Origin of the sequence: Streptomyces sp. NPDC021093, from assembly GCF_044333135.1 — a bacterium.
In the GTDB taxonomy this organism is placed as follows: domain Bacteria; phylum Actinomycetota; class Actinomycetes; order Streptomycetales; family Streptomycetaceae; genus Streptomyces.
This window is the reverse complement of sequence record NZ_JBIRQJ010000006.1, coordinates 444116-501786: the sequence shown is the minus strand read 5'-3', so window position 1 is coordinate 501786 and position 57671 is coordinate 444116. Positions and strand designations below refer to the sequence as shown.

Below are 57671 nucleotides of genomic sequence, written 5' to 3'. Positions count from 1 at the left end.
CCGCGACGACATGGTGCTCTTCGCGAAGGTCTACGACGCGAGCGGAGGCGGCCGGCAGGTGCTGCCGCACCAGCTGGTCGCCCCGGTCCGGATCACCGGCGCGAAGGCGGGGAGGACCGTCGAGCTGACGCTGCCCGCGATCGACCACAACTTCCAGGCCGGGCACCGGATGCGGCTGCTGCTCACCGCGACCGACCTCGGCTACGCGTCCCCGGCCGACCCGGCGACGTACACCGTGGCACTGGAGAGCGGCCTGCGGGTGCCCACCGACCCGCAGCTCGCCACCGCCGCCGCCGGGCTCGCCTGGTGGGTGTGGGGGCTGCCGCTGGGCGGTGCGCTGGTCGCGGGCCTGCTGCTGCTCAGCGCGCGCCGCAGGACCACCGCACCGGCGCCGGACCCGGCGCTCGCGGACGTACCGCTGACGATCACCTCTTTGAGCAAGCGGTACGGGAAGTCCGGCGACAGGTACGCCGTCCGCGATCTGTCCTTCCGCGTCGAGAAGGGCCAGGTCCTCGGACTCCTCGGCCCCAACGGCGCCGGAAAGACCACCACCCTGCGGATGCTGATGGGCCTCATCACCCCCGACGGCGGCGAGATCCGCGTCTTCGGGCACGCCATCCGCCCCGGCGCCCCGGTGCTGTCCCGGGTCGGCGCGTTCGTCGAGGGCGCGGGCTTCCTGCCGCACCTCTCCGGCCGCGCCAACCTCGACCTGTACTGGCAGGCCACCGGCCGTCCCGCCGAGGACGCGCACATCGAGGAGGCCCTGGAGATCGCCGGACTCGGCGACGCCCTCCAGCGCGCCGTACGCACGTACTCGCAGGGCATGCGCCAGCGCCTCGCCATCGCCCAGGCCATGCTCGGCATGCCTGACCTGCTGATCCTCGACGAGCCCACCAACGGGCTCGACCCGCCGCAGATCCGCGAGATGCGCGACGTGATGATCCGGTACGCGGCGGGCGGACGCACCGTCATCGTCTCCAGCCACCTCCTGTCCGAGGTCGAACAGTCCTGCACGGACCTCGTCGTCATGGACCGCGGCAAGCTCGTGCAGGCAGGTCCCGTCGCCGAGATCATCGGCTCGGGCGACACCCTGCTGGTCACCGTCGACGGCGAGGTGACCCAGGCCGTGGTCGACAAGGTGGCCGCGCTGCCGGGCGTCGAGACGGCTGTACGCGCCGAGGGCGGGCTCCTGGTCCGCCTCGACGGGGGCACGGCCCAGGAGCTCATCGCCGAACTGGTGCGCATGGACGTCCCGTTGACCGGTGTGGGACCGCACCGCCGCCTGGAGGACGCGTTCCTCACCCTGATCGGAGGCCCGGCATGAGCACCGCAACCGCGACCGAGACGGCGACCGACATCGCACCCGGCTACCGTCCCGGGCGGACCCTCCCGCTCCGGGTCGAGGCCAAGCGCCAGTGGCGGCGGCGCCGCACGATGGTCATGGCGATCATCCTGGGCGCCCTGCCCTTCGTCCTCATCGCGGCCTTCGCCATCGGCGGTACCCCCGCCGAGCGCGGCGGCAGCGCCAGCGGCCGGATCAACCTCATGGACACGGCGACCGCGTCCGGCGCGAACTTCGCCGCGACCTGCCTGTTCGTGTCCGCGGGCTTCCTGCTGATCATCCCGGTCGCGCTCTTCTGCGGCGACACCGTCGCCTCCGAGGCCAACTGGTCGTCGCTGCGGTACCTGCTCGCCGCACCCGTGCCGCGCGCCCGGCTGCTGTGGAGCAAGCTGGCCGTGGCGCTCGTCTTCAGCCTGGCGGCGATGGTGCTGCTGCCGCTGGTCGCACTGATCGCCGGTACGGCGGCGTACGGCTGGGGACCCCTGGAGCTGCCCACCGGCGGCTCACTGGCGGCCGGTACGGCGGTGCCGCGCCTCGCGCTGGTCGTCGCGTACCTCTTCGTCTCCCAACTGGTCACCGCGGCGCTCGCCTTCTGGCTCTCCACGAAGACGGACGCACCGCTGGGCGCGGTCGGCGGCGCGGTCGGCCTGACGATCGTCGGGAACGTCCTGGACGCGGTCACCGCGCTCGGCGACTGGCGCGACTTCCTGCCCGCGCACTGGCAGTTCGCCTGGGTGGACGCGATCCAGCCGCAGCTGGAGACGGGCGGGATGCTCAAGGGGGCGGCGATCTCGGTGACGTACGCGCTGGTGCTGTTCGCGCTCGCCTTCCGGGGGTTCGCCCGCAAGGACATCGTGTCGTGACGTAAAGAGGGCTGCGGGCGGGCCCGGCTCCGTACATCATGTGCGGCATGTCAACTCTTCTGCTCGCACTGGCAGTTGTCTCCACCGGCCTCTACGCGGGCATGATGCTGATCTTCCTGACCGGCATCATGCCCGCACTGGCGCGGGTGGACGACGAGCAGTTCGTCACGGCCATGCGCCGCATCAATGAGGACGTGCCGCGCGGCGTCTTCGTCACGACGATGTTCGCGTCGGTGCTCTTCCCCGTCGCGGCCCTCGTCGTCGGCCCGGACGGCGGCCGCACCGCCACCCAGCTCTGGCTCCTGATCGGCGGCCTGGCCCTCACCGTCCTCAACCACGCCGTCACGGCGGGCGGCAACATCCCGCTCAACAACGCCCTCGCGGCCTCGGAGACGGCCGGCACCCCGGACGCCGAGGTACGGGCCGCCTTCGAGCCCCGCTGGAACCGGCTGCACGGCCTCCGCACGCTCCTCGCGGTGGCGGGATTCGCCCTGCTGGTGGCGGGTGCACTGGCCTAGGCGGGGGGCATTTCAGCGCCGGGCGCGTGCACGGAAGGAGTCTTCCGGCGCGCGTACGGGCCCGGCTCCGGGTGCCGCAGGGAAGTCAGCGCCGCAGCAGTGCGAACAGCTTCTCCCACCGCTCCCCGACCACCTCGGGCGCATACCGCCGCACGCTCTCGCGGGCCGCGTCGCCCAGCTGTTCCCGCAGCTCCCGGTCCACCATCAACCGCTCGATGTGCCGCGCCAGTTCGTCCACGTTGCCCGGCCGGGCGAGCAGCCCGTCGACGCCGTCCGTCACGATCTCCCGCACCCCGGGCGACACGTCGAACGCGACGCACGGCAGCCCGGCCGCCTTCGCCTCAAGAGGCGTCACCGGAAACCCCTCCTGCCGCGACGGCAGCACGAACACCGAACCCTCCCGCAGCGCCCCCGGCACGTCCTGGGTGAACCCCATCCACTCCACGGACGCCCCGAGGCCCAGCTCCGCGCACTGCTTGTGCAGCGCCTCCTCGCGCGCGCGTGCGCCCCGGCTGCTCTCGCCGTACATCCGCAGCCGCCAGTCCGGGTGCCGGGGCGCGACCTGCGCCCACGCGTCGAGCAGGATGTCCGGCCCCTTGTCGTGGTCGAGCCGCCCGATGCCCAGTACGCACTTGCGGTCGCGCGGCGAGGGGTCCCGCACGGCGTCCGGCAGGAACCCCGGCATCACCCCGGTGTGGTTGACCCAGCTGCGGATCCACCAGTCGGCGTCCTGCCGGGTCGGTGCGAGCACCCGGTCCGCGTGCTGCCGGCACAGCCAGCGCAGCCGCTGGAAGCGGCCCGACCGCTTGGTGACGGCGTACGGTTCGTGGCTCATCAGGACGACCGGGAGACCCGTGGTGTCCGCGAGCGCCACCCACTCCAGCGCCCACCCCTCGGTCACCACGACGACCCCGCCGGTCCCGCCCGTCCCGCCGACCCCGCCTGCCTCGCCGGCGCCCCGGAAGAGCGCCGACAGCTCCGCGGCCTTCGCCCGCATGCCCCGCTCGTGCGCACGCCGCCGCCGGTGCGCGGGCAGGTCCAGCCGGTGCCTGGCCCTCGCCGGTGCGGCGGGCGGCGGGGCGTCGTACAACGCACTGACCCGGTACGGGAGATCGCTCCCGGTCCGCAGCCGCCGCGCCCCGTCGGCCGCGGGAGCCACGCCGATGAGCCGGACCCGGTGGCCTTGCTCGCTGAAGAGCCAGGCCAGCTGGTGGGCCCGGCGGGCGGTGCCGTCCTGGGCGTCGACGCTGCCGGAGACGAGAAAGATGTCCAAGAGCATTCCCGGGCTGGAGGGCGGATGGGGCATTCCGGGTCAAGTTACCCAAAGTTCCGTCCGGGTCGGGGTATGTCGCCCACCTCGGTCAGCGCGGCGTTCCGGCCGGACCCGGCGCCCTCGACGGCGCTGTCCCGCCAGCGGGACACCCGCGGGAGGGGCGGCGCCTGGCGGCCGTCGCGGCCACGGCCGCGGGTGCGACGGGTGTGACGACGGTGACGTTTGAGGCCCCGACCAGCCCATTTTGATCGCGTTCAGCTGCCATCAAGACCGCTGTGCGAGTCTCCGACACAAGGCGCAATGCGAAGTAAGGCGGTTGCAATGTCTGAGCTCATGCAGCGAGCTACGGTCCCTCCGGTGGCGGTTAAAGGGCGGGAAAAGCCCGAGAACATGGCCACCTACGGGCAGGCGATGAAGCGGCGCACTTCCCTGTCCATCCCCCCTGGTATTCCCATCGGTGCCTGGCGCAATCTCGGCCAGCACATCCACTCCATCTCCAGCTCTTCGGCTTGGTGGCTGGGGGACTGGCTGCTGTACGGGCAGGAGGAATACCCCAGCCGTTACAAGCACGCCGTGGCTCAGACTTCGCTGGATTACCAGACGCTGCGGAACTACGCCTGGGTCGCCCGGCGCTTCGAATCGCCGCAGCGGGTCTCGGGGCTGAGCTTCCAGCACCACGCGGAGGTGGCGGGACTCGCCGCCGACGAACGGTCCGCCCTGCTGAAGCGGGCCCTCGAACTCGGCTGGTCGCGCAACGAGTTGCGACGGCAGGTCAAGGCGCGCAAGGAGCTCGCCGGGGTCGTCGCGGGGAAGGTCCCCGCGCGGCTGAAGATGCGGCCCAACGACGACCAGCGGCAGCGCTGGCAGGAGGCGGCCGAGCACGAAGCAGTGGATCTGCTGGCGTGGATCACCAAGATTCTCGACGACGTTTCGTAGCCCCGGTGGTCGGGGTGCGGCTGAACTGAGCACTCCGGAAACCGAAGTGCTGTGTGCGGAGGAAGAGACGAGATGCGGGTCCAGGGAACACGGGTCCAGGGAACAACGGAGACGAAGCCACCGCCGTCGGCACTGGCCTCTCGTATCTCGGCGGCGCACGTGCGCTCGCCCCGGCACCGGGTGGACCGCCGGGCCGTCCTCTGGTGGACGCTGCGGGCGCTGATCGGGGCGCTCTGCACGCTGGGGGCGCTGGGGGCGACGTACCTGTGGTGGGAGGAGTCCAGGACCTGGGTCGGGCCCGTGCTGATCGTGGCGGCCGCCGGGTTCCTGCTGACGGTGGCGCTGATGCCGGCCTGGCGCTACCGGGTCCACCGCTGGGAGTGCACGGAGAACGCCGTGTACGAACTCAAGGGCTGGCTGGTGCGGGAGTGGCGGATCATCCCCGTCTCGCGCATCCAGAGCGTCGACATGGTGCGCGGCCCGCTGCAGCTCATGCTCGGCCTGGGCACCCTCCGGGTGGTCACCGCATCGCCGGAGGGCCGGATCAAGATCGTGGGCCTGGACGCGGACGTGGTGGCGCAGGAGGCGGCCGCGCTGACCGAGCTGACGCAGGCGACCCGCGGGGACGCGACGTGAGCGCCGTGGACGCCGGGGGCGCCGTGGACGCCGGGGGCACCGGGGGCACCGTGGACGCCGTGGACGCCGTGGGCACCGTGGTCGGTGTCGTGCCGGACGGGGCGGCGCCGACCGGCGACGAAGCGCCCGACGCCCCCTGGGAACGGCTGCATCCCCGGCTGATCTGGGTCAACCTGGCGCGCTTCGCGCTGTCCCTGGTGCCGACCCTGCTGTCGGTCTTCGTCTTCCAGACCGGCTCCGACCTGCTGGACAACTGGCCCGCCATGATCATGACCGGGATCGGTGTCGTCGTCAGCGTCGGCGACGTCGTGCGCTGGCTGCGGACCAGGTACCGGGTCACCGAGGGGCTGGTGGAGATACGTACCGGACGCCTGGTGCGCGTCTCCCGGCAGATCCCCCGGGACCGGATCAGGGCCGTCGACGTCAAGTCCAAGCTCCGGCACCGGCTCGCCGGGCTGCGCATCGTCTCCATCAGCTCGGGCCGGAGCAGGCCCGCGGTCAAGCTCGACGCCGTCACCAAGCAGATGGCGCTGACGCTGCAGCGCGAGCTGATGCACGGCGACCGCGCGGCGGCCGAGGGGGAGGACGGGGCGGAGGCCGCGGCGAAGGAGACGCCGATCGCCGAGTTCCGCTGGCGGTGGCTCGTCTACCACGTCCTCAACTTCACCTGCGTGCTCCTCGGCGGCCTGCTGCTGTGGAGCCTCCACTCCATGCTGCTGATCGTCGGCGTCGACCTGGTCGGCTCGCTCAACGACCTGCGCCACCGGCTCGCACCCGACGGTGGCACCGCCCTCGCCTGGCTGTACTGGGCCGTGGTGGTCGTGCTGCTCGGGTATTGCGCGCTGGCCTGCGGATTCGTCATGGAGAACTGGGGGTTCCGGCTGGTGCGCGTCCGCAAGGAGGACGGCACCGCCCTGCTCACCCGGCGCGGGCTGTTCTCGACCCGCGAGGTGCACAGGGACGACCGGCGGATGCGCGGCATCCAGATCGGCGAGCCGCTCCTGACGCGCTGGATCGGCCTCACCGAGACGACGGTCCTGTCGACCGGGCTGGCCGTCATCGACTTCAGCGGCGACCCGGCGACCAGCATCCTGCCGCGCGCACCGCTCTCGGAGGCCCGCCGGGTGGCCGCCCTGGTGCTGCCGGAGGCACGTCCCCTGGAGGCGCCGCTGCGACGGCACCCCCGCGCGGCACTGGCCCGACGGCTGCTGTGGGCCCTGGTGACGCCGGTCGTCGTGGCCGGGCTGCTGGTGTGGCTGTGGGCGACGGACGTGGTCGCGGGGTGGATTCCGGCGGTGGCGGGGCCCGCGCTGTTCGTGCTGGCCGTGCCGTTGGCGGTGGTGGCGTACCGGGCGCTGGGGCACACCCTCGTGGACAACTACCTGGTGCTGCGGTGCGGGCTCACGCGGCGCGTCACGGCGGCGATGCGGACGGAGGCCGTCATCGGCCTGAAGGTGCGGCAGTCGCTGTTCCAGCGGCGGCTGGGGGTGCTGACGGCGGGGCTCTCGACCGCGGCCGGCGAACGGTTCTACCAGGCCCCCGACATGAGCGTCGATCAGTTCCTGGTATTCGCGCAGGAAGCGGCTCCCGGACTGCTGGAGGAATTCCTGGTCGAGCCGGTGGGCGGGCCGGAAGGCAGGCCGGCAGGAGGGCCGGAAGGCAGGCCGAAAGGCAGGCCGGAAGCCGATCCGGAAAGCGGGCCAGAAATCGACGCCCAGCGGCTCCCCGCGCCCAGTCCGTATGCGTAATCATCGTGGCATCACTCTGAAGGCAGAAATTTCACATGCGCCCCGGCGAAAGGCGCCCGGCTTCTCTTGCCGGCAAGCCTTTGTTTGCAAGTGATTGCAAGCCTTTTGTCGGAGCGAATTTCTGGGAGTTGCTGTTTATGTGGGAAACAAAACTGGGCGACGGATTTGCCGTCAGCGCACTCGGTCTCGGCTGCAGTTCGATGTCCCATGGTTACGGTCCTGGTGACCGGGACGACGAGGAATCCGCCAGAGTGCTCCACCGGGCGGTCGACCTGGGCATCACGCTCTTCGACACGGCAGACGTGTACGGGCCGTTCACCAACGAGGAACTGCTCGGCCGCACCCTTGAGCCGTACCGCGACCGCGTCCGGTTCGCCACCAAGTGCGGCCTGATCGCCCGGCCGGACGGCACCCTGTCCCGCAACGGCAGGCCCGAGCACCTCAGGGCCGCCTGCGAGGCGTCGCTGCGCAGACTCCGTACGGACACCATCGACCTCTACCAGCTGCACCGCGTCGACCCCGAGGTGCCGCTGGCCGAGACCTGGGGCGCACTGGGGGAACTGGTCACCGAGGGCAAGGTCCGCGCACTGGGGATCTCGCACGCCACCACGGCCGAACTCGACCTGGTGCACAAGGTGTTCCCCCTGACCACCGCACAGTACGAACTGTCCGTGTGGGCACCGGAGAACGGGGCGGAAGTCCTCCCCTGGTGCCGTGCCCACGGCGTGGGATTCCTCGCCTTCGCCCCCATCGGGCGCGGATTCCTGTCGGGCAAGGTGTCCCGCGACAGCCTCTACACCGGCGACTCGCGCAACCGGGACCCCCGCTTCGACCTGGACGCCATGCAGGCCAACGAGGTCATCCTCGCCGGGCTGCGCGACGTCTGCGCCCGGCACGGCGGGGCCGTCACGCCCTCCCAGGTGGCCATCGCGTGGGTGCTCGCACAGGGGCCCGACGTGGTGCCCATCCCCGGGACCAGAAGGCTGCGGTGGCTGGAGGAGAACGCCGCCGCGGCCGAACTGACCCTGACGGACGAGGACATGCAACAGCTCGACCGGCTGCCGTCGGCGACCGGCGAGATGCGCTGGGACGCCGTACGGCCGGACGGGGCCGACCTGATCCGGACGGCCAGGACCGCACAGGGCTGACCGGGCCCGTCCGGGCGGCCAGGGGCCGGACCCGACGGCCGGGCCGACACCGGCCGGTACAGGGCCGACCCGACGGCCGGGCCGACACAGGCCGACACAGGCCGGTACGGGGCCGACCCGACTGCAGGGCCAACACAGGCCACCACAGGACCGATTGGACCATTCACCGTGCTCTTTCCTCACACCAGGTCGCGACGGCTGGAGTTCCGTCCCGCGTCCGCCGACGACCGGTCGGAGTTCGTCCGCACCCTGCTGCGGACCGGGATCGAGAGCGTCACCCCGGCGCGCGCCCGGGACACGCTCGACTCCAGCGCCGCCTTCCTCGTCGCCCTGCGGTCGACCGGTGACGTCGTGGGGTTCGCCACCCTGCACGGGCTCGACCCCGCGGGGCACCTGCGGTCCGGGCTCTACCTCGACCCGGAGCGCGCCAAGTACGGGGTCGGGGCCGAGGGCATGTACCTGACGACCAACTACGCGTTCGCGGCGTTCCCCGTCGACAAGCTGCTGGGGCAGACCACCGAGGCGACCTTCGGGTCCATCGGCGTCGCCAACGACGACGAGGCGAAGGGCGTGCTCGACGAGCACCTCTACTTCCAGGGCCGGCACTGGAACCTGCACAACTTCGAGGTCACCCGCAGCGAGTGGAACGTCCTCGTCGACGGCCGCCTCGGCAACGTGCTCGGCGAGGGCGTGAGCTGGCGGCACGACCCCAACAGGACGCCGCAGCCCGCTTTCTGACCCGTTTGCTCAAAGTCCGACCCGTTTGCTCCAAGTCCCCACCACAACCACCACAACCACCACCACCGAAGCGAAGGAGGACCAGTGCCAGGTCCTGGAACGGACAAACTGATCACCGTGCTCGGTGCGTCGGGCCTGCTGGGCACCGCCGTCAGCAGGCAGCTCGCGAGCCGGCCCGGACGGCTGCGGCTCGTCGGCCGCAGGCCGGTGACCGTGCCCGAGCGGCCCGTCGCCGACATCGAGGTACTGCGCCTCGACCTGACCGCGCCAGGTGCCGTCGCCGAAGCGGTCGCCGGATCCGACGCCGTCGTCCACCTGGTGGCGCACACCGGGGGCCCCGGCACCTGGCGGGTCGCCGACGGCGACACCCTCGCCGAGCGCGTCAACCTCGGCCTGGTGCACGACGTGCTCGACGCGGTCAGGACCGGGCGCACGGCGCCGCGGCCCGCCCTGCTGTTCTCGGGGTCCGTATCCCAGGCGGCCCGGATGCCGTCGACCGGCGCCGGGGACACCCCGCCCGACCAGCCGCCCACCGCGTACGACCGGCACAAGCTCGCCGCCGAGCGGGCCATCGAGGCGGCCACCGCCGAGGGCCTCGTCCGCGGCTCCACCCTGCGCCTGTCGACCCTCTACAGCCAGGGCACCGACAGCACCGACCTGGACCGGGGCGTGGTGGCGAGCATGATGCGGCGCGCCTTCGCCGGTGAGCCGCTCACCCTGTGGAACGGCGGCCTGGCCAAGCGGGACTTCATCGGCGCGGACGACGCGGCCGCCGCCTTCACCGCCGCACTGGACCGGCTGGACGCGGTCGGCGGGCACCACTGGGACATCGGTACCGGTGACCGCACCAGCGTCGCCGAGCTGTTCGCGCGCATCGCCGAGACGGTGGCAAGGCACACAGGCAAGCCGCAGGTCGCGGTCGAGGAGACCGACCCGGCCGAGTACGCGATGCCGACCGACGAGATCGACTTCGTGCTCACCGAGTCCGGATTCCGGCAGGCGACCGGCTGGCGCGCCGAAGTACCGCTGGGCGTCGGCCTGGACGCTCTCGCCGCCGCCATGGCGCAGCAACTGCCGGGCGGTGCCCGGGAGTCGACGGGTACCGGGAACAGGGTCTAGGGGGCCGTACGGCATGCGCGTTCTGTTTACCACCACACCGGACAAGAGCCTCTTCCAGCAGATGGTGCCGCTGGCCTGGGCGCTGCGCACCGCGGGGCACGAGGTGCGGGTGGCCTGCCAGCCCTCGTTCGCCGACACCGTCACCCAGGCCGGCCTCACCGCCGTACCGGTGGGCAACGAGCGGTCGATCTGGCGGCTGCCGCAGCTCACCCCGGAGCACACCGAGGCCGAACGCGACGGCCTCGGCTCCCCGTACCACGCGGCGGAGCGGGCACCGGAGGACCTGGACTGGACCACCATGCTGGAGGGCTACCGGCGCGTCGTCGGCCAGTGGCACAAGAGCGACAACTTCCCCGTCACCGCCGACCTGGTGGCCTTCTCCCGCGCCTGGCAGCCGGACCTGATCCTCTGGGAGCCGCTCAGCTACGCGGGCGCCATCGCGGCCAAGGCGTGCGGCGCCGCCCACGCCAGGCTGCTCTGGAGCATCGACGTGCTCGGGCTGACCCGGGCCCGCTTCCTCGACCTCCTGCGGCAGCAGCCCGAGAGCGAGCAGGAGGATCCGCTCGCCGACTGGCTCGGCGGCTACGCCCGCAAGTACGGCGGCGAGTTCAGCGAAGACATGACGACGGGGCAGTTCAGCATCGACCAGTTCCCCGCCTCGCTGCGGATGACCGCCCCGGGACACCGCTACATTCCGATGCGGTACGTGCCGTACGGCGGGCCCGTGTCGGTCCCGGCGTGGCTGCGCGAGCCGCCGGCGAAACCCCGGGTCGCCCTGACCCTGGGCATCGCGGCGACGAACCGCTTCGCCGGTCATGTCGCCGACGTGTCCGACATCCTGGACTCGCTGGCGGACCTCGACATCGAGGTCGTCGCCACGCTCGCACAGTCGGAGCAGGAGAAGCTGACCCGGATACCCGACAACGTCCGGGTGGTCAGTTACGTACCGCTGCACGCCCTCGTCCAGACCTGTGACGCGGTCATCAACCACGCGGGGCCCGGCACCTTCCTCACCACGGCGATCAGCGCCGTGCCGCAGGTCGCGGTGCCGTGGGACTTCGACGAACCGGAGCTGGCCAGGCGGGCCGCGGCACAGGGCAGCGTCGTGGCGCTGCGGGCCGACCGGGCGACCGGGGAAGCGGTGCGCGAGGCACTGCTGAAGGTGCTGTGCGAGCCGGAACACCGGGCGGCTGCCGCGCAACTGGCCGCGCAGTTCCACGCGTTGACCACGCCGAACGACCTCGTGGTCCGGCTGGAGGAGCTGGCGGACGAGTACCGGACGCCGGAGAGCGCGGGCTTCCCGTCCTCGGTGGGCGCGGATCTGCTGTCGCTGGCGGGGGCGGACATCCTGTCGGCGGCGGGGGTCGACTTCGTACCGGCCGCCGGTGCGGTGTCCTGATGCGGGTGCTGTTCGCGGTCAATCCGCACAAGAGCGTCTTTCAGTACCTGGTGCCGATGGCGTGGGCGTTGCGCACGGCGGGCCATGAGGTGCGGGTGGCGAGCCAGCCGTCGTTCGCCGACACCATCACCCGGGCCGGACTGACCGCCGTGCCCGTCGGACGGGACCACGTCAGGCTCCTCGCGGGCCGTGCCGTCGCCGACGAGTCCGCCGCCCGGGGGCGCGCCGGGATCGAGGCTCCGTACGACGCGTTCGACGACCCGGCGAAGGCGAACTGGGCCTACCTGTCCGCCGGAATGGCCGAGACCGTCCGGGTCAGGCACCACCTGTCGAACTTCCCCGTGGTCAAGGACCTGGTGGAGTTCGCACAGCAGTGGAGGCCCGACCTGGTGGTGTGGGACCCGCTGACGTACGCGGGGCCGATCGCGGCGAAGGCGTGCGGCGCGGCCCACACCCGGCTGCTGTTCGGGATCGATGTCTTCGGCGGCGTACGGGACTTGTACCTGCGGCTGAAGGAACAGCAACCGGAAGGGGAGCGGGTCGATCCGCTTGCCGACTGGCTGGGTGGTTACGCCCGGAAGTTCGGCGGTGAGTTCACCGAGGACATGGCGTCGGGGCACTTCACGATCGACCAGTTCCCGCGCAGTCTGCAGGCGGAGGCGCCAGGGCTTTCGTACGAGCGGATGCAGTACGTCGGTTACGGCGGGCCCGCGGTGGTTCCGGACTGGCTGTGGAAGGAACCGGAGCGTCCGCGGGTGGCGCTGACGATGGGGCTGAGTGCGACGGACGTGTTCAGCGGCTACACCATCGACACGCAGGAAGTGCTGGACTCGCTGGCGGACCTGGACATCGAGCTGGTGGCGACCGTCGCGGACTCCGAGCGGGCGAAGCTGCGCCGGATCCCGGACAACGCCCGCCTGGTTCCCTTCGTCCCCATGCACGTCCTCGCCGAGCGGTGCAGCGCCGTGATCCACCACGCGGGAGCGGCCACGCTCGGCACCTTCGCGCGCCACCCCGTGCCGCACCTCTCGCTGCACTACCACTTCGACCAGCCGTACCTGGCAAGGAAGTTGACCGCCCACGGCGCGGGTCTCGACCTGCACACCAGTGAGGTGACGGGTCCGCTGCTGCGGGAGCGGCTGCAGCGTCTGCTCAGCGAGCCGTCGTTCACCGTGCGGGCCGCGGACCTGCGCGACGAGATGCTCGCGCTGCCCACCCCCAATCAACTCGTGCCCCGCCTCGAAGAGTTGACCGACATCCACCGCACCGCCGGCTGACCGAGGCCCCGGAAAGCAGAGGGAGCACGACACACCATGCGAGTTCTGTTCACGACCTATCCGGAGCGCACGCACTTCCTGCTGATGGTGCCGCTGGCGTGGGCGTTGCGCACCGCAGGGCACGAGGTGCGGTTCGCCAGCCAGCCCAAGTTCGCCGACACCATCACCCAGGCCGGACTGACCGCCGTACCCGTCGGATCCAACCGGGACCTGTGGCAGATCCTGTCCCGGGACCCGAACTGGCTCGGCCCGCCGGAGCGGGGCGGCATGCCGATGCCGTACGACGTGACCGGCCGGGACCCCGAGGACATCTCCTGGGAGTACCTCAGCGAGGGATTCACCCGGCAGGTCAGGCGCTGGCACATGGCCAGCAACCTGCCGATGGTCGGTGATCTGGTCGCCTTCGCGCAGGAGTGGAAGCCGGACCTGGTGATCTGGGACCCGCTCACCTACGCCGGGTCGGTCGCCGCGAAGGCGTGCGGCGCCGCGCACGCGAGGCTGCTGTTCGGCACCGACATGTACGGGGTGACCCGCGACCACTTCCTGCGCCTCGCCTCCGAGCAGCCGGAGGAGGACCGCGTCGACCCGATGCGGGAGTGGCTGGAGGGGCACGCCGTGAAGTACGGGGCCACCTTCGACGAGACCATGATCACCGGCCAGGTCACCATCGACCTCGTCCCCGCATGCCTGCAGCAGCGCGCCCGGCGCACCTACCTCCCCCTGCGGTACGTCCCCTACGGCGGCCCCGCCACCGTCCCCGACTGGCTGCGCACCAAGCCCGCCAGGCCGCGGGTGGCCCTCACCCTCGGGCTGAGCACCACCGGGCACGGCGGGGAGTACGCCGCCGGGGTCCAGGACATCCTCGACGGGCTCGCCGACCTGGACATCGAGGTCGTCGCCACCATCGCCGAGTCCGAGCAGACCAAGCTCACCCGGATCCCGGACAACGCCCGCGTCGTGTCCTTCGCACCGCTGGACGCACTGGCCGCCACCTGCGACGCCGTGATCCACCACGCGGGATACGGAACCCTCGCCACCGCCGCGCTGCGCGGGCTGCCGCACCTGATGCTGCCCTGGGACAACGACGGCCCGGCCCTCGCCGAGGCCGTCGGTGCGACCGGGGCGGGGCTGGTGCTCAACCCGAAGGAGACCACCGGCGAGGCGGTCCGCGACGCCGTGCTGCGGCTGCTGTCGGAACCGGGCTTCCGCAAGGGTGCCGAGGCGCTCAGGGACACCCTCCTGGAGATGCCCACGCCCAACCAACTGGTCCCCGAACTTGAGCAGTTCGTGGCCGCGCAGCAAAAGGCACAGCCGCAGCCGCACACCCAGCCGCAGCCGCAGACCCAGAAGACAGGGGAGTAACGGACCGTGCGAGTCCTCTTCGTCGCCAACCCCGAGAAGGCCCACGTCCTCGCCATGGTGCCGCTCGCCTGGGCGCTGCGCACCGCAGGGCACGAGGTGCGGTTCGCCAGCACCCCCTGGTTCGCCGACACCCTCACCCAGGCGGGCCTCACCGCGGTCCCGGTCGGCCGGGACTCCGACCTGTGGGACCAGCTCCGCCGCGCCATGCCCGAGTGGGAGTACCGGCCGGAATTCGGCCTTCCGGCGCCCTACGACGTCGTACAGGACCCGGCGAAGGCCGACTTCGCGCAGCTGCGCGACGGCTACGACCACATCGTGCAGTCCTGGCACCGGCCCGCCTGCTTCCCGATGATCAGCTCGCTGGTGGAGTTCGCGCGGGCCTGGCAGCCGGACCTCGTGCTGTGGGAGCCGCTGGCCTTCGGCGGTCCGGTGGCCGCCGAGGCGTGCGGCGCCGCGCACGGCAGGCTGCTCTGGAGCTACGACGCCTTCGGCGAGACCCGCGAGCACTTCCTGCGGCTGAAGGAGCAGCAGCCGGAAGGGGAGCGGGTCGATCCGCTCGCCGACTGGCTGGGCGGCTACGCCCGCAAGTACGGCGGTGAGTTCAGCGAGTCGATGGCCACCGGGCAGTTCACGGTCGACCAGCTGCCGGAGTCGCTCGCCGCGGAGACCGCGCTGCCCAAGGTGCGCATGCGCTTCGAACCGTACGGCGGCCCCGCCGTGGTGCCCCGCTGGCTGTGGTCCGCACCCGCGCGCCCCCGGGTCGCGCTCACCATGGGCGTGAGCGCCACGGACCACGACGCCGGGTACACGATCAGTGTTCAGGACGTCCTGGACTCGCTGGCCGACCTGGACATCGAGGTCGTCGCCACCATCGCGGAGTCCGAGCAGGCCAAGCTTCAACGGGTCCCGGACAACGCCCGGTTGGTGAGCTACGTACCGCTCCAGGCGCTCGCGGCGACCTGCGACGCGGTCATCCACCACGCGGGCTTCGGCACCTTCCTGACGATGGCCCGCCACCATCCCGTGCCACAGCTCCTGCTGCCCTGGGACTTCGACGGCCCCGTGCTCGCGCGCAAGGCGCAGGAGCAGGGCGGCTCGCTCGTCGTACGGGCCGACAGGGCGACCGGCGCCTCGGTGCGCGAGGGCCTGCTCAGGCTGCTGGCCGAGCCGGTGTTCCGGGAACGGGCCGAGGCGCTGCGCGCGGAGATCGAGTCGACGCCGGGCCTGCACCGGGTGGTCGAGCAGCTGGAAGAACTCGTGGCCGCGCGCCGCGCCGCCGCCTGACCCGTCCCCCCCCACCCTTCCCACCTGCAAGAGAGGAACGCGCTGTGCGCATCCTGTTCACCGTCAACCCAGGGACGAGCATCTTCCAGGCCATGGTCCCGCTGGCGTGGGCGCTGCGCACGGCGGGCCACGAGGTGCGGTTCGCCAGCAGGCCCGGATTCGCCGACGAGATCACCAGGGCGGGCCTGACCGCCGTACAGGCCGGCCGGGACTTCGACCTCGGACGGGTCCTGGAGGCGGCGGGCGAGAACCTGTTCGAGGCCGCCAGGTCCGGTCTGCCCGCCCCCTGGGACGTGGCGCACGCACCGGAGAAGGCCACCTGGGACCACATGCTCCAGGGGTACGAGCAGACCGTCCAGGACGTCGAGAAGCCGGAGAACTTCCCGATCGTCGGAGGGCTCGTGGAGTTCGCCCGGCAGTGGCGGCCCGACCTGGTGATCTGGGAGCCGCTGTCCAGCGCGGGCGCTATCGCGGCCAAGGCGTGCGGCGCCGCGCACGCCCGCATCCTGTGGGGCATCGACGTCTTCGGGGTGGCCCGCGCGCACTTCCTGCGGCTGAAGGAGCAGCAGCCGGAAGGGGAGCGTTCGGATCCGCTCGCCGAGTGGCTGGGCGGCTACGCCCGCAAGTACGGCGGCGAGTTCACCGAGGACATGACCACCGGACACTTCACCATCGACCAGTTCCCCCGCGCCCTCCAGGCCGAGGCGCCGGGGCTCGACTACGAGCGCATGCAGTACATCCCGTACAACGGGCCCTCCGTCGTCCCCGGCTGGCTGTGGGAAAAGCCGGACCGGCCCCGGGTCGCGCTGACGCTGGGGCTCACGGCGACCGACATCTTCGACGGCTACACCGTCAACACCCAGGAGCTCCTCGACGAGTTGGGCGGTCTCGACATCGAGGTCGTCGCCACCATCGCGGACTCCGAGAAGGCCAAGCTGCGCCGGATACCGGACAACGCACGCCTGGTCCCGTTCGTGCCGCTGCACGTCCTCGCGCCCACCTGTGACCTGGTCATCCACCACGCGGGCCCCGGCACGCTGGCCACCGTCGCCCGGTACGGGGTCCCGCAGATCGCCATTCCGTACAGCTTCGACGAACCGCTCTTCGCACAGAAGCTCGCGGACGCGGGCGCCGCCGTGTGGATACCGAACAGCGAGGCCACCGGGAGCGCCATCCGGGACCAGGTGCTCAAGCTGCTCGGAGACCCTTCGTACGCGCGGGGGGCGGCACGGCTGCGCGACGACATCGAGACGCTGCCGACGCCCAATGAACTGGTGCCCAGGCTGGAGGAGCTGACGGCCAAGTACCGGTCCGCGACGGGTGAGGGCCTCTGATGCGAGTGCTGTTCGCGGTGAATCCGCACAAGAGTGTCTTTCAGTACCTGGTGCCGATGGCGTGGGCGTTGCGCACGGCGGGGCATGAGGTGCGGGTGGCGAGCCAGCCGTCGTTCGCCGACACCATCACCCAGGCCGGGCTCACCGCCGTGCCCGTCGGCAGGCGGCGCAATCTCGACAGGCCCCTGGAGATGCTCGACCCGCAGGTGATCGCCGACTCGCGCAAGGGCCTTCCGCAGCCCTGGGACGTGGCGGACGATCCCTCCCTCGCCACCTGGGAACACCTCCTGGAGGGCTTCACGCTGGCCACGGACTCCTGGCGCGAGGAGAACTTCCCGCTGGTCAAGGACCTGGTGGAGTTCGCGCAGCAGTGGCGTCCTGAGCTGGTGGTGTGGGACCCGTGGACGTACGCGGGCGCGATCGCGGCGAAGGCGTGCGGTGCGGCCAGCGCCAGGATGCTGTTCGGGGCGGACGTCTTCGGGGTGGCCCGCGCGCACTTCCTGCGGCTGAAGGAGCAGCAGCCGGAAGGGGAGCGTGCTGATCCGCTCGCTGAGTGGCTGGGCGGTTACGCACGCAAGTACGGCGGCGAGTTCACCGAGGACATGGCGTCGGGGCACTTCACGATCGACCAGTTCCCGCGCAGTCTCCAGGCGGAGGCGCCAGGACTGTCGTACGAGCGGATGCAGTACGTCGGTTACGGCGGGCCCGCGGTGGTCCCGGACTGGCTGTGGAAGGAACCGGAACGTCCCCGGGTGGCGCTGACGATGGGGCTGAGCGCGACGGACGTGTTCGGCGGCTACACCATCGACACGCAGGAAGTGCTGGACTCGCTGGCCGATCTGGACATCGAGCTGGTGGCGACCGTCGCGGACTCCGAGCGGGCGAAGCTGCGCCGGATCCCGGACAACGCCCGCCTGGTTCCCTTCGTCCCCATGCACGTCCTCGCCGAGCGGTGCAGCGCCGTGATCCACCACGCGGGAGCGGCCACGCTCGCCACGTTCGCGCGCCATCCGGTGCCGCACCTTTCTCTTCACTTCCATTTCGACCAGCCGTACCTGGCACGGAGGTTGACGGCCCACGGCGCGGGCTTGGATCTGCACACCGGTGAGGTGACGGGTCCGCTGCTGCGGGAGCGGCTGCGGCGTCTGCTCAGCGAGCCGTCGTTCACCGTGCGGGCCGCGGACCTGCGGGACGAGATGCTGGCGCTGCCCACCCCGAATCAACTCGTGCCCCGCCTCGAAGAGTTGACCGACATCCACCGCACCGCCGGCTGACCGAGGCCCCGGAAAGCAGAGGGAGCACGACACACCATGCGAGTTCTGTTCACCACCACCCCCGAGAAGACCATCTTCATGAGCATGGTGCCGCTGGCCTGGGCGCTGCGCACGGCGGGCCACGAGGTGCGGTTCGCCAGCCAGCCCAAGTTCGCCGACACCATCACGCAGGCCGGACTGACCGCCGTGCCCGTGGGCCGCGACAGCGACCTGTTCCGGGTGGCGCGGACGACCCCCGAGCTCCTTGAGGAGGCGCGCGCCGGACTGCACGCGCCCTGGGACGTCGCGCAGGATCCGTCGAAGGCCGTCTGGGAGCCCATGAGGGCCGGGTACTGGGACGCCGTCGAGGAGGGGCACAAGCCGGAGAACTTCCCCATGGTGGCCTCCCTGGTGGAGTTCGCCCGGCACTGGCGGCCCGACCTGGTGGTCTGGGACCCGCTGACGTACGCGGGACCGATCGCGGCGAAGGCGTGCGGCGCCGCCCACGCCCGGCTGCTGTTCGGCGTGGATGTCTTCGGGGTGGCCCGGGAGCACTTCCTGCGGCTGAAGGAGCAGCAGCCGGAAGGGGAGCGGGTCGATCCGCTCGCCGACTGGCTGGGCGGCTACGCCCGCAGGTACGGCGGCGAGTACACCGAGGACATGGCGTCGGGACACTTCACCCTCGACCAGTTCCCGCGCAGCCTCCAGCTGGAGGCCCCCGGACTGCACTACGAGCGGATGCGGTACGTCCCCTACAACGGCGCCGCCGTGGTGCCCGACTGGCTCTGGAAGAAGCCCGCGAGGCCGCGGGTGGCACTCACCATGGGGATGAGCGCCACCGACCTGTTCAGCGGCTACACCTTCGGCCTCCAGGACGTCCTGGACTCCCTGGCCGACCTGGACATCGAGGTGGTGGCCACCGTCGCGGACAGTGCGCGGGCCGCGCTGCGACAGGTCCCGGACAACGCCCGCCTCGTGCCGTACGTGGCACTGCACGCACTGGCCCCGACCTGCGACGCGGTCATCCACCACGCGGGTCCGGGCACGCTGGCCACCGTCGCCCGGCACGGAGTTCCCCAACTCTCCCTGCCCTACAGCTTCGACGAGCCGCTCTTCGCCTCCGCCCTCACCGCGTACGGCGCGGGGCTGCACATCGAACCGGAGGCCACCAGCGGCGGCGCGGTCCGGGCACAGGTGCTGCGGCTGCTCGGCGAGGAGCGCTTCAAGGCCGGGGCCCGGAAACTGCGCGACGAGTTCGATGCGCTGCCCTCGCCCAATGAACTCGTCCCGTCGGTCGTCGACTTGACGTTCCGTCACAAACCTGTTGGCTGACCGCGTGCGGGCCCGGAAGTGTAGAGAATGTGCTGATGGGGCCGGGTGCGGCGTGGCCTGCTTGCGGTTGGAAGATGATGAAGAACGTGTGCGTGAAGTCGCCTTTCGAGTAAGGTCAACCAGGACCGCCGGACATGATCATCCGGAAGTCGCCCGCGCTCGTCTGCTCATCGACGCGGGCGTGCACGGCGCGACTGGTGCCGGCAACAGGGGCCCTCCGATGGTCAGTTGTGTGCGGACAGCCACGGCTGCTCTCCGCACGGCAGGCCACAACCCCCCACGAGCGAACGGATGGATTGATCCACCTTGAAGGAAGAGCAGAACGCGACATTGGACGAGCCCAGTGTCCTGGGCCAGACGAACGCGGAAACGGTGCTGGCCGGCGCCGCCTTCGCGGTGGTGGGCGCAGGACTCGGCTGGCTCGTCAAGCTTGCGGCGAAGTGGCTGGTCTCGCTGCCCTGGGCGCCGATGCAGGGGCCCGCGAAGCTGGTGACCTCGCTTCCCGAGCCCGGACTCACCATCGGGATCGCCAGCCTTGGCGCCCTGATCGGCCTCGGCCTGGTGCTCTACGGGCGCTTCGAGGACCTCTCCGTCACGGTGGCGGGCGACAGCGTCACGCTCACCCGCAAGGGGGAGTCGTGGCAGGTTCCCGGTTCCGGCATCGCCCTGGTCTTCCTGGACGACAAGCAGTTCGTGCTGCTCGGTCACGACGGGGGTGAACTCGCCCGGGAGAAGTGCGACGTGGACACCAAGCGGGTCGCCGCCGCTGTCCAGGGACACGGCTACGCATGGGCGGAGAAGGACCCGCACAAGGACGAGTTCCGCAGGTGGGTCTCCGGCATGGCCGGCATCTCCGAAGGTGCCAACGCACTCCTCAAGGCGCGCTCCGTCGTGCTGGAGAAGGGGTCCGACCTCGAACAGCTCCGGGAACTGAGGGCGGAGCTGGGCAAGTTGGGCGTCGTTGTGCGCGATGACAAGAAGAAGCAGTATTTCCGGATGTCAAACGCCTCTTCCTGACAGTCGAGTTGGGGGAGCGCGGGTGTTTCCCAGGGCCCGCCGGAGGACTCCGGCGGGCCCTGTCGCAATAGCTTGAACACGACGCGGGGGTGTCACGTGTTGAATGCTTCGTTGGACGTTTCATTGGATGTTTCCCTTCTCGGGCCCGTGGTGGCGAACAGGGGGGATCACCGGATAGAGCTCGGATCACCGACCCAGAGAACGGTGTTCGCCGTGCTGGCCGCGAACGAGAACCGAGTGGTCAGCAGAGAGGAACTCGTACGCGCGGTCTGGGGTTCGGACGCCTCCGAGACCGTGATGAACAGTGTGTACACGTACATCGCCAGGCTCCGGAAGTGTCTGGAGCCCGGCAGGGCCCGGTTCGCGCAGCCCGAGGTGCTGGTGTCGGACAGCCTCGGCTACATGCTCAGCGTCCCCGCGGAGCGGGTCGACACACGGCGGTTCTCCACCGCCCTGAGCGCCGCCCACCGGCTGCGCGCCGACAACGACACCGAACGGGCCGCCGCCAAGCTGGAGGAAGGCCTCGCCCTGTGGCGGGGCACGCCGTACGCGGGCACGGTGGGCACCTTCGTGGCGTCCGAGCGCATCCGGCTCGCGGAGACCAGGCTGCTGGCGATCGAGGACCACGCCGAACTGCTCCTGGAACTCAACCGGCCCGCGCACGCGATCGGGGAACTGTCCGCGCTCGTCCACCGCTACCCGCTGCGCGAGCGGCTGCGGCTGCTGCTGATGCGCTGCCACGTCGAGCTCGGCCAACACGCCGACGCCATCGGCGAGTACCACGCGCTGCGCACCAGGCTCGCGGAGGAACAGGGCCTCGAACCGGGGGAGAGCCTGCGGGAGTTGTACGAGAAGGTGCTGCACGTCGGCCGCCCGGTCACGCCGCGTCCCGCCAGGCGGGAGAGCGCCGCCGCGGCTCCCAGGGCGGACCGGGGGGACAGGGGAGACAGAGGAGACGGAGGAGACAGGGAGAACGCCGGACGCCGGTCCGAAGGGGCCGCGAGGATCCTGGTGCCGGCCCAGCGGACCGCGTCGACGGTGCGCCAACTGCCCCGGTCGACGCGCTGGTTCATCGGCCGCGAGGCCGAACTCGCCTGTCTGGAAGCGATGGTGGCCCAGGCCGACGAGGCGGGTGAGTCCGCGCTGCTGCTGCTCACTGGGGGTCCCGGAGTGGGCAAGACGACTCTGGCCACCCAGTTCGCCCGTACCCTGGCGGGCCGGTTCGCCGACAGCCAGTACCACCTGGATCTACGCGCGTTCTCGGCCAGCAGCGCACCGCGCAGTGCGTCCTTCGCGCTGCGGCGGCTGAACGCCACGCTCGGCGGCCGTCCCGAGGCGCCGGGACTCGACTCCGAGACCGAGTACCGCAGCCGGGTCGCGGACCGCGAAATGCTGCTGATCCTGGACAACGCGACCTCCGTCGAGCAGGTCAGGCCGCTGCTGCCCGGCACCCCCGCCAGTCTGGTGATCGTCACCAGCCGGTGGGGGCTGTCCGGGCTCATCGCGCAGGACGGCGCGCGCCGCTTCGTGGTGGAGCCGCTGAGCCGGGCGGACGCACTCCTGCTGTTCACCGGGATCGTGGGCGAATCCCTGGTGGCGCAGTACCGCGACGAGGTCGAGCACCTCATCGAGGCGTGCGGGGGACTGCCGCTGGCCCTGCGCATCGCGGCGACGCAGATCAAGATCTCCCCGTTCCCCTGGGTGGCCGTCGAACGCCTCCGCACCGCGGACCTGAGCACGGCGCTCGCCCTGCCGGGCGACGCGAACTCCACGCTGAGCACCGTCTTCGGCTGGTCGTACTCCGGGCTCCCCGGCGAGGCCGCGCTGATGTACCGGACGCTGGGCCACCACCCCTCGCCCGAGATCGGACTGACGGTCGCCGCGACGCTCAGCGGCATGGGCGCGGCGGACAGCCGCAGGGCGCTGGACGTGCTCGTCGACGCGAGCCTGCTGCGCGAGGTGGCCCCGGACCGCTTCCGGATGGACACCCTCCTGCACGCACACGCGCGCCGGGTGGCGGAGGCGGCCACCGAGAGCGCCCAGGGGCGGCAGGGCGCCGGTGGGGGAGTGTCCGGGTTACGGTCGTCCGCCGTGCAGAGCGCGGGCCGGAGGTTCTGCGGCGGGGACCGGCCGGCCGGACGCTCGCTGAGCGCCTAGCAGTCGGCGCTCCCGGGGCCGGTCGGGGAACGTGACGAGAGCCGTACGGGCCGGGGGAATCCTCCTCGGCCCGTACGGCTCTCCTCATGTCCGCACCCGTCATCCCAGCGGGGCCGGTTCGGCGGTTCTGCCCAGGCGCGGCATGACGATCCCGGTCAGGGCCGTGGTCAGGACCGCCAGGAGCACCAGCATTGTGAAGCAGGCCGTGTTGATGAGGCCCGCCTCGTAACCGATCTTGGCGACGATCAGCTCCGTGACGCCCCGGCAGTTCATGAGGATGCCGAGCTGGAGCGATTCCCGCGCCGGTAGCCCGGCCAGCCGGGCCGCGCCGCCCGAGCCGAGCAGCTTGGCGAGCTGGGCGACCACCAGCATCAGCGCGAACACGCCCCAGACCGCCGGGTCGGAGCCGAAGACACCGACGGACGTCTGGAGGCCGATGCCGGCGAAAAACAGCGGCAGCAGGATGAGCAGGGTGAAGCTCCGCAGCTGCGTGGTGATCCGGTCGATCACCGGTACGTTCCGCGGCACCACGGTGCCGAACAGGAAGGCGCCGATGACCGGGTGGAGGTGCATCACCTGGGTGAGGATCGCGTAGCAGACCGCACCGATGACCAGCACGATCGTCAGCGTCCGCATCGACAGCCGCTCCACCAGCAGCGCGAGCAGCGGACGGACGCCGAGGAAGGTCAGCACCCCGAGCGCGCCGACCCAGCCCGCGGTCCGCAGCAGCTGTCCCGGGTCCCCGGAGCCGGTGAGCACCACCGTCAGCGCGAGCCAGGCGAGGCCGTCGCCCATGGCGGCACAGGTCATCGCCAGGCTGCCGACCCGGGTGCGGTCCATCCTGAGGTCGACCAGGATGCGGGCGAGCACGGGTACGGCCGTGATGGCCAGCGCCAGGCCGACGAAGAGGGCGTACTGCGTCGTGGTCGCCCTCTCGCCGATCAGCATCGGTGTGAAGAAGAGCGCGAACGCGGCACCGCACACGAACGGCAGCGCGGTGCCGCCGACGAGCGTGGCGCCCAGCGGGCCCTGGTTGCGCAGCTTGCCGGTACGGACCTCGCAGCCGATCAGGAACATGAAGATGAGCAGGCCGAGCTGCGCGACCTTGTCGAGGCTGTCGAGCACGCCGGGCGGGAACAGCCGGGCGCTCGCCTCCGGCCACAGCAGACCGAGCGCCGAGGGGCCCAGCGCCAGGCCGCCGAGTATCTCCCCGAGCACCGGCGGCTGCCCGATCCGGTTCATCAGCGCGCCCAGACAGTGGCTGACGAAAAGGATCACGGCGACGGTGAGCAGGAAGCGGGTGAGCGGATTGGTCCACAGCGTCCCCTCGCCGCCCTCGAACAGCCCGGTGAGACCGAGGAAGACACCCGAGCCGGCGAGCACGGCCAGACTCACCCACAGCCGCCGGGCGGGGTAGGGCCGGCCCGCGGCAGGTCCGGCGGCCGCCCCGGGTACGGTGTCCGGCCCGGCGGCCGCCTCCGGCACGGTGTCCCGCACAGCGTCCGGGACGGTGCCCGGCTCGGGCGCCGTCACCGGATGCCCGCTTCCGCGCCCATGACCTCCGCGGCCTCGGTGGGGTGCAGGCCGACGAAGCCCCGCCTGCCGTACAGGAGCGGCCGTCCCACTCCGTTCTCCACGCTCACGACCCGCCCGAAGACGACCACGTGGTCGCCGATCACCACGGTGTCGGCGATCTCGCACTCGGCGACGGCGTACGCGTCGTCGTACAGCCAGGGCACCCCGAGCGTCGGGGCGGGGCGCCAGGCGGTCCGCTCGAACCGGTTGGGCCGGGTCGAGGCGAACACGCTGGCGGTGCCCGTGGCGCCCTGGTGCAGCAGATTCACGGCGAAGGTGCCGCGGGCCCGCAGCGCCGCCAGGGTGCCGCTGCGGGACTCCAGGCAGACCTGGAGGGTGGGCGGGGAGAGAGTGACGCTCGTCAGCGAACTGCACGTCAGGCCGTGCGGCCGGCCCGAGGGATCGACGGCGGTGACGATCGAGACGCCCGTGAAGTACGAACTCATGAAGTCGCGGAAGGCCGTCGAGGCCCCTCCGTTCTCCTCGGTCCCGGCCTCGGCCGAGTGACCGGCCGAGGGTCCGGTACCGGGGCCGGGGAGGACCGCGGTCCCGGTCCCGTCGCCGTTCACTTGCCGCATTTCAGTCTCCACAACTCTTCTCTCCCCGCCGTCGGTTCCCCTGGTCGGACTGGATGTCGGACTGCTCAGCTACGCGATGTGGACGTCGGGCACGTAGAGGATCCACTTGCCTCCCGCGTCCCGGAACGCCTGCTCCTTGGCCATGATCTCCTCGGCGTGGTTCCACGCGAACAGCAGCGCGTAGTCCGGGTGGTCGGCCGCGAAGTCCTCGGGCGTACGCACCGGGATGTGGGTGCCAGGGGTGACCCGGCCCTGCTTCGCCGGCGTCGTGTCGCAGACGTAGGACACGAGGTCGGGCGTGATGCCGCAGAGGTTGGTGACCGTGGCGCTCTTGGCCGTCGCGCCGTAGCCGGCGACCGTCTTGCCCTCGTCCTTGAGGCGGCGCAGCAGCGCCGTCAGGTCCTCGCGGATCTTGGTGACGTTGTCGCCGAACCCCTGGAGCGTGGCCAGCTCGCCGAGCGCGGCCTTCTCCTCGGAGGCCAGCAGCACGGCGACGGCCTCGGAGGACTTGCGCTGCCCGGCCGGTGCGAGGGTGTAGCGGACCTCGCCGCCGTGCACGGTGAGGCGCTCCACGTCGACCAGCTCCAGGCCGTTGCGACGCGCCATCTCGCCCACCGAGCGGGCCGTGAAGAAGAAGAAGTGCTCGTCGTAGACCTGGTCGAAGGAGGTGCGCTCGACGATGTCACCGAGGTACGGGTCCTCGAACACGAAGACGCCGGTCGGCTTCAGCAGTGCGCGCACCCCGGCCAGGATCGAGTCCATGTACGGGATGTGGCACAGGGTGTTGGCCGCGTAGATCACGTCGGCCCGGCCGTCCTCGGCCGCGATCTCCAGGGCCGTCGCCTCCTCGAAGAAGGACTTGCGGACCCGGATGCCCTTGGCGGCGGCCAGATCGGCGACGCCGCCGGACGGCTCGACGCCCAGGTGCCGGACGCCGGCCTCGGCGACGGCCTTGAGCATCACGCCGTCGTTGCAGCCCAGTTCGACCACGAAGGGGTCCTCGGCCGTCAGCTCGGTCGCGAGGAGCTGCTTGGCGAGACCCTCGAAGTGGTCCCGCATGAACGAGGAACCGGAGGAGACATACGGGTACTCCTCGTGGAACATGCGGTCCCGGGGCACCTCCTCCATGAGCTGGACCATGGTGCAGCCGCTGCACAGACCCACCGCGAGCCGGAAGAAGAACTCCGAGCTGTGGTCGGCGTCGGGCGCGGGGAAGGCGTCGGACAGCGGCTGGCGGCCGAAGTCGAAGAACTCATTGACCTGGTCGCCGCAAATACGGCACTGCGAGGTGCTCGGCATGGAATCTCCTGAATGGCGCGGATGAATGGCGCGGACGCCGGTCCGCGGATAAGCCGTCGGGAAATCCGCCTGTTGTGACACGCAGGCCAACTCCAAAGCGGATGGGACAAATTCTTGGCCGAAGCGGCGCCCCGGGGGAAGTGTGCGAATTCGAATTCTGTCCCGCTGGCGGGACAACCGCCGCAAGGGATCCGCAGGCGCCCGTCAGGTATTGACACCTGCCGGAAAAGCCCGGATACGGTAATCGAAAACCATTGGTTCACATGACAGGGGCGACAAGCGCATGGGGGAACCGCACGTCAAGGGAATCCTCTCGGCCGTCGGGGGTACGCCTCTGGTCGAGCTGGAGAAACTGGCGGCACATTTCGACTTCAGGGTCTTCGCGAAGGTCGAGCGCTTCAACCCGGGCGGCAGCATCAAGGACCGCCCGGCGCTCAACATGCTGCTGGCGAAGGTGCGTGCCGGGGAGCTGGTGCCGGGCAGACACACCGTCATCGAGTCCAGCTCCGGCAATCTCGCCGTCGGCCTCGCACAGGTCTGCTGCTACTTCGGGCTGCGCTTCGTGTGCGTCGTCGACGTGCGCACCACCGAGCAGAACCTCGCGGTGCTGCGCGCGTACGGCGCCGAGGTCGAGGTCGTCACCGAACCCGACCCGGCCTCGGGGGAGTACCTCCCCCAACGGCTGCGCAGGGTAGCCGAGTTGGCGGCACGTACACCGTACTCGTACGTGCCCGACCAGTACGGCAACCCGCGCAACAGCGAGGCCCACCTGACGACGATGCGCGAGATAGACCAGGCCCTCGACGGTCGGGTCGACTACGTCTTCTGCGCCGCCGGCACCACCGGGACGCTGGGGGGCTGCGCGGCGTACGTGCGTCAGCGCGGACTGCGCACCAGCCTCGTCGCCGTCGACGCGGTGGGCAGCGTGCTGTTCGGCTCGCCGGTCTCGTGCTCCCGGCTCATCCCGGGGCACGGCACCTCCGTGACGCCGTCGCTGTTCGACCCCACGGCCGCCGACCACGTGGTGCACGTCACCGACCTGGAGGCGGTCGTCGGCTGCCGCCGGCTGGTGCGCCGCGAGGCGCTGCTCGCCGGAGGTTCGTCGGGTGCGCTGGTGGCGGCCCTGGAGAAGATGGCGCCCGTCGTCGAGGCCGGGTCCACCGTCGTGCTGGTGCTGCCGGACGGCGGCGACCGCTATCTCGACACCGTTTACGACGACACCTGGGTGCGCCGCCACTTCGGCGAGGTCTCGCACCTGTGGGCGGAGTCCGGCACGGCAGGCACCGCCGATGCTCCGGATCTTCCCGACCTTCCCGATCTTCCCGACCTTCCAGATCTTCCTGATGCCAAGGAGACCATTTCGTGCTGATCATCGGACACCGTGATGTGCACCGCGTCCTGGAGGGCCAGGAGGACGCGGTCCTCGCGCTGGTGGGCGACACCTACCGGCTCCACGAGGCGGGCAGGACCGCCGTACCGCACTCGGTCTTCCTGCGCTTCCCCGACAGCCCCCGGGACCGCGTCATCGGGCTGCCCGCGTACGCGGGCGGGGAGCGGCCGGCCGCGGGCATGAAGTGGATCGCGAGCTTCCCCGGGAACGTGGCCCGGGGCAAGGAGCGGGCCAGCGCGGCGATCCTGCTCAACTCCATGGCGGACGGCACCCCGCGGGCCTGTGTCGAGGCGTCCGTGATCTCCGCACGGCGCACCGCGGCCTCGGCCGCCCTCGCCGCCGCGGCGCTGGTGACCGGGCCCGAGCCGCAGGGCATCGCGCTCGTCGGCTGCGGGCCGATCAACCGCGAGGTGCTGCGCTTCGTGAAGGCGGCCCTGCCGTCGGTCCGCGAGGTGACCGTCTTCGACCTGGACGCCGACCGTGCTGCGGCGTTCGCGGCGGGCGCGGGGGAGGGGCACCCGGACCTGAGGTTCGTGGTGGCGCGGAGCGCCCAGGAGGCGCTGGGCGCCCACGGGCTGGTGTCGCTGGCCACCACGGCGGGCGAGCCCCACATGGACCTGTCCGCGTGTGCGCCGGGCGCCACGGTGCTGCACGTTTCCCTGCGCGACCTGACCGTCGACGCGATCCTCGGGGCCCAGAACGTCGTCGACGACGCCGACCACGTGTGCCGCGAGCGCACCTCGTTGCACCTCGCCGAACAGGCCACCGGCGGGCGGGAGTTCATCGATGCGAGCATCGGTGAGCTGCTCTCCGGGGAGTCGGGATTCCGGCGGGACCCGGAGCGGGTAGCGGTCTTCTCCCCGTTCGGGCTCGGCGTGCTGGACATCGCGCTGACCCAGTGGGTGTACGACGCGTGCGAGCGCGCGGGGTCCGGGGTCCGGGTGGACGGCTTCCTGCCGTAACCCCTCTTCTCCTCCCGTGACCCCTTCTCCTCGACCGTACGAGAAAGCCTCCCGGACCCACCCTCTGCAGGGGGTCCGGGAGGCTTTCTCGTACGTGCGCGGGGCCGCGGGGCGCAGGTGTTCAGATCGCCGCCTGGTAGGCGACCTGCTGGATCTGCTGGATCAGGGCCGCCTGCCGCAGCGTGCCCTCCTGGTGCTCCCGTACGCACCGCTCGCCCAGGACCGCCTGCACGAAGGTGTCGACGATGTTGGCGAACTGGTCGTCGGCCGGCAGCGTCCGTTCCTCGCTGTGGTCCTGCCGCTCGATCCGCAGCACCGGCTGGTACGTCGGCGGCGGGGTGAAGGCGCGGTCCAGGGTGAGCCGTCCCGTACTGGCGGACAGGCTGTAGCTGTTGCCGTAGCTGTGCTCCATGCCGAAGGTGAGCTGGGCGGGGATGCCGTCGGGCGTGCACAGCAGCACACTGCCCGACATCGCGACCCGGTGCTCCTCGTGCCGGCGGAACACGGCGCCCACCACCCGCAGCTCCGGGCCGAGGAAGTACTGCGCGGCGCGCACCGGGTAGCCGCCGAAGTCCAGGAACGGGCCGCCCCCGACCTCGCTCTGGTACCGGATGTCACCGGCCGGCTTGGGCGGGATCGTGAACGTGCTGGAGAATCCGCGCAGTTCGCCGATCGCGCCGTCGGCCAGGGTCCTGCGCACCGCCTCGTGCTGGGAGTGGTGCAGGAACATGTAGTTCTCCAGCAGCACGAGACCGCTGGAGCGGGCGAGTTCCACCAGCCGGACGGTCTCGGCGTGGCTGCCGGTCATCGGCTTCTCGACCAGGACATGCTTGCCCGCCCGCAGCGCCCGCTCCACCCACTCGGCGTGCAGCAGGCCGGGCAGCGGGATGTACAGGGCGTCGAGCCCTTCCTGGTCCAGGAGGCTCTCGTAGCCCTCCAGGGGGACGCCGCCGAAGCGGTCGGTGAACTCCACGGCGGAGCTCTTGCTGCGGCTGGCTATCGCCGCGATCTCCACCGCCGGGTTCCCCGCCATGGCCGGAAGGGTGCGCCTCCAGGCGATGTCGGCGCACCCCATGACGCCGATGCGCAGTCTGTCGCGCGCTACTTGGGCGCGCGTCTCTTGGGCGCGCGTATCTACGAACACGGACATGGAAGAACTCCGCTCAGCAACATGGGACGGTGGGCGACGGCCGGCCCTCCGCGGGGCAGGGGGTCAGGCCGGGCGCTTCGCCAGTGCCGCGTAGTGGGCGAGGCAGTCCTCGTAGGACGGCAGCATGCCGAGGGCCTGTGCCTCGGACAGGGTGGGTGCCGTGGCGTCCTTCTCGGACATGACCGGCGGCTCCTCAAGGTTCCACGGAATGCCGATGTCCGGGTCGAGGGGGTTGACCTCGATCATCGTCCCGGGGACGTAGGCCTCCGAGCAGAGGTAGTTCATGCAGGCGTCGTCCGTGAGGGTCAGGAAGGCGTGGCCGATGCCGTCGGCCAGGTAGACGGCCATGCCGGACTCCTCGTCCTGCGGCGTCACGTCGTACATGCCGAAGGTGGGGGAGCCGACCCGCAGGTCCACCGCCACGTCGAGCACGGCGCCGCGCACACAGGTGACCAGCTTGGCCTGGCCGGGCGGCAGCGAGGTGCTGTGGATGCCGCGGACCGTGTTGCGGCGGCTGAGCGAGTAGTTCGCCTGCCCCACGACGAAGGGGTAGCCGACGATGTCGGTGAGGATCTCGGACCGGAACGCCTCGAAGAACCAACCGCGCTTGTCCGGGTACTTGTTCGGGGCGATGCGGTACGCATCCCGAATGTTCATCTCGGTGACGTGTGCTGCCTCAAACATTCCGACCAGCTTCCGAAAGTGATGGCGTACGACGTGAGGGGGTGAGAGGCGTCTGCACTGGCATCAGCGCAGGCTGTACAGGCAGGTGAGCAGGGACCGGGCCTCGACGTTCAGGTAGTGGCCGTGCCGCAGCAGGTCCATCAGCTGACGGATGGTCACCCACTGGAACTCCGGTGGCACGTCGAGGGGGAAGTCCTCCTGCGCCTCCAGGATCTGATAGCGCGTCAGCGCGTTGTAGAACCGGCCGCCCTCCTCCGAGAGCACCTGGTCGTACCGCGAGGTGACCGCGCCGGCCCGCAGCACGTCCCGCAGGAAGGGCTCGGACACGTCGTCCAGGTCCTGCCCCGGCAGCAGATGCACGGTGGGGGCCATCTCCACCTGGTCCATCAGCCCGTACTCGGGCCTGGCGCGCACCAGCAGGTGCAGCACCCCGTGGATGGGGCGGGTCAGGAACGCGGCCCGCGCCTGGCCGTACGGGTGCAGCAGCGGCTGGGTCCACCCGGCGACCTCGCGGGTGTTGGCCGCGACCTCCACCGCGATGATGCGGAAGTCCTTGCCGCCGCCGGTCTCGGCGATCTCCTTGTCGTCGCGGGTCCAGCCCGCCACCTCGTTCACGGGGATCAGCCGCGCCGACCACTCGCAGCGGGTCTTGGCCTCGGTGAACCAGCTCAGGATCTCGCGCTGGGTGTGCAGCGCCCGCCCGCCGCCGTCCGCCGTGTCCTCCCGGTACGAGCGCACCAGCGCCGCGCCGAAGGCGTCGGCGGGGGCACTCTCGTCCCGGTCGGGCAGGGCGAAGGACATGCAGGAGAGCACCGTCCGCGCGTCCATGTTGAGCAGGTTGTCCCGCTGGGTCAGCTCGCGGACCTGGGCGAGCGTGAGCCAGACGAAGTTGTCGGCCAGCGGCACGTCGCCGGTGGCCAGGACGACCATGTTCCGGTTGCGCTTGCGCCAGAACCAGGCGCCCTGCTCCGACTGGAGCACGTCCACCAGGACCTGGTCCCGGTCGGGCCCGACGAACCGCTCCAGATAGCGGGTCCCCTTGCCCTTGTGGACCTGGGTGTAGTTGCTGCGGGTGGCCTGCACGGTGGGCGACAGCTGGATGGTGTTGACGTTCCCGGGCTCCATCTTCGCCTGCATCAGGCAGTGCAGGACCCCGTTGAACTCCTTGACGACGATCCCCAGGATCCCGATCTCGGGCTGGTGGATGATCGGCTGCGACCGGACCTCCCGGTTGCCCTCGCGGGCCCGCAGACCCTCGACGGTGAAGAACCGGCCGCTGTCGTGGCCCAGGTTCCCCGTCCTCGGGTCGAACGCCCAGGAGTCCAGGCGGTCGAAGGGGATCTGCTCCACCGAGAACCCGCCCGAGCGCAGCCGCTCCTGCCACCACAGGTGGAACTCCGCCGAGGTGGTCAGGGCGAGTCCTTCGGCCTCCCGGTGTGCGGCGGCGTGCCCGCGGGGGCCTGGCTCCACGACATGTGTCACTTGGGTCAGAGCCTTCCCGCGACGTCGAGCAGCTTCTCGATGACCCGCTCCTGCTCGGCGTCGGTCAGCGAGGGGTACATGGGCAGCGAGAAGATCTCCTCGGCCAGCCCGGTGGTGACCGGAAGGTCGTCCTTCGTGTACCCGAGGTGCCGGAAGCCGGTCTGGGCGTGCACCGGCCAGGGGTAGCTGATGTTGAGCACGATGTCGTGCTTCTTCAGCTCCTCGATGATCTGGTCCCGGCGGGGGTGGCGCACCACGTACACGTAGTAGACGTGGTCGTTGCCGGGGGCGATGACGGGGGTCACGATGCCCGAGCCGGCGAGCGCCTCCTCGTAGCGGGCGGCGATGGCCCTGCGGCGGGCCAGGTAGGTGTCGAGGCGGGTCAGCTTGCGGCGCAGGATCTCCGCCTGCACCTCGTCGAGCCGGCTGTTGTGACCGGGCGTCTCGATGACGAAGTACCGGTCCTCCATGCCGTAGAAGCGCAGCCGTCGCAGCCGGGCGTCCACCTCGGCGTCGTTGGTCACGGTGGCGCCGCCGTCGCCGTACGCCCCGAGCACCTTGGTCGGGTAGAAGGAGAACGCGGCGGCCCTGCCCATGGAGCCGGCGATCCGGCCGTGGTGGCGGGCGCCGTGCGCCTGCGCGCAGTCCTCCAGGATCACCAGACCGTGCTCGGCGGCCAGCACCTCCAGCGGTGCCATGTCGACGCACTGGCCGTACAGGTGGACCGGCAGCAGGCACTTGGTGCGCGGCGTGACGGCCGCGGCGACCTGGCTCACGTCCATCAGGTACGTGTCGGGGTCGATGTCGACGAACACCGGCTTCGCACCGACGGCGTCGATCGCGATGACGGTCGGCGCGGCGGTGTTGGAGACGGTGATCACCTCGTCCCCGGGGCCGACGCCCAGGGCGCGCAGACCGAGCACGATGGCATTCGTGCCGTTGTCGACGCCGACGCAGTGGTCCACGCCGTGGTACTCGGCGAATTCCTGCTCGAAGCCGCGGACGCTCTTTCCGAGCACCAACTGGCCCGAGCCGAAGACCGCGTCCACGGCTTCGAGGATCTCCGCGCGTTCCTTCTCGTACTCCGGCAAGTACCCCCACACATGCTGGGTCATCGCGCCTCCTGGTTCTTGTCGGTTTCTGGTGTGTCTTTTGGGCGGGTGGTTCAGACGAGCTTCTGGACCAGCTCGACGCCGAGCGTGTCCCAGTCGGCGCGGTGGATGGCGAGGACGTGGACGTCCCACAACCGGCCGTGGAAATAGGTGTGTTCGGGCAGCACGGTCTCGTGCCGGAACAGCGGGTCGTACGCTTCGCCGAAGCCGACGGGCGAGGTGTCCGGAGAGTTCAGATGAACGTAGATCTTCCGGGTGCGCCACATCGCGAAGGCGAAGTTGGCCGTCAACGCGTGGGTCTCGGCGGCGAATTCGACCGCCGTGTCCGAGGCGAGACGGACGTCCATACGGAGATGCCCGGCGGCCGTCAGCGAGGTGAGCGTGCTCAACCCGACGACTTCCCCGGTCTCCGTGCTCTCCACGAGGAAACAGGCGGAGAGCCGGTCGCCGAACGTTTTCACATAGTCGTCCAGCAGCGGAAGTCCCGGAGCGCCGAGGCGGAAGAGTATCTCGTACGCCAGAGTGGCGTCCTCGGCACCGGCGGCACGCAGTGCGACCCGCTTGGATTTAGTGTGAGGGAAAAGCAATTCGGTCTCTTCCTTTCGTTTCCGTGGATCGGATTACTACTCCGCAGACCGTCGGGCAGAGAACGGGTGCGGGGCAAGACCCGGGGCCCGGAACTCGCTGCCGGAAGGGCTTGAGGCCTGGCAGCGGCCCCTGTGCCACCGCCTGTTCCGTCCCGCCGGCGGGACAGCCGTACCAGTGATCTTGACCCTGTGCCGAGCCCGTGGTTACGGTCTGAATTCACCTCCGCATGTCTTGTGCAGTGAATGCCGTGCGGCCCCCCAAGAATTCTTGAATTTCCCGCGCGGTGTGTTGCCCCGTCGCCTTGTTGGCTTGTTGAAGAGAGGTTTCGTGGATATCTGGACGCCGTCCGCTCCGCTGTCCGAGCTGATCGCCGAACAGGCCCTGCGCACGCCCGAGGCGGTCGCGGTCGAGGACGCGGGCGGCTCCGGAGCTCGCCTGACCTACGCACAACTGGAGTACCGCGCCGAGGAGTTGGCGCACCGGCTGCGCGCGCTCGGCGCGGGACCCGGCCGACGGGTCGGGGTGTGCCTGCGCCGCTCCACCGACCTGGTCGCCGTACTCCTGGCGGTGTGGCGGACGGGCGCGGCCTACGTGCCGCTGGACCCGGAGCACCCGGCGCGGCGGCTCTCCTGGATCCTCGACGACACCGGCGTCACCGCGGTGGTCACCGCACGTGCCACGCGCGCGGCGCTGCCCGAACTCACGGGCGTACGCACGCTGGTGGTGGACGAGGGGGCGGCGGACTTCGAGGCCGGAGCGGACCCGGGCGAGCCCCTGCGCGCCGACGACGCCGCGTACGTCCTGCACACCTCGGGATCCACCGGACGCCCCAAGGGCGTGGTGATCACGCACGCGGGCATCGCCAACCGGGTGCGGTGGCTGGCCGAGCGGCACGCTCTGGGCCCCGGCGACCGGGTGCTCCAGAAGACCACGATCGGCTTCGACGCCGCAGGGCTCGAACTCTTCGCACCGCTGCTGAGCGGCGGCACCGTCGTGCTCGCACCGGAGGGCGCCGAGCGCGACCCCGCGGTGCTCCTTGAGACGGTCGCCGCACAGCGGATCACCGTCCTCCAGGCCGTCCCCTCGGTGCTGCGCGCACTGGCCGCCGCCCCCGGCTGGGACCGCTGCGGCGCGCTGCGGCTGCTGTTCAGCGCGGGCGAGCCGCTGCACGCCGAGCTGTGCCACCGACTCCTCGCGCTCGCAGGGCAGGTGGAGATCTGGAACACCTACGGGCCCACCGAATGCTCCGTGGACATCACCGAGCACCGCTTCGACCCGGCGCAGACCCGGGGCCCCGTGCCCATCGGCACCCCCATCGGCGGCCTGCGCTGCCTGGTGCTCGACGCGCGCGGCGAGGCCGTACCGCCGGGCGGCGAGGGCGAGTTGTACGCGGCGGGCGCCGGTGTCGCACAGGGGTACCTGGGCCGCCCCCGCGCCACCGCGGAGCGCTTCGTTCCGGATCCGGCCGGGCCGCCCGGGTCGCGGGCCTACCGCACCGGCGACCGGGTGCGGCTCACCGCCGACGGCGTACTGGAGTACCTGGGCCGCCTCGACCAGCAGCTCAAGGTCAACGGCGTAAGGATCGAACCCGACGAGGTCGAGGCCGCGCTGCGCACGCACCCCCGGGTGGACGACGCCGTCGCGGGCGCGGTCCCCGACGCGGCCGGCGGGCAGCGCCTCGCGGCCTGGGTCCAGGTGCGCGGCACCGCCCCGGCCGCGGCCGAACTGCGCGCGTTCCTGAGCGAGTTGCTGCCCCGGACGCTGGTGCCCGCCGTGTTCGTGCCGCTCGCGGCGTTCCCCCGTACCCCCAGCGGCAAGACCGACCGTGCGGCGCTCCCCGCGCCCGGCACGGGTGCCGACGCGGCGGGCGGCGACGTGGCCCTGTCCGGCGCGGACGAGCAGGCCGTGGCCGGGGTCTGGGCCGACCTGCTGGCCCTGCCGCTCTCCACGCTCGGCGCGCACGACGACTTCTTCGCACGGGGCGGCTCGTCCCTGCTGCTGGCCCAGCTCGCCGCCCGGCTGCACGAGCTGGGGGCGCGGGTGGGGCCGCGCGACCTGTTCACCGCGGCGACCGTCCAGGCCCAGGCGGCCCTGGTCGCCGCCGCGCGGGCGGGCGGCCGGGAGGCCGTGCCCGTGGCCGCGCAGGACCCGGTGGTCCCCGTACCGAGGGAGGCCGCGGGGCTCCCCCTGTCGTACGGACAGCAGGGGCTGTGGCTCATGGAACAGATGCGGCCCGGCAGCCCCGAGTGGGTGTCCCCGCAGTGGGTGCGGCTGCCCGCCGCATGGAGCGAGCAGACCGTAAGGGAGGCGCTGGGGCGGCTCGCCGACCGGCACGAGATCCTGCGCACGCGCTACGAACTGGCCGCCGAAGGGCCGGTGCAGCTCGCCCAGGAGAGCGGCGGACCCGTGCCGCTGAGAGTGGCGGACGTCGCCGACGCGGCGGGGCTGAACGCGCTGACCAGGCAGGAGCTGGCAGTCGGCTTCGACCTGGAACGGGGTCCCGTCTGGCGTGCCGTGCTGGTCCCCGGCGGCGCATCGGCGGGCGAACCGGACGCCGACCACCTGCTGCTGCTGACGATCCACCACATCGCATCCGACGGCTGGTCGTCCGTCCTCCTGGAGCGCGACCTGTACGTCATCGGCGGCGCGCTGCACACCGGCGAGGAGGCCGAACTGCCGCCCGTACCCGTGCAGTTCGCCGACCACGCCGCCTGGCAGCAGCGCACCGACCCGGCGGGCGCCGAGGGCGAACTCGCGCACTGGCGGTCCGTACTCGACGGCATCACCCCGCTGGAACTGCCCGCCGACCGGCCCCGGCCCGCCGAACGGGACGGCATCGGCGGCCTGGTCACCCAGGCCGTGCCCGCCGCGCTCACCGAGTCCCTCACCGCCCTCGGCCGCTCGCGCGGCGCCACGCTCCACCAGACGCTGCTCACGGCGTTCTCCGTCACCGTCGCCCGGCTGACCGGGCGGGGCGACTTCACCGTCGGCATGCCGACCGCCGGACGGCACAGGCCCGAAGTCGCCCAGACCGTCGGCTTCTTCCTCAACACCCTCGTCGTGCGCTGCCGCACGGACGCCGACGGCACGGTCCTCGACGCACTGGACTCGGTGCGCGACACCGTCCTCGACGCCTTCGCGCACCAGGAACTGCCCTTCGACCGGCTGGTGCAGGAGCTGGAGCCCGCGCGCGACCTCTCCCGCACCCCCCTCTACCAGGTGGTGTTCGACTTCCACGAGGAGGGACGCACCGCGACGGCCGTCCCCGCGGCCGCGCTCGGCGCGCTCAAGGACGGCTGGCGCTCGGCGCGCACCGACCTGTCGCTCGTGGTGCAGCACCAGGCCGACGGCTCGCTGCACGCCAGTGCGCACTACGCGTCAGCGCTGTTCGACGAGGCGACCGTCCAGGGGTTCCTGACCTGCTGGGCCCACCTCCTCAAGTCCTTCACCGAGGACCCCACGGCCGCCCTCGCCACCCTCGAACTGCTCCCCGCCGACGAGCAGGCCAGGATCGTCGCCCTCGGCACGCCCGACGGGGCGGACGGCTCCGCCGACGAGTGCGCCTACTCCGCCTTCGCGGAGCAGGTGCGCCGCACACCCGACGCCGTCGCCCTGACCTGCGGCGGCCAGGAGTGGACGTACGCGGGCCTGGACGCGCGGGCCGCGGCCTTCGCCGACGGGCTGACGGCGGCCGGCGCGGGCCCCGAGCGGACCGTCGCCGTCCTGCTGCCGCGCTCGGCCGACCTCGTCGCCGCGCTGTTCGGCGTGTGGCGCTCGGGCGCCGCGTGCGTGCCGCTCGACGGGGGCTCGCCGGACGAGCGCATCGCGCACATCATGTCCGACGCACGCGTCACCGCCGTCCTCACCGACGAGCTGGGCGCCAAGCGCCTGGAACCCTTCCACCGGGGCGAGTTCGTGATCACGGACGCGATACGGAGCGACGGGCCGCGCGCCGACGCGGTACGGGCCGAAGCGCCGCGCGCCGCAGCCCTCACCTCCGCCACCGGCGCCGACCGCGACCCCGCCCGGCTCGCGTACCTGATCTACACCTCCGGGACCACCGGCCGCCCCAAGGGCGCGGCGGTCGAGCACCGGACGCTGGTCAGGGCGCTGCGGGCCGGCGGCGCACACCTGCGGTTCGGCGAGGGCGGCGACGACGCATGGCTCGCCACCGCGCCCGTCACCTTCGACATCGCCTTCACCGAACTGGTCATGCCGCTGCTCGTGGGCGGCCGGATCGTCCTGGCCGGGGACGAGGAGACCACCGACGCGCCCGCCCTGCTCGACCTGATCGACCGGTACGCCGTCACCCACCTCCAGGTCGGCTACCCGCAGTGGCGGATGCTCGTCGACGCCGGGCTCGGGACGCGGCCGCTCGTCGGCCAGACCGGCGGCGAACCCTGCCCGCCCGCACTCGCCCGCGACCTGGCGGGCCGGCTGAAGCGGTTCGTCAACGAGTACGGGCTCACCGAGACCACCATCGCGGCCACCCGCTGGGAGGCGGACACCACGGCGGAGTCCGTCGCCGTCGGCCGCCCCTACCCGCACGTCACCACCCACGTCCTGGACCCGCACCTGCGGCCGGTGCCGCTGGGCACCGTGGGCGAGCTGTGCATCGGCGGCAGCGGCCTGTTCCGCGGATACGCGGGCAGCCCCGGGCAGACCGCCGGACGCCTGGTGCCCGACCCGTACGGCCCGGCGGGGTCCCGGCTGTTCAGGACCGGCGACCTGGCCAGGATGACGGGCGACGGCACGCTGCACTTCGTGGGCCGTGCCGACGGGCAGGTCAAGATCCGGGGCAGGCGGGTGGAGACCGGCGAGGTGCAGGCGGTGCTCGCCGCACACCCCGCCGTCGGCGAGGCGGTGGTCGTCGCGCGCGGCCGGGGCGAAGAGGCCCGGCTCGTCGCCTACTGCGTGCCCGCCGCCGGACAGCAACTGCCCTACCTGGGCGATCTGTTGGACCACTGCGCCCGGTCGCTCCCCGAGCACATGCTGCCCACCTACCTGGTCCCCATCGAGAAGCTGCCGCTCACCCGGCACCGCAAGGTCGACGTCGCGGCGCTCCCCGACCCCGGCCGCGCCACCGGGGGCGACGACGAGTCCTACGTGGCGCCCGAGGGGCAGCTGGAGGAGAACATCGCCCGCATCTGGGCCGACGTACTCGCGGGACCCGGCGGCGCGCCGCAGCGCATCAGCGCCCGGACGGGGTTCTTCCGGATCGGCGGCGACTCACTGGGGGCGGCGCGCGTCATCGCCCGGGTCCGGGAGGAGTACGACATCCGGCTGGGCGCCCGGACACTGTTCGACCAGCCCACCGTCGCGGGTTTCGCCCGCGCCGTCGAAGAGGCCGTGCTCGCGCAGATCGCCTCGCTCACCGACGAAGAACTGGCAGACGCACACAGGGAGTTCCACTCGTGACCAGACCGCAGGGGGGCGCCTTCGACGCAGCCGTGCCCGCATCCGCACCCGGCGCACCCGAGGCGTCCGGTGCACCCGAGGCGTCCGGTGCACCCGGCGCGTCCGGCGTACCCGGCGCGTCCGGCGTACCCGCCGCGTCCGGCGTACCCGGTGCGTCCGGTGCCTCCGCCGCGTCCGGTGCATCCGGTGCGCCCGGCGCGGCGGCGCTCCGTGCGGAGCTGCTGCGGCGCCGGCTCTCCGGAGCGCGGTCGGGGGCGGCCCGGCAGACCAAGGGGATACCCCGGGTGCGCCGTGGCGGGCCGCTCGCGCTGTCGTCCGGGCAGCGGCAGTTCTGGTTCCTGCACCAGCTCGCGCCGGAGGCCCCCGAGTACCTGCTGCCGATGGCCCACCGGCTGCGGGGGCCGCTGGACGAGCAGGCGCTCCGCGACGCGTTCGACGCGCTGGCCGCGCGGCACGAGATCCTGCGCACCCGGTACGTACTGGAGGGCGCCGAGCCCCGCCAGCTCATCGACCCGCCGGGCCCCGCCGACCTCGTCCTGGCCGACCGCGGCGGGCTCGGCGGCCAGGAGCGCGAGGCGGCGGCCGAGCGCTGTCTGAAGGAGGCCGCGCTGCGTCCGATCGACCTGGCGCAGGAGCCGCCGCTGCGGATCCACCTGACCCGGTTCGCCGACGACGACCACCTGCTGGTCGTCGTGGTGCACCACATCGTGTGCGACGCCGCGACCCGGCTCCTGCTGCTCGCCGAACTGTCGGAGCTGTACGCGGCACGCGTGCAGGGGCGCGCGCCGCGACTGGCCGCCGAACCCGTGCAGTTCGCGGACTACGCGGCCTGGCTCAACGCCCGCCAGGACGGCCCCGAGGTGCGCGAGGACTCCGAGTGGTGGCTGCGCCAGCTCGCCGGGATCACCCCGCTCGACCTGCCCACCGACCGCCCCCGCGGCGCCGTCAGGTCGTGGGCGGGCGACACCGGGACGTTCACCGTGCCCCCGCGGGTGGCCCTGCGGCTGCGCGCCCTGGCCGACGAGCACGGGGCCTCGCTGTTCATGGTCACGCTCACCGCGTTCCAGGCGCTGCTCGCCCGGCACACCGGCGGGCGCGACATCGCCGTGGGCACCGCCGTCTCCGCCCGTACCCGGGGCGAGCTGGCCACCATGGCGGGCTACGCCTTCAACACCCTGGTGATGCGGGCCCGCTGGGACGGCGACCCCTCCTTCGGGCAGCTGCTCGCGGCCAACCGCGACACCGTGCTCGCCTCCCTCGACCACGCGTCGGCCCCCTTCGACCGGCTCGCCGAGTCCCTGGAGCTGGAGCGCGACCTGTCCACCACCCCCGTCTACCAGGTGATGTTCGACCTGGCCGAGGCGGCGGCCGGCGCCGCCGAGCCGCTGCGGCTGCCGGGCGTCGAGGTGAGCGCGGTCGACGTGCCGCAGGGCGTCGCGCGCTTCGACCTCACCGTCCACCTGGAGGAGCGCCCCGACGGCTCCCTGCACGGCACCCTCGAATACGCGACCGCGCTCTTCGACCCCGCCACCGCCAAGCGCCTCACCGGGCAGTACGTGCGCCTGCTCGACGCCGCGTCCGCCGACCCCGGATCGCCCGTCGCGGGCCTCGACATCTTCGACGCCGACGAACGCGCCCTGCTGCTGGCCGGCCGCCCCGACCCGGTCGGCACCCGCACCCCGCTCGACGCCGACGCGCTGCGCCCCGTGCACGAGACCATCGGCTGCCAGGCCGCCACGACCCCCGACGCGGTGGCCGTCCGCCACGGCGACCGCGAGGTCACGTACCGCGAACTCGACGCGTACGCCGACCGGATGGGACACCTGCTGCGGGGGCTCGGCGCCGGACCCGAGCGCTGCGTCGCCGTACTGCTCGACATCGGCCCCGAGGTGGTCTCCACTCTTCTGGGCATCTGGCGCACCGGCGGCGCGTACGTACCGCTCGACCCGGGCTACCCCGACGACCGCCTCGCCTACATGGTCGCCGACACCGGGGCCGAGCTCGTCGTCACCGAACGGCGCTACGCGGACCGTCTCGCGGGCCTCGGCGTGCGGCTCGTCGTCGTCGACGACCTCGCCGACCGGGCCGCCCTGACCCGCTGCCCGAGCACCCCGCTCGCGCCGCCGCCCGGCGGACACGACCTCGACCACCTCGCGTACGTCATCTACACCTCGGGCTCCACCGGCCGCCCCAAGGGCGTGCTGGTCCCGCACCGGGGACTGGCCAACTACCTCGGCTGGACCGTCGACGCCTACGCGAGCGCGGGGACGGGCGGCGCCCCGTTCTTCTCCTCGCTCGCCTTCGACCTCGGCGTACCCGACCTCTACACCCCGCTGATGACCGGCCAGCCGGTCCATCTGCTCAGCCAGGACGCCGACGTCACCGAGCTCGGCCGGCTGCTCGCGCTGCGCGCCCCGTACGCCTTCGTGAAGCTCACCCCCGGCCATCTCGACCTGCTCACCCAGCAGTTGACCGACGAGGAGGCCGCCTCCCTCGCCGGAGTCGTGATCGCCGCGGGCGACTCCTTCACCGGACGGCTCGCCAACCGCTGGCTGCGCAAGGCGGGCCCCGGCGGCACCCGGCTGGCCGCCGAGTACGGGCCCACCGAGATCACCGTCGGCAACTCCGCCTACTTCCTCGAAGGACCCCAGGACGCCGAACTGGTCTCCATCGGCCGCGCCATCCCGCACACCACCATGCGCGTCCTCGACGAGGGCCTGCGGCCGGTGCCCGTCGGCGGCATCGGCGAGGTCTGCGTCAGCGGCATCGGACTCGCCCGCGGCTACGCGCGGCGCCCCGCGCAGACCGCCGAGCGCTTCCTGCCCGACCCGTACGGCAGGCCGGGGGAGCGGCTCTACCGCACCGGCGACCTGGCCCGCGTACTGCCGGACGGGAACCTGGACTTCGTCTCGCGCGCCGACCACCAGGTCAAGCTGCGCGGCTACCGCATCGAGCCGGGCGAGATCGAGACCGCGCTCATCGCGCTGCCGGGCGTCGGCGAGGCGGTGGCGCTCGTACGGGAGGACTCGCGGGGCGACCGGCGGCTGGTCGCCTACCTGGTGCCGGAACAGGGGGCGGAGGAGACGGACGGGGAAGGGAACACCGACCCGCTCGCGCCCGAACTGCTCCGCGAGCGCCTGGAGACCGTACTGCCCGACTACATGATCCCCTCCGCCTTCGTCACCCTCGACGCCCTGCCGCTCACCGCGAACGGCAAGCTCGACCGGGCGGCGCTGCCGGTGCCCGGACGGGATGCCGCCGCCGTCGGCGAGCACATCGCACCGCGCACCGACGAGGAGCGGGCGATGGCCGCCGTCTGGTGCGGGGTGCTGGGCCTGGACCGGGTCGGGGTGCACGACAACTTCTTCGACCTGGGCGGCGACTCCATGCGCGCCGTCGCGCTCGCCGGTGCGCTCCGCGAGGAGGGCCTGCCCGTCGCGGTGCGCGACATCTTCGAGCACCGCACCGTGGCGGGCCTGTGCCGGGTGCTGAGCGAGGGCGGGGGCGGCGGCGAGCGCGAACGGTTCGTCCCCGTCGAGCCGTTCGCACTCGTCTCCCCGCGGGACCGCGCCGCGCTCCCGGCGGACGCCGTCGACGCCTATCCGCTCTCGCGGACCCAGGCGGGCATGTTCGTCGAGATGTACTCCGACGCCGAGCACCGCTACCACAACATCACCTCCTTCCGGATCCGCGACGACCGGCCCTTCGACCAGGACGCCTTCCAGCGGGCCGCCGACCTGGTGGTCGCACGGCACGAGGTGATGCGCACCTCCTTCGTGTTCACCGGCTACTCCCAGCCGCTCCAGATCGTCCACGCGGCGGCCTCCATCCCCTGCCTCCACGACGACCTGCGCCACCTCCCGGAGGGCGAACGCTGGCTCCCGCTCACCGAGTTCGCCGACCGCGACCGGATGCGGCTGCTCGACGCGGGCCGCGCACCGCTGATGCGGATGGCCACCCACGTACTGGACGACGACGGCTGGTGGCTGTCCATCACCGAGGGCCACCCCGCCATCGAGGGCTGGAGCTACCACAACCAGCTCATGGAGATGCTGAACGCCTACCGGCGGATCAGGGACGGACTCGAACCCGAGCCCGCACCGCCCAGGCCCGCCCTGCGCTACGCCGACTTCATCGCCGCCGAACTCCGCTCCCTGGGCTCCACCGAGGACCGGACCTACTGGCGCACCCTCATCGACTCCCACGAGAAGTTCCGGGTGCCGCCCGGCTGGGCGGGCGCGCGGGAGGAGCAGGAGGAACAGGCGGAGCCGGACGGCGGCCGCTACCGCATCGACATCCCCCTGCACGACCTGGAGCCGGGACTGCGCGACCTCGCCACCCGCACCGAGGTCCCGTACAAGAGCGTGCTGCACGCCGCCCACAGCAAGGTGCTCAGCCTGCTCACCCGGCAGCGCACCTTCCGCGGCGGCATGGTCATCGACGCCCGCCCCGAGGTGACGGGCGCCGACCGGGTCTCCGGGATGTACCTCAACTCGGTGCCCTTCCCCTACGAGCGGACCGCCCGCACCTGGGGCGACCTGGCCCGCCAGGTCTTCGACACCGAGGTCGGCCTGTGGCCGCACCGCCGCTTCCCGATGCCCGCGATGCGCCAGGAGGGCGGCGAACACCACCTGGTGGACGTGCTCTTCCACTACCTGGACTTCTACCAGGTCGACGCGGGCCTCGTGGACAGCGCCGCCTCCCGCGACGTCAGCCCCAACGAATTCCCCCTCGTCGTCGGCACGCCCACCACGGGACTGCTCAGCATCGCCTCCCGCACCCGCGTCCTGGACCGGGAGCGGGCGGAGCGCCTGGCCCGCCTCTACCGCGCGGTGCTCGCCGACATGGCGGCCGGCGGCCCCGAGGGGGACGCCACCCTCGGCTACCCGGAGGCCGGCGAACGCGGCATCGACGTGCTCGCGCACCCCGGTGAGCCGCGACCGCTCGACACCCTCGCGGCCTTCGAGGAGCAGGTCCGCAGGACCCCCGGGGCGAGCGCCGTCGTCATGGGCGCGGCCCGGCTCACCTACGCCGAGCTCGACGCCCGCGCCAACCGGCTCGCCCGGCGCCTCCAGTCGCGGGGCGCGGGACCCGAGACCCGCGTCGGTGTCCTGCTCGACCGCGGCCCCGCCCTCGTCGTCGCGCTGCTCGCCGTCTGGAAGTCCGGCGCCGCCTACGTCCCCGTCGACCCGGACACGCCCGACGCGCAGCTGCACGCCCGGCTGGGCGGGGCGGACTGCCGGGCCGTCGTCACCGGCACCGGGTACCGGCGACGCGTCGCCCCCTTCGAGGTGCTCGTCGTGGACGCCCCCGGGGAGGTCGAGGCGCAGCGGGCGCTGCCCGGCACGCCGCCGGAGCGGTTCGACGACCAGGACCGGCTCGCCTACGTACTGCACACCTCCGGGTCCACCGGGCGGCCCAAGGGCGTCGCGGTCAGCCACCGGGCGCTCGGCCACTACCTGGACTGGGCGGTGCGCCACTACTTCACGGAGCCGTCCGGGGGCGCGCCGTTCTTCACCTCGGTCGGCGCCGACCTGGGCGTCCCCGCCCTCTTCGGACCGCTGCTGACCGGGCGGACCGTGCATCTGCTGCCGCAGCGCTGGGAGCCGGCCGACTTCGGCGAACTGCTCTCCGCCGGGGCGCCGTACGCCTTCGTCGGACTGACGCCGGGCCACCTGGCACTGCTGGAGGAACAGCTCGACGACAAGGAACTCACCGCGCTGGCACCGCTGTTGGTCAGCGCCGGCGAGGCGCTGCCCTCGGCGCAGGCCGAGCGGGTCGCGGTACGGGTGGCGGCCGCCGGGCAGACACTGCGGCTGGTGGCCGAGTACGGGCCCACCGAGGCGACGGTGGCGGCCTCCGCCTACCGCACCGAAGGACTGGCCGTGCGCGACCTGGTGCCGATGGGGCAGGCGCTGCCCGGCACGACGCTGCGGGTCCTGGACGAGCACCTGGCGCCGGTCCCCGACGGGGCCGTCGGCGAGGTCCACATCGGCGGCCCCGGGCTCGCCCGCGGCTACGCCGGGCGGCCGGGGCACACCGCGGAACGGTTCCTGCCCGACCCGTACGGCCCGCCGGGCTCCCGGCTCTACCGCACCGGCGACCTGGCCCGGGTACTGCCCGGCGGCGAGCTGGAGTTCGCGGGGCGCGCCGACCGGCAGCTCAAGGTGCGCGGCCACCGGGTCGAGCCCGCCGAGATCGAGGCCGCGCTGCTGGCCGACCCCAGGGTGCGCGAGGCGCTGGTCGTCGCCGTCCCCCGCGACGTGGGCGGCAGCACGACCGCGGTGTGGGTGGTGCCGGCCGAGGGGGCCGTGGGCGTGACGGGCACGTCGCTGCGCAGGGCACTGCGCGAGGTGCTGCCCGAACCGCTGGTCCCCGCCACCTACCGGGTCGTCACGGCGCTGCCGCTGACCGGGAACGGCAAGTACGACCGCCGGGCGATGGCCGCGGACGGCGCCGAGCGCCCCGCAGGGGTCACCTGCCCCGCGTACACCGCACCGCGCACCACGACCGAGCGCCGCCTCGCCGAGGTGTGGCAGCAGGCGCTCGGCCTGCCGCGGGTGGGCGTCCACGACCGGTTCCGCGACCTGGGCGGCGACTCGCTGCTCTCGCTGTCGGTGCTGGCCGCCTCCCGGTCGGCGGGTCTCGCGCTGGACCTGAGCACGATCCTGCGGCACTCCACGGTGGCCGCGCTCGCCGCGGCCCACGACACCGCGAAGGAAGGCTGATCACCATGTCGGAATCTGCCGGAAACCGGGCCTCCACGGGCCGGTCGTCCGTCCGCCACTTCATCTCCCTGGACGACCTCACCGACGAGGAACTGCACGCGGTCGCAGCCCGCGGCGCCGAGTTCGCCGCCGGCACGGCCGGGGCCGGACGCCCGCTGGAGGGCTCTGTGGCGGGCGTCTACTTCGCCAAGACGTCCACCCGTACCCGTACGGCGTTCTCGGCCGGCGCGCAGCGGCTCGGCGCCTCGATCGTGGCGTACGGCCCCGGCGACCTCCAGACCAACACCGGGGAGACCAGCGAGGACACCGGCCGGGTGTTCTCGTCGATGCTCGACGTGCTGGTCGCCAGGACGGCGGGACCCCAGGCGGAGATGCGGGCCTGGGCGCGCCAGGACCGGATGTCGGTGATCAACGCGATGAGTGCCGAGGAGCACCCCACCCAGGCCATCGCCGACCTGGTCACACTGCTCGGGCAGTTCGGGCGGGTGAAGGGGCTGCGCGTCCTGTACCTGGGCGAGGGCAACAACACGGCCGTCGCCCTCGCCCTGGCGCTGAGCCGCTACCCCGGTGTGGAGCTGGAGCTGCGCACCCCGCGCGGGTACGGACTGCCGGCCGGCGTACTGGAGTCGGCGTCGAAGCACGCGGCGAACTGCGGGGCCCGGGTCCGCGAGTCGCACGACCTGGACGACCTGCCGCGCGACGTGGACGCCATCTACACGACGCGCTGGCAGACCACCGGCACGGCGAAGGCGGACGCCGACTGGCGGGAGCGGTTCGCCCCGTTCCAGGTCGGGGCCCGGCTGTGGGAGACCAGCCCGGACGCGGTGTTCCTGCACGACCTGCCCGCCCACCGGGGCGACGAGGTGACCGCCGAGGTGCTGGACGGGCCGCGGAGCATCGCGTTCACGCAGGCCGAGAACAAGATGCACAGCGCGATGGCGGTACTGGAGTGGTGCCGGGGCGGACTCGCCTGACACAACGGCGGGCGGCCCGTGGGGAGTTGGTCTCCCACGGGCCGCCCGCCGTTTCCGGTCGCCCGATTCCTGCGGTCGCCGGTCGCCCGGTCAGCGCAGTACGGCCCCGCCGTCCTCCGAGTCCGGGCGGGTCCGCCGGCGGTCCAGGGCGGCGTACACCCGGTGCAGCCAGCGGTCGGTGCCGTCGAAGCGCGGCGTGAACGACGTCCTGCCGTGCACGGTCAGCCTGTTGTCGACCACGGCCAGGTCACCGACGCGCAGGTCGTGCGGGTGGGCGAGCTGCTCGAATATCTCGCGCAGCTCCTCCATGGCCCGGCGGGCCCCGTCGTCCAGCGGGTGCGTGGCGGAGAAGTCGACGGTCACATCGGGGTCCGCCGGGTCGCCGCGCAGCACCGGGTGGACCGGGGTGACTGCGCCGAGGCCGCCGAACGACGGCGGCGGCTCCGTCATGAAGCGCTCCTCGGAGAGCGCCGTGCGGGCCTCGGGAGTCAGCAGCGGCAGCGCCCGCCGCACCGACGAGGTGCACAGCCGTGCGTCGCCCGTCGGGTCGGCCCGGACGCACATCAGCCCCACGTAGTGCGGGCGGTTGGGGTGGAAGGCGTTCTCGGTGTGCATGTGCAGGGCGACAGAGCCCGCGTTGCTCTGCTGCTTCTCGTGCCCCGGCACCGGTACGACGTCCTGGACCAGGGCGCCGGTCTTCTCGCTCCGGAAGGCGATCACCTCGCCGAGCTGAAGCATCACGGCGGTGATCACCGCACTGGCGACCGTCGCCGTCCGCCGCACGGATCCCGGACGTACGGGCGTGCCGGGCAGGTCGTCCTCGACGGGCAGGTTGCGGATCAGCAGCAGCCCGTCGGGGCCCGCGTCGTGCCGGAACTCCCGCAGCTCGTGCCGGAGTTCGCGGGGCAGCCGCTGGGAGGCGGCGCGTGCCGCGGCCAGCCAGCCGGGGCCGTCGACGAGACCGCCCGCGGCGCCCGCGAGCTCGTCCGCCACGGCCCGTACCCGGTCGTGCTGTGCGCCGGTGAGCGACACGGTCGATTCGGCGAGCGCCGTTCCGGCGAGCGGTGGGGAGGAAGTGGTGTCCGTCATGTTCACATGCCTATCCGTGATAGCCGGGAACCCGATAAAGGGGGAATGAGTTTGTCAATTCCGCGTGCGCGCAGGGGGACTTGGCCTCTTTCGACGCTAGCGAGCCCCTGTTTCACGGTCAATCCACGTCAATCCGCAGAATCTCCCGCCCCTCGGATTCCTGTCCCGCCAGCGGGACACAGGACTCGGGGAAATACCTTCCGCGGTCACTGACGGGGCTGCCACACTCGCTGAATGCCGCTCCAATGACGAACGAACGGGGAGAACGTGAAGGGAATTGTTCTTGCCGGTGGCAGGGGTACCCGCATGTACCCGTCCACCCTGACGACTTCGAAGCAATTGCTCGCGGTCTACGACAAACCGATGATCTATCACCCGCTCTCGGTGCTGATGCTGGCCGGGATCCGGGAGATCCTGGTGATCTCGACGCCCGAGAGCATCGTGGCGCTGCGCGCCCTCCTCAAGGACGGGTCGCACCTGGGCCTTGAGATCACGTACGCCGTGCAGGACGAACCGCGCGGCATAGCCGAGGCGTTCGTCATCGGGGCGGACCACATCGGTGACAGCCAGGTGGCGCTGATCCTCGGCGACAACGTCTTCCACGGCGCCGGCTTCCCGAAGATCCTGCGCACGGCCCGCGACGAGCTCGACGGGTGCACGCTCTTCGGCTATCCGGTGTCCGACCCCGAGCGGTACGGAATCGGCGAGACCGACGCCCAGGGAAATCTGGTCTCCCTGGAGGAGAAGCCGCTCAACCCGCGTTCCGACAACGCGATCACGGGACTTTACTTCTACGAGTCCGACGTGGTGGAGATCGCCCGCGACCTGACCCCGTCGGACCGCGGCGAGTTGGAGATCACGGACGTCAACCAGGTCTATCTGAAGAACGGCAGGGCCCGGCTCATCCGGCTGGGACGCGGCCACACCTGGCTCGACGCCGGAACCCATGAATCGCTCCTCGACGCCAGCCAATATGTGCACGTCATCGAGAAGCGCCAGGGCGTCCGGGTGGCCTGCGTCGAAGAAATCGCGCTGCGCATGGGATACATCGACGCGGACCACTGCTACGAACTCGGCACCCGCATGCGGAATTCCGAGTACGGCCAGTACCTCATGCAGGTCTCGCAGACCTTCGCCTGACCTCACAGGGAGTACGGAGTACGTATGGGTTTCCAGGAGCTGACGCCGACGGAACTGCTCGGTCCGGGTCATGCCGCACCCGAGATCAACGACACGGCATGGCACGTGCGGTGGGACGCACCGGACGCGCCCGGCGCCTCCGGGGTGCTGGCCGCACTGCCGTCCGAGGTGGAGTTCCGCACCTCGGGCAGCACAGGACCCAGCCGCAGCTGGCAGCGCACCCGCGAGGACGCCTGGTCGGAGGCCGGGATGCTCGCGGGGTTCGTCTCAGCGGGCGAGCACGGTCCGCCGGGTGCGGTGGTCGCCTTCGCGCCGCCGCTGCACGTCTACGGCGCGCTGGCGAGCTACCTCATGCCCGCCGTGCTCGGGGTGCCCGTCTGGTACCGCAAGAGCTATGCGGGAGCGATGCCGGACACCGGCCACGGCCACACCGTGGTGGTGGCCACCCCGTGGATCTTCTCGCTGCTGCTGCGGAACATCGACTGGGTCACCTCCCTGGACCACCTCACCGTCCTCTACAGCAGCGCCATGCTGCCGGGCGACGCCCACACCCTGCTGGAACAGGCCGGTCCCGGCCGGGTGACCCTCGTCGAACTGCTCGGCTCCACGGAGACGGGCGGCATCGCCACCCGCCGCTGGAGCGGCGGCGAGCCGCCCGCCTGGACCCTCTTCCCCGACGTCTCCTTCCGTACGGACCCGCACCCCGCCGAAGCCGGCGGGTCCGCGGCGGAGCTGGTGATCCGCAGCCCCCGCCTCGGCCACGAGACGGGACGGCCGCGTCCCGCCGACTGGCGCACCGGCGACCTAGTGGAGCCCGTGGACGCCCGCACCTTCCGTCTCGTCGGCCGGGTCGGCCGGCTGGTCAAGGTGAACGGGCGCCGCATCAACCTCGACGAGAGAGAACACGTACTGCGTGCCGCGGTCGACTGCGAGGACCTCGCGCTCGTCGCGGTCGGCGACGCGATGACCGGCGAGCAGATCGACCTCCACGTCGTCCCCGCACCCGGCACCGACCTGTCCGAGGTGCCCGCCCTGCTGGGCGTGCGCCCCCGGAAGGTGCACAGGGTGCCCCGCATCCACCGGTCCGCGACCGGCAAGCTCCTGCACCACCAGCCGGCCCCCGCCACACCGTCCCCCGCCCCACAGACAGCCACACAGCCCAGGAGAGAATCGTGACACTGATCAACGAGCCGCTGCCGGAGAAGATCGGCCCCCTCGACGACGCCGACATCGCCCGGATGCAGACCAGCGCGGACACGATCGACAGCCACCTGGCGAGCGGTCGGCCCGTCTACGGCCTGACCCTCGGCTTCGGCCCGCTGGTCACCTACGAGGCGGACTCCGAGGACGAGCAGGGCAATTCGCTCATATCCCACCTCGGTACGGCCCAGGGCAAGCCGCTCGACCCCGAGGCCGGCCGCCTGGTCGTCTGGCTGCGGCTCAACAGCATGCGCAAGGGCTTCTCGGCGGTCTCGCCCGAGTTCTGGCAGAAGCTGGCCGACCTGTGGAACGCGGGCTTCACCCCGGCGATCCCCCGCGACGGCACGGTCAGCGCGAGCGGCGACCTCCAGCCGCTGGCGCACGCGGCCCTCGCGTTCGCCGGCCACGGCGAGGCCTGGGTACGCGGCGAGGGCGGCCAGTGGTCCCTCGCCCCGGCCCGCGAGGTGCTGGCGAGCCTGGGCTCCGAGCCCCTGGAGTGGCCGGTCCGCGAGGCCCTCGCCTTCGTCAACGGCACCGGCGTCTGCCTCGCCGTCTCACTCCTCAACCAGCGCTCCGCCGTCCGCCTGGTGCGCGCGGTCGCCACCCTCACCGCCCGGCTCACCCACCTGCTCGGCGGCAACCCGGACCACTTCGAGGACGGCGTCGGCCAGGCCCGCGGCCAGATCGGCCAGATCAAGGTGGCCGGCTGGCTGCGCGACGAGATCCCGGCAGGACACACCCGCGACGAGCGCCGCCCGCTCCAGGAGCCGTACAGCCTGCGCTGCGCCCCCCAGGTGCTCGGCGCCGTGCTCGACCAGCTCGACATGGCGGGCGACGTCCTGGTCCGCGAGGCGGAGGGCTGCACCGACAACCCGCTGACCTACGAGGGCAAGGTGCTGCACGGCGGCAACTTCCACGCCATGCCCGTCGGCTTCGCCTCCGAGCAGACCGGCCTCGCCCTGCACAGCGCCGCCTTCCTGGCGGAGCGCCAGCTCGGCCTCGTACTCAACCCCACCACCAACGGCGACCTGCCGATCATGCTCACCCCGCGGGCCGGCCGCGGCGCCGGTCTCGCCGGTGTGCAGATCAGCGCCACCTCCTTCATCTCCCGCATCCGCCAGCTCGTCACCCCGGCGTCCCTGACGATGCTGCCGACCAACGGCTGGAACCAGGACCACGTGCCGATGGCCCTCAACAGCGCCAACGGCGTCGGCGACGCCCTGGACCTGGCCTGGCTGACCGTGGGTTCCCTCGCGCTCGCCACCGCCCAGCTCGCCGCCATCACCGGACGCGCCGACCAGGCCACCGGGGTGTGGGCCGAACTCGCCGAGATCTCCCCGGCACTGGAGGCCGACCGGCCCATGGCGATCGAGGTGCGCCGCGCCGCCGAGCTGCTGCGCGCCCACGCCGACACCCTGCTCGCCGACGGCTCCTGAGCGCCGGCTCCTGAGCGCCAGAGAGAGTCCGGAGACCACGTGATGAACCGCTGGGGGATCGTCCTCCCGCTGCCCGGCGTACCGCTGCTGGAACACCGCTCGCTCGTACGCAGGCTGCCCGACCTGGGCTACACCGACGTCTGGACCACCGAGACCGCGGGCACCGACGCGTTCACCCCGCTGGTGCTGGCCTCGCAGTGGTCGGACGGGCTGCGGCTCGGCACCGCCATCGTCCCGGTGTTCACCCGTGGTCCCGGACTCCTGGCGATGACCGCGGCGACGGTCGCCGACAGCGCCCCCGGCCGGTTCGTCCTCGGCATCGGCGCCTCCTCCCCGAACATCGTGGAGAAGTGGAACGCGGGCGAGCACCGCGAGCCGTTCGGCAGGACGCGCGACACCCTGCGCTTCCTGCGGGCCGCCTTCACCGGCAAGGCGGTGACCGAGGACTACCCCACGTTCTCGGTGGAGGGGTTCAAGCTCGACCGCCCCCCTGCCGTGCCGCCGCCGGTGCTGCTCGCCGCACTGCGGCCGGGAATGCTGCGGCTCGCCGCCACCGAGGCGGACGGGGCGATCACCAACTGGGTGGCGCCCGGCGACGTCCCCAGGATCAGGTCCGTGATCGGTACGGAACCCGAACTCGTCGCCCCGGTCTTCGTCTGCCCCACCGAGGACGCCGCCGAGGCCCGCGCCGTGGGCCGGCTGCTGATCGGCACCTATCTGCACGTGCCCGCCTACCGGAAGTTCCAGGACTGGCTCGGCAGGTCGGAGGCGCTCGCCGCCATGCACCGCTCGCGCGAGGCGGGCGAACACTGGTGGCGGACCGGGCAGGCCGTCCCGGACGCGGTCGTCGACGAACTCATCGTGCACGGCTCCCCCGAGGAGTGCCGCGCCCGCCTCGCCTCGTACCACGCGGCCGGGCTCGACACCCCGCTGATCGCGCTGCTTCCCGTCGCGGGCGGCGACCCCGTCCGGCTCGTCGAAGCACTCGCCCCCGGCCGGGCCTGACCCGTGCTCTCCCGCGTCCTGCCGGCCCACGTCGCCGTCGCGGAGTCGTACGCCGACCTGCCCCGGGCACGGCTGCACCCCGAGGAGCACGGCCTCGCCGGTACGTTCCGCGCACAGCGCCGGGCCGAGTTCACCACCGTGCGCCACTGCGCCCGCCGGGCGGGCCGGAGCCTCGGCCTGCCCCCGTTCCCGCTGCTGCCGGGGGACACGGGCGCACCGCTGTGGCCGGCGGGCGTGGTCGGCAGCCTGACGCACTGCCGCGGCTACCGGGGCGCAGCCGTGGCGCACGCCGCCGACGTCCGCTCCCTGGGCATCGACGCCGAACCCCATGTCCCGCTGCCCGACGGCATGCTGGAGCGGATCGCGCTGCCCGAGGAGCTCCGGCACCAGGAGGCACTGCGCTCCTGGGACGGGTCCGTCAGCTGGGACCGGCTGCTGTTCTGCGTCAAGGAGGCCGTCTACAAGGCGTGGTCACCGCTGACCGGCCACTGGCTCGGCTTCCACGAGGCGTCGGTGCTCATCCAGCGCTCGCCCCCCGTCTTCACCGCCCGCCTGCTCAGGGCCGCACCCGACGGCTGCGAGGTGCCCCAGGTGCTCGTCGGGCGCTGGCACGCTCAGGACGGCCTGCTGCTCGCCGCACTCGCCGTACGCCACCGAGGCCGTACGCCACTGGGCACCGCGGCCGTACGCCACTGAGCAGGACCTCCGCCGACCCCTTCCCCGGCCGCACCCTTTCCGTGACTCACAAGGCAGGTAGAACGACGCATGACCACTCGCATACTCGTGACCGGCGGCGCCGGCTTCATCGGTTCCCACTACGTGCGCACCCTGCTCGGCCCCGAAGGCCCGGGCGACGTGTCCGTGACGGTGCTCGACAGCCTCACCTACGCGGGCAACCCGGCCAACCTGGACGAGGTCCGCGCCCACCCCGGCTTCGCCTTCGTCGAGGGCGACATCTGCGACCGGGACACCGTCACCCGGCTCGTCCGGGAGCACGACGAGGTGGTGCACTTCGCCGCCGAGTCCCACGTCGACCGCTCGATCGACGGGGGAGCGGAGTTCATCCGCACCAACGTCGTCGGCACCCACACCCTCGTCGACGCCGCACACCGCGCGGGCATCAGGACCTTCGTGCAGATCTCCACCGACGAGGTGTACGGATCCATCGACTCCGGCTCCTGGCCCGAGGAGCACCCGCTGCGGCCCAGCTCCCCCTACTCGTCCTCCAAGGCCTCCGGCGACCTGGTGGCGCTCTCGTACCACCACACGCACGGCCTGGACGTACGGCTGACCCGCTGCTCCAACAACTACGGGCACCACCACTTCCCGGAGAAGCTCATCCCGCTGTTCGTCACCAACCTGCTGGACGGGCAGAAGGTGCCGCTGTACGGCGACGGCGGCAACGTCCGCGACTGGCTGCACATCGACGACCACGTCCAGGGCATCGAGCTGGTGCGCACCAAGGGCCGCGCGGGCGAGACGTACAACATCGGCGGCGGCACCGAACTCAGCAACGACGAGCTGACCCGCATGCTCCTCAAGGAGTGCGGCGCCGACTGGGACGCCAGCGTCCTGTACGTCGACGACCGCAAGGGCCACGACCGCCGCTACTCGGTGGACTGCTCCAAGATCCGCCGCGAGCTCGGGTACGAGCCCCGCGTGTCCATCGAGGAGGGCATCGCCGACACCGTGCGCTGGTACCGCGACCACCGCGACTGGTGGCAGCCGCTGAAGCAGCGGGCCGCCCTGTGAACCAGCCGGTGGCGGGCGGCAGTTGGCTGGTCACCGGCGCGCGCGGCATGCTCGGCCGCGCCGTGCTCGCCGCACTGGACGCGAGCCGCGTGCCCGCGCTGGCGGCAGGACGGGCCGAACTGGACCTCACCGACCGGGCGTCCGTGCACGCGTACGTCATGGCGCACCGCCCCGCCGTCGTCGTCAACTGCGCCGCCTGGACGGCCGTCGACGACGCCGAGTCCCGGGAGCCGGAGGCCCTCGCGGTCAACGGCACCGGGGCCGGACTGCTCGCCGAGGCGTGCGCGGCGGCGGGGTCCCTGCTGCTCCACATGTCCACCGACTACGTCTTCGGCGGGGACGACGGCACCCTGCCGTACGCCGAGGACGCCCCGCCGGGCCCCAGGAGCGCGTACGGACGCACCAAGCTCGCCGGGGAACTGGCGGTACGGGCCGCGCTGCCGGACACCGGCTACGTGGTCCGCACCGCGTGGCTCTACGGCGCGGGGGGCAAGAACTTCGTGGCCACCATGCTCCGTTTGGAGCGCGAGCGCGAGACACTGGACGTCGTCAACGACCAGTGGGGGCAGCCCACTTGGGCTGCCGACCTGGCCGGGCAGCTGGTCCTGCTCGGCCGTGCGGCACTCGTCGGAGCCGCCCCCGCCGGTGTCTACCACGGCACCTCGGGCGGGCGCACCACCTGGTGCGCCTTCGCCCGCGAGATCTTCCGGCTGGCCGGCGCCGACCCGGACCGGGTGCGCCCCACGACCAGCGCCGCGTACCCGACCGTCGCGCACCGGCCCGCCCACAGCGTCCTGGGCCACGACCGCTGGCGCGCCGCGGGCATCGACCCGATCCGGGACTGGCGCACCGCGCTGGCCGCGGCACTGCCGGGCCTGAACGTTTCCGTATGACCTGAGTCCCCACTACCCGCGAGGAGTCACCCTCCCCATGCGACCACTGTCGATAGAAGGCGCGTGGCTCCACGAGCCGAAGGTCTTCCCTGACGAGCGCGGCGACTTCCACGAGTGGTTCCGCAGCGGAGAGTTCAGCGAAGCCACCGGGCAGGAGCTGCACCTCGCCCAGGCCAACCTCTCCGTGTCGCGGCGCGGCGCGCTGCGCGGCGTGCACTTCGCCGACGTACCGCCGGGCCAGGCCAAGTACATCAAGTGCGTGCGAGGCGCGGTGCTGGACGTCGTCGTCGACGTACGGACGGGATCGCCGACGTTCGGCCGGTGGGAGAGCAAGCGGCTGGACGACACGAGTCACCGGGCCGTCTTCCTCTCCGAGGGGCTGGGGCACGGCTTCGTCGCCCTGACCGAGGAGGCGACCGTCGTCTACCTGTGCTCACAGGGGTACGCCCCGGGCCGGGAGCACGGCATCCACCCGCTGGATCCGGCCCTGGGCATCGACTGGCAGACGGACGCGGCGCCCCTGCTGTCGGCGAAGGACGCTGCGGCCCCCACGCTCGCCGAGCGGGAGCGGGACGGGTCCCTGCCCTCGTACGCGCAGTGCCGGGCCTACCGCGCACGCCGGAACCACGCGTAACCGAAAACCGCCCGTAACCGAAGACCGCCCGTAACCGAAACACCGAAGGGCCGGTGGAGACGATCCGTCTCCACCGGCCCTCACGCCTCTCTCAGCCCCTGCGCGGGAAGAGATCGGGACGGGTCCACCCGTCGAGGTCGTACTCGGACATGCACTGCTCGGCGAAGCCCTTGAGCGCGTTGGCCTGCCCGTTGGCCTGGTAGGCCATCAGGGTCTGCACGCGGATGCCCTCGTGGTCGCCGCCGTAGTTGCGCTCGTACAGCTCGTGCCGGGCGCCGAACTCGCTGCCGACCGCGTCCCAGAGCAGCTTGAGCAGCTGCACCCGGTCGACGGCCTCGATGCCGTGCGAACCCCGCAGGTACTTGTCCAGGTACGGACGGACCTCGGGGTTCTTCCAGTCTCTGGCGTGCGAGTTGAGATAGATGAGGCCGCTGCCCACGCTCTGCTGGATGATCTCGCGGATGCGCGGGTAGCCGACGCCCATGAACGTCCGGTACGCCAGCCCGTACCGCAGATTGGGCTGTACGGAACCGCTCGACCAGTCCGTCGCCGAGGCGGCCATCGAGTCGGAGAGGCCCCAGAAGAGGTCCCGCCAGTTGAGCACCTCGCCGACCTGCGCCTGTACCCCGCGGAACCCCGAAGTGCCGGTCGCCTCGACGGCCTTGAGGAGACAGCCCGCGATGAAGTCCAGCTTGACGGCGAGGCGCGCGCACCCGTGGAAGGTGAAGCGCTCCAGGAAGCCGGACTTCGACGCGAAGGAGTTGGCCGCCATCGCGTCGTACATGAAGACGTTCTCCCACGGCACGAGCACCCTGTCGAGAATGATGATCGCGTCGTTCTCGTCCAGCCGGCTGGACAGCGGCCGGTCGAACGGGGTGCCCAGGACGGCGGCCTGCTGCTCGTAGGAGGTGCGGCAGATCAGCTTCAGACCGCGGCTGTTCATCGGCACCGTGAAGGTGAGGCCGTACTCCTTCTTGCGCAGCGGGGCGCCCATGTGCGCGATCAGGTTGGCGTGGGTGAGCGCCGAGCCCGTCGCGACCACCTTGGCGCCGCTGACGATCAGACCCGCGTCGGTCTCCTGCTCCACGTGGACGGTCACGTCCTCGACGCGGTCGGCCGCGCGGTCGCGGTCGATGGGCGGGTTGACGATCGCGTGGTTGAAGTAGAGGACCTGTTCCTGGGCCTTCTTGTACCACTGGCGGGCGTTGTCGGCGTACGGGCCGTAGAACTCGGCGTGCGCGTCGAGCGTGCCGAAGAAGGCCGCCTTGTAGTCGGGGGTCCGGCCCATCCAGCCGTACACGAGGCGCTGCCACGAGACGATCGCGTCGCGCGCCGTGTACAGGTCCCGCTTGCTGCGGGCGGTCTTGAAGAACGGGTGGGTGAAGCCGCCGTTGCCGGTGTCCGTCGGCACGGCGAGGGTGCCCCGGGCCTCCGGTGCGTGCAGCGCGTCGTAGAGCTGGGCGATGGAGCGCGCGCTGTTGCGGAAGGCGGGGTGCTCGGTGACGTCGGTGACGCGCTCGCCCTGGATGTAGATCTCCCGGCCGTCGCGCAGGGAGTCCAGGTACTCGTCACCCGTCATCGGGCGCACGTTGTTCAGCGCGCGGGCGGGGGATCCGACCGGGGATCCCAGGGGGGATGCCGGTACGGAGACCGGCGCGGAGGTCGGTGGGGTGGTCGTCGAAATTTGTCTTCCCTGCCTTTCGTCGGGGACACGTCGGGGCGGGGGGGGGGGGCCCCGGGGGCCCCCCCCCCCCCCCCCCCCCGGCCGCCGGGGTTTGTGGGGGGGGGGGGGGGGGGTGGGGCGGGGGGCGGGGGACCCCCCCCACAAGAGGCCCGGGCTGAACAG

Annotated in this window: 42 protein-coding genes (1 of these 42 cut by a window edge); 31 read left to right on the top strand and 11 right to left on the bottom strand. The window is 72.0% G+C overall.

What is annotated here, in order from left to right; all coding sequences use genetic code 11:
* The 3 genes in view from ACH4SP_RS21165 to ACH4SP_RS21155 are tightly spaced (at most 47 nt apart) and all read left to right on the top strand, a layout consistent with a single transcriptional unit that may run on beyond the window.
* Window positions 1-1324: the end of an alpha/beta fold hydrolase gene (locus ACH4SP_RS21165; protein WP_398417040.1), read on the top strand. The gene continues 1328 nt to the left of window position 1, outside the view; the window shows 1324 of its 2652 coding nt (coding positions 1329-2652); its start codon lies off the left edge, out of view; the stop codon is at window positions 1322-1324.
* Window positions 1321-2205: an ABC transporter permease gene (locus ACH4SP_RS21160; RefSeq protein WP_398417039.1), complete on the top strand. Its 885-nt coding sequence runs from the start codon at window positions 1321-1323 to the stop codon at window positions 2203-2205. Before ACH4SP_RS21165 ends, ACH4SP_RS21160 begins: the two co-directional genes overlap by 4 nt.
* 47 nt (window positions 2206-2252) lie before the next feature.
* The gene (locus tag ACH4SP_RS21155) at window positions 2253-2723 is read left to right on the top strand and encodes a DUF1772 domain-containing protein (protein ID WP_398417038.1); all 471 of its coding nucleotides are present in this window, start codon (window positions 2253-2255) and stop codon (window positions 2721-2723) included.
* Window positions 2724-2808: 85 nt separating this feature from the next.
* On the opposite strand, the gene ACH4SP_RS21150 is transcribed toward ACH4SP_RS21155, so the two are convergent.
* Window positions 2809-4002 (bottom strand): glycosyltransferase, encoded by a 1194-nt coding sequence (locus ACH4SP_RS21150; protein WP_398417037.1) that lies wholly within the window; start codon window positions 4000-4002, stop codon window positions 2809-2811.
* 351 nt (window positions 4003-4353) lie between these two features.
* Here ACH4SP_RS21150 and ACH4SP_RS21145 point away from each other — a divergent pair, with 351 nt between their 5' ends.
* The 15 genes from ACH4SP_RS21145 to ACH4SP_RS21075 all read left to right on the top strand — a co-directional run bounded on the left by ACH4SP_RS21145 (window position 4354) and on the right by ACH4SP_RS21075 (window position 22736).
* On the top strand, window positions 4354-4932 hold the full coding sequence (locus ACH4SP_RS21145) for an LmbU family transcriptional regulator (protein WP_398417036.1): 579 nt from the start codon (window positions 4354-4356) through the stop codon (window positions 4930-4932).
* A 72-nt stretch (window positions 4933-5004) separates the two neighbouring features.
* Window positions 5005-5568 (top strand): PH domain-containing protein, encoded by a 564-nt coding sequence (locus ACH4SP_RS21140; RefSeq protein ID WP_398417035.1) that lies wholly within the window; start codon window positions 5005-5007, stop codon window positions 5566-5568.
* Window positions 5565-7316, top strand: a complete 1752-nt coding sequence (locus ACH4SP_RS21135; protein WP_398417034.1) for a PH domain-containing protein — start codon at window positions 5565-5567, stop codon at window positions 7314-7316. The genes ACH4SP_RS21140 and ACH4SP_RS21135 overlap by 4 nt, the downstream gene beginning before the upstream one ends.
* A gap of 137 nt (window positions 7317-7453) precedes the next feature.
* Entirely contained in the window at window positions 7454-8464 is a 1011-nt protein-coding gene (locus ACH4SP_RS21130; protein WP_398417033.1) for an aldo/keto reductase, read from the top strand.
* Between the two features lie 168 nt (window positions 8465-8632).
* The gene (locus tag ACH4SP_RS21125; protein WP_398417032.1) at window positions 8633-9202 is read left to right on the top strand and encodes a GNAT family N-acetyltransferase; all 570 of its coding nucleotides are present in this window, start codon (window positions 8633-8635) and stop codon (window positions 9200-9202) included.
* An 84-nt stretch (window positions 9203-9286) separates the two neighbouring features.
* On the top strand, window positions 9287-10321 hold the full coding sequence (locus ACH4SP_RS21120) for an NAD-dependent epimerase/dehydratase family protein (RefSeq protein ID WP_398417031.1): 1035 nt from the start codon (window positions 9287-9289) through the stop codon (window positions 10319-10321).
* A 13-nt stretch (window positions 10322-10334) separates the two neighbouring features.
* Complete coding sequence (locus ACH4SP_RS21115; protein ID WP_398417030.1) at window positions 10335-11720, top strand: activator-dependent family glycosyltransferase; 1386 nt, start codon at window positions 10335-10337, stop codon at window positions 11718-11720.
* Window positions 11720-12997 (top strand): activator-dependent family glycosyltransferase, encoded by a 1278-nt coding sequence (locus ACH4SP_RS21110; protein ID WP_398417029.1) that lies wholly within the window; start codon window positions 11720-11722, stop codon window positions 12995-12997. The genes ACH4SP_RS21115 and ACH4SP_RS21110 overlap by 1 nt, the downstream gene beginning before the upstream one ends.
* Before the next feature lie 36 nt (window positions 12998-13033).
* Entirely contained in the window at window positions 13034-14359 is a 1326-nt protein-coding gene (locus ACH4SP_RS21105; protein ID WP_398417028.1) for an activator-dependent family glycosyltransferase, read from the top strand.
* Window positions 14360-14365: 6 nt separating this feature from the next.
* Window positions 14366-15643, top strand: coding sequence for an activator-dependent family glycosyltransferase (locus ACH4SP_RS21100; RefSeq protein ID WP_398417027.1), 1278 nt, complete (start codon window positions 14366-14368; stop codon window positions 15641-15643).
* Window positions 15644-15687: 44 nt separating this feature from the next.
* A complete protein-coding gene (locus ACH4SP_RS21095; RefSeq protein WP_398417026.1) occupies window positions 15688-16977 on the top strand; it encodes an activator-dependent family glycosyltransferase in 1290 nt (429 codons plus the stop codon).
* Complete coding sequence (locus ACH4SP_RS21090; protein ID WP_398417025.1) at window positions 16977-18251, top strand: activator-dependent family glycosyltransferase; 1275 nt, start codon at window positions 16977-16979, stop codon at window positions 18249-18251. Before ACH4SP_RS21095 ends, ACH4SP_RS21090 begins: the two co-directional genes overlap by 1 nt.
* A gap of 36 nt (window positions 18252-18287) precedes the next feature.
* Entirely contained in the window at window positions 18288-19562 is a 1275-nt protein-coding gene (locus tag ACH4SP_RS21085; RefSeq protein ID WP_398417024.1) for an activator-dependent family glycosyltransferase, read from the top strand.
* A 306-nt stretch (window positions 19563-19868) separates the two neighbouring features.
* Window positions 19869-20579 carry a hypothetical protein gene (locus tag ACH4SP_RS21080; RefSeq protein ID WP_398417023.1) on the top strand — a complete coding sequence of 237 codons (711 nt, stop codon included), beginning with the start codon at window positions 19869-19871 and terminating at the stop codon, window positions 20577-20579.
* A 96-nt stretch (window positions 20580-20675) separates the two neighbouring features.
* On the top strand, window positions 20676-22736 hold the full coding sequence (locus ACH4SP_RS21075; protein WP_398417022.1) for a BTAD domain-containing putative transcriptional regulator: 2061 nt from the start codon (window positions 20676-20678) through the stop codon (window positions 22734-22736).
* A gap of 99 nt (window positions 22737-22835) precedes the next feature.
* Here ACH4SP_RS21075 and ACH4SP_RS21070 read toward each other — a convergent pair whose 3' ends face one another.
* From ACH4SP_RS21070 to ACH4SP_RS21060, 3 genes are all read right to left on the bottom strand, one after another.
* A complete protein-coding gene (locus ACH4SP_RS21070; RefSeq protein WP_398417021.1) occupies window positions 22836-24269 on the bottom strand; it encodes a cation:proton antiporter in 1434 nt (477 codons plus the stop codon).
* The gene (locus tag ACH4SP_RS21065) at window positions 24266-24889 is read right to left on the bottom strand and encodes a flavin reductase family protein (protein ID WP_398417020.1); all 624 of its coding nucleotides are present in this window, start codon (window positions 24887-24889) and stop codon (window positions 24266-24268) included. Before ACH4SP_RS21065 ends, ACH4SP_RS21070 begins: the two co-directional genes overlap by 4 nt.
* Before the next feature lie 69 nt (window positions 24890-24958).
* On the bottom strand, window positions 24959-26188 hold the full coding sequence (locus ACH4SP_RS21060; protein WP_398417019.1) for a methyltransferase domain-containing protein: 1230 nt from the start codon (window positions 26186-26188) through the stop codon (window positions 24959-24961).
* 283 nt (window positions 26189-26471) lie between these two features.
* On the opposite strand from ACH4SP_RS21060, the gene sbnA reads away from it, so the two are divergent.
* Together sbnA and sbnB are read left to right on the top strand one after the other, a co-directional pair.
* A complete protein-coding gene (sbnA, locus tag ACH4SP_RS21055; protein ID WP_398417018.1) occupies window positions 26472-27557 on the top strand; it encodes a 2,3-diaminopropionate biosynthesis protein SbnA in 1086 nt (361 codons plus the stop codon).
* Window positions 27551-28540 (top strand): 2,3-diaminopropionate biosynthesis protein SbnB, encoded by a 990-nt coding sequence (sbnB, locus tag ACH4SP_RS21050; RefSeq protein WP_398417017.1) that lies wholly within the window; start codon window positions 27551-27553, stop codon window positions 28538-28540. Before sbnA ends, sbnB begins: the two co-directional genes overlap by 7 nt.
* 121 nt (window positions 28541-28661) lie before the next feature.
* Here the strand turns inward: sbnB and ACH4SP_RS21045 are convergent, their stop codons facing one another.
* From ACH4SP_RS21045 to ACH4SP_RS21025, 5 genes are all read right to left on the bottom strand, one after another.
* Window positions 28662-29690: a Gfo/Idh/MocA family protein gene (locus ACH4SP_RS21045; RefSeq protein ID WP_398417016.1), complete on the bottom strand. Its 1029-nt coding sequence runs from the start codon at window positions 29688-29690 to the stop codon at window positions 28662-28664.
* A gap of 63 nt (window positions 29691-29753) precedes the next feature.
* Window positions 29754-30374, bottom strand: coding sequence for a dTDP-4-dehydrorhamnose 3,5-epimerase family protein (locus ACH4SP_RS21040; RefSeq protein WP_398417015.1), 621 nt, complete (start codon window positions 30372-30374; stop codon window positions 29754-29756).
* 63 nt (window positions 30375-30437) lie between these two features.
* Complete coding sequence (locus ACH4SP_RS21035; RefSeq protein ID WP_398417014.1) at window positions 30438-31856, bottom strand: NDP-hexose 2,3-dehydratase family protein; 1419 nt, start codon at window positions 31854-31856, stop codon at window positions 30438-30440.
* Between the two features lie 5 nt (window positions 31857-31861).
* A complete protein-coding gene (locus ACH4SP_RS21030; RefSeq protein ID WP_398417013.1) occupies window positions 31862-32971 on the bottom strand; it encodes a DegT/DnrJ/EryC1/StrS family aminotransferase in 1110 nt (369 codons plus the stop codon).
* A gap of 50 nt (window positions 32972-33021) precedes the next feature.
* The gene (locus tag ACH4SP_RS21025; RefSeq protein WP_398417012.1) at window positions 33022-33555 is read right to left on the bottom strand and encodes a hypothetical protein; all 534 of its coding nucleotides are present in this window, start codon (window positions 33553-33555) and stop codon (window positions 33022-33024) included.
* Window positions 33556-33883: 328 nt separating this feature from the next.
* Here ACH4SP_RS21025 and ACH4SP_RS21020 point away from each other — a divergent pair, with 328 nt between their 5' ends.
* The 3 genes from ACH4SP_RS21020 to ACH4SP_RS21010 are packed head-to-tail and all read left to right on the top strand — an operon-like array spanning window position 33884 to window position 46676.
* Complete coding sequence (locus ACH4SP_RS21020; RefSeq protein ID WP_398417011.1) at window positions 33884-38974, top strand: amino acid adenylation domain-containing protein; 5091 nt, start codon at window positions 33884-33886, stop codon at window positions 38972-38974.
* Complete coding sequence (locus ACH4SP_RS21015) at window positions 38971-45702, top strand: amino acid adenylation domain-containing protein (protein WP_398417010.1); 6732 nt, start codon at window positions 38971-38973, stop codon at window positions 45700-45702. The genes ACH4SP_RS21020 and ACH4SP_RS21015 overlap by 4 nt, the downstream gene beginning before the upstream one ends.
* Window positions 45703-45707: 5 nt before the next feature.
* Window positions 45708-46676, top strand: a complete 969-nt coding sequence (locus ACH4SP_RS21010) for an ornithine carbamoyltransferase (RefSeq protein ID WP_398417009.1) — start codon at window positions 45708-45710, stop codon at window positions 46674-46676.
* Between the two features lie 90 nt (window positions 46677-46766).
* Here ACH4SP_RS21010 and ACH4SP_RS21005 read toward each other — a convergent pair whose 3' ends face one another.
* A complete protein-coding gene (locus ACH4SP_RS21005) occupies window positions 46767-47765 on the bottom strand; it encodes a TauD/TfdA family dioxygenase (RefSeq protein WP_398417008.1) in 999 nt (332 codons plus the stop codon).
* Between the two features lie 267 nt (window positions 47766-48032).
* Here ACH4SP_RS21005 and rfbA point away from each other — a divergent pair, with 267 nt between their 5' ends.
* The 8 genes from rfbA to rfbC all read left to right on the top strand — a co-directional run bounded on the left by rfbA (window position 48033) and on the right by rfbC (window position 55825).
* The gene (gene rfbA / locus ACH4SP_RS21000) at window positions 48033-48905 is read left to right on the top strand and encodes a glucose-1-phosphate thymidylyltransferase RfbA (RefSeq protein ID WP_398417007.1); all 873 of its coding nucleotides are present in this window, start codon (window positions 48033-48035) and stop codon (window positions 48903-48905) included.
* A 24-nt stretch (window positions 48906-48929) separates the two neighbouring features.
* Complete coding sequence (locus ACH4SP_RS20995) at window positions 48930-50081, top strand: AMP-binding protein (protein ID WP_398417006.1); 1152 nt, start codon at window positions 48930-48932, stop codon at window positions 50079-50081.
* The gene (locus ACH4SP_RS20990; RefSeq protein WP_398417005.1) at window positions 50078-51541 is read left to right on the top strand and encodes an aromatic amino acid lyase; all 1464 of its coding nucleotides are present in this window, start codon (window positions 50078-50080) and stop codon (window positions 51539-51541) included. The genes ACH4SP_RS20995 and ACH4SP_RS20990 overlap by 4 nt, the downstream gene beginning before the upstream one ends.
* A gap of 42 nt (window positions 51542-51583) precedes the next feature.
* On the top strand, window positions 51584-52546 hold the full coding sequence (locus ACH4SP_RS20985; RefSeq protein WP_398417004.1) for an LLM class F420-dependent oxidoreductase: 963 nt from the start codon (window positions 51584-51586) through the stop codon (window positions 52544-52546).
* Between the two features lie 3 nt (window positions 52547-52549).
* Entirely contained in the window at window positions 52550-53242 is a 693-nt protein-coding gene (locus tag ACH4SP_RS20980) for a 4'-phosphopantetheinyl transferase (protein ID WP_398417003.1), read from the top strand.
* 69 nt (window positions 53243-53311) lie between these two features.
* Window positions 53312-54298 carry a dTDP-glucose 4,6-dehydratase gene (gene rfbB / locus ACH4SP_RS20975; RefSeq protein ID WP_398417002.1) on the top strand — a complete coding sequence of 329 codons (987 nt, stop codon included), beginning with the start codon at window positions 53312-53314 and terminating at the stop codon, window positions 54296-54298.
* Window positions 54295-55191: a dTDP-4-dehydrorhamnose reductase gene (rfbD, locus tag ACH4SP_RS20970; protein ID WP_398417001.1), complete on the top strand. Its 897-nt coding sequence runs from the start codon at window positions 54295-54297 to the stop codon at window positions 55189-55191. Before rfbB ends, rfbD begins: the two co-directional genes overlap by 4 nt.
* A 37-nt stretch (window positions 55192-55228) precedes the next feature.
* Complete coding sequence (rfbC, locus tag ACH4SP_RS20965; protein ID WP_398417000.1) at window positions 55229-55825, top strand: dTDP-4-dehydrorhamnose 3,5-epimerase; 597 nt, start codon at window positions 55229-55231, stop codon at window positions 55823-55825.
* Between the two features lie 91 nt (window positions 55826-55916).
* On the opposite strand, the gene ACH4SP_RS20960 is transcribed toward rfbC, so the two are convergent.
* Entirely contained in the window at window positions 55917-57404 is a 1488-nt protein-coding gene (locus ACH4SP_RS20960) for a 4-hydroxyphenylacetate 3-hydroxylase N-terminal domain-containing protein (RefSeq protein ID WP_398416999.1), read from the bottom strand.
* Window positions 57405-57671 lie beyond the last annotated feature (267 nt).

Excerpts from the sequence above, each read along its gene's own strand:
- ACH4SP_RS20960 (WP_398416999.1), bottom strand. The coding sequence starts at position 57,404 with ATGACGGGTGACGAGTACCTGGACTCCCTGCGCGACGGCCGGGAGATC.
- ACH4SP_RS21030 (WP_398417013.1), bottom strand. The coding sequence starts at position 32,971 with ATGACCCAGCATGTGTGGGGGTACTTGCCGGAGTACGAGAAGGAACGC.
- sbnA (WP_398417018.1), top strand. The coding sequence starts at position 26,472 with ATGGGGGAACCGCACGTCAAGGGAATCCTCTCGGCCGTCGGGGGTACG.
- ACH4SP_RS21085 (WP_398417024.1), top strand. The coding sequence starts at position 18,288 with ATGCGAGTTCTGTTCACCACCACCCCCGAGAAGACCATCTTCATGAGC.
- rfbB (WP_398417002.1), top strand. The coding sequence starts at position 53,312 with ATGACCACTCGCATACTCGTGACCGGCGGCGCCGGCTTCATCGGTTCC.
- ACH4SP_RS21160 (WP_398417039.1), top strand. The coding sequence starts at position 1,321 with ATGAGCACCGCAACCGCGACCGAGACGGCGACCGACATCGCACCCGGC.
- ACH4SP_RS21045 (WP_398417016.1), bottom strand. The coding sequence starts at position 29,690 with ATGTCCGTGTTCGTAGATACGCGCGCCCAAGAGACGCGCGCCCAAGTA.
- ACH4SP_RS21040 (WP_398417015.1), bottom strand. The coding sequence starts at position 30,374 with ATGTTTGAGGCAGCACACGTCACCGAGATGAACATTCGGGATGCGTAC.
- ACH4SP_RS21005 (WP_398417008.1), bottom strand. The coding sequence starts at position 47,765 with ATGACGGACACCACTTCCTCCCCACCGCTCGCCGGAACGGCGCTCGCC.
- ACH4SP_RS21150 (WP_398417037.1), bottom strand. The coding sequence starts at position 4,002 with ATGCTCTTGGACATCTTTCTCGTCTCCGGCAGCGTCGACGCCCAGGAC.
- ACH4SP_RS21065 (WP_398417020.1), bottom strand. The coding sequence starts at position 24,889 with ATGCGGCAAGTGAACGGCGACGGGACCGGGACCGCGGTCCTCCCCGGC.
- ACH4SP_RS21140 (WP_398417035.1), top strand. The coding sequence starts at position 5,005 with ATGCGGGTCCAGGGAACACGGGTCCAGGGAACAACGGAGACGAAGCCA.
- ACH4SP_RS21105 (WP_398417028.1), top strand. The coding sequence starts at position 13,034 with ATGCGAGTTCTGTTCACGACCTATCCGGAGCGCACGCACTTCCTGCTG.
- ACH4SP_RS21010 (WP_398417009.1), top strand. The coding sequence starts at position 45,708 with ATGTCGGAATCTGCCGGAAACCGGGCCTCCACGGGCCGGTCGTCCGTC.
- ACH4SP_RS21155 (WP_398417038.1), top strand. The coding sequence starts at position 2,253 with ATGTCAACTCTTCTGCTCGCACTGGCAGTTGTCTCCACCGGCCTCTAC.
- ACH4SP_RS21060 (WP_398417019.1), bottom strand. The coding sequence starts at position 26,188 with ATGCCGAGCACCTCGCAGTGCCGTATTTGCGGCGACCAGGTCAATGAG.
- ACH4SP_RS20995 (WP_398417006.1), top strand. The coding sequence starts at position 48,930 with ATGGGTTTCCAGGAGCTGACGCCGACGGAACTGCTCGGTCCGGGTCAT.
- ACH4SP_RS21090 (WP_398417025.1), top strand. The coding sequence starts at position 16,977 with ATGCGAGTGCTGTTCGCGGTGAATCCGCACAAGAGTGTCTTTCAGTAC.
- ACH4SP_RS21130 (WP_398417033.1), top strand. The coding sequence starts at position 7,454 with ATGTGGGAAACAAAACTGGGCGACGGATTTGCCGTCAGCGCACTCGGT.
- ACH4SP_RS21110 (WP_398417029.1), top strand. The coding sequence starts at position 11,720 with ATGCGGGTGCTGTTCGCGGTCAATCCGCACAAGAGCGTCTTTCAGTAC.
- rfbC (WP_398417000.1), top strand. The coding sequence starts at position 55,229 with ATGCGACCACTGTCGATAGAAGGCGCGTGGCTCCACGAGCCGAAGGTC.
- ACH4SP_RS21115 (WP_398417030.1), top strand. The coding sequence starts at position 10,335 with ATGCGCGTTCTGTTTACCACCACACCGGACAAGAGCCTCTTCCAGCAG.
- ACH4SP_RS20985 (WP_398417004.1), top strand. The coding sequence starts at position 51,584 with ATGAACCGCTGGGGGATCGTCCTCCCGCTGCCCGGCGTACCGCTGCTG.